Below are 57,671 nucleotides of genomic sequence, written 5' to 3' on the forward strand. Positions count from 1 at the left end.
CTTTATGTGGTAGCGCTATCATGCGCGACAACGAACAAGCTTGTCAATGGCATCGCCGCGCTAATTAAATTTCGGCCACCGGGCCACGATCTGGGACACAGGGGAGGATGATGAAGAAGCGGCTTCTGACGATCGGCGTATGCGTGACGGCCCTTGGCTTCGCGAGCGCGCCTGCCCTTGCAAACGATGGCTACGACCTCTGGCTCGCGCCTGCAAGCGCCCCCGCCACCACCGAAATCCGCGTGATCGGCCAGTCCGAAACGCTGGACCGCGCCGCCGGCGAACTGCGCCGCGACCTTGCCGCGTCGCCGCTTCCCGTGGTGCTCGGCAAGGCCGACGATCCAGCCCTTGCCGCGCTGCGCCTGCCCGCGGCATCGCTGGGCGAGGAAGGCTATCTGGTGCGCGCCGCCACGCTCGATGGCCGCAAGGTGCTGCTCGTCACCGGCAAGACCGACCGCGCCGTGCTCTACGGTGCCTTCGCGCTGATCCGCGCGCAGAAGACCGGCGCCGACCTTGCCGGAATCGATCTCCGCTCCGCCCCGAAGATCGGCCTGCGCGTGCTCAACCACTGGGACAACCTCGATGGTTCGGTGGAGCGCGGCTACGCCGGGCAATCGCTGTGGGACTGGTGGACCCTGCCGGACTTCAAGGACCCCCGCTACACCGACTATGCCCGCGCCAATGCCGCGCTGGGCATCAACGGCATCGTGCTCAACAACGTCAACGCCAAGCCCGAGAGCCTGACCGCGCCCTATATCGCCAAGGCCCGGGCGCTGGCCGAAGTGTTCCGCCCCTGGGGCATCAAGGTCTACCTTTCGGCGCGGTTCTCCGCACCGATCGAGATCGGCCATCTCAAGAGCGCCGATCCCCTCGATCCCGAGGTAGCGGCCTGGTGGAAGGCGAAGTCCGACGAGATCTACGCCGCGATCCCCGATTTCGGCGGCTTCCTCGTCAAGGCCAACAGCGAAGGCCAGCCCGGCCCGCGCGACTATCACCGCAGCCATGCGGAAGGCGCCAACATGCTGGCCGCCGCCGTCGCGCCGCACGGCGGCATCGTGATGTGGCGCGCCTTCGTCTATGCCGAGACCGACCCGGACGATCGCGCCAAGCAGGCCTATACCGAGTTCAAGCCGCTGGACGGCAAGTTCGCCGAAAACGTGCTGGTGCAGGTCAAGAACGGCGCCATCGACTTCCAGCCGCGCGAACCGTTCCATCCGCTGTTCGGCGCCATGCCGAAGACGCCGATGATGCTGGAACTCCAGATCACCAAGGAATACCTCGGCTTCGCCACGCACCTCGCCTACCTTGGAACGATGTTCGAGGAAGTACTGGAGGCAGACACCCGCGCCAGGGGCAAGGGATCGACCGTGGCCAGGGTGGTGGACGGTTCGCTCTACGGCCACAAGCTCAGCGGCATTGCCGGGGTTGCCAATGTCGGGCGCGACCGGGACTGGTCGGGCTCCACGTTCAACCAGGCCAACTGGTACGCCTTCGGCCGCCTCGCCTGGGACCCGACGCTTTCCGCAGACGCCATCGCCCGCGAATGGGCGCAGCAGACCTTCGGCAACGACCCGCGCGTGGTCGATACGGCGGTGAAGATGATGATGGCCTCGCGCGAGGCGGTGGTGGACTATACCGGGCCGTTCGGCCTCGCCCACCTCATGGGCACGGGCCATCACTATGGTCCGGGGCCATGGATCAGCGATCTTGCCCGGCCCGAGTGGAACCCGGTCTATTATCACAAGGCCGACCGCAACGGCATCGGCTTCGACCGCACGAAAACCGGCAGCAATGCCGTGGCCCAGTACGAACCCGCCGTGGCGAAACTTCTCGCCGATCCGCGCACCACGCCGGAAAGCGAACTGCTGTGGTTCCACCACCTGCCGTGGGACTGGAAGATGAAATCCGGCCGCACGCTCTGGCAGGAGATGGTCGGCCATTACGATCGCGGCGTGGCCACGGTCGCGCAGATGCAGGCGGAGTGGCAGGGCGTGAAGGACAAGGTGGACCCCGAACGCTGGCAGAAAACCGCCAGTTATCTGCAGATCCAGCATAACGAGGCCAAGTGGTGGCGCGATGCCAGCCTGGCCTACTGGATGTCGGTCAACGGCCTGCCCCTGCCCGCCGGCGTGGCCGCGCCGGAGCACGATCTGGCCTGGTACAAGGCGCAGGATTTCCCTCTCGCACCCGGACACCCGCACTGACCATCCGCACTGATCGCCGTTCGATGGTTGCGCTATCACCCGGATTTGTGGTGTTAGCGAACATTCACCGGTGCTCTCCATGAGCGCCGGGGCTCCGCCAGGGAACCAGATGAGCACCAATACCAGAGGTCCGCGCAAGCAGCGCTCCAGCGCCAAGATCGACGATGTCGCCCGCCTCGCGGGGGTTTCGCCGATGACGGTCAGCCGCGTCATCAACAAGGGCGCCAACGTCCGCGAGGAAACCCGCCGCAAGGTCGAGGCCGCCATCGCCGAACTGAACTACGCCCCCAGCACCGCCGCGCGCGTGCTGGCGGGCGGAGAGGATCTCAGGATCGGCCTGCTCCATTCCAACCCGAGCTTTGCCTATCTCAGCGAATTCCTCGTCGGCGCGCTGGAGGAAACCAGCACGGCCAATGCCCAGCTTCTGGTCAAGCCCTGCAACGAGGAAGGCGCCGAGGCGAAGGCCGTGGCGCAGCTGCTGCGCACCCGTATCGACGGGGTGATCCTGCCGCCGCCGCTCAGCGATTCCCCGGCCGTGCTCGAGGCGCTCCGGCATGCCGACGTGCCGGTAGTGGCGGTCGCCACGGGCCGCGCGCCGGAATGGGCGCTCTCGGTGAGCATCGACGACCGCGAAGCCGCCTTCACGATGACGCACCACCTCGCCGCGCTGGGGCATAGGCGGATCGGCTTCATCACCGGCCATCCCAACCAGACCGCAAGCGCCGAGCGGCTCGACGGCTACCGCGAGGCGCTTTCCGCGCTCAGCCTGCCGTTCGATCCCTCGCTGGTGGCGCAGGGCTACTTCACCTATCGCTCGGGGCTGGAGGCTGCGGCGCAATTGCTCGACCTGCAGGCGCCGCCGACCGCGATCTTCGCCTCGAACGACGACATGGCCGCCGCCGCGATCACCGTGGCGCACCGGCGCGGGCTGGACGTGCCGGGCGCGCTGACCGTCTGCGGCTTCGACGATACCGCGCTGGCCGTCTCGGTCTGGCCCGAACTGACCACGATCCGCCAGCCCACCGCCGAAATGGCGCGCCGCGCGGTGCGTCTGCTGATCGGCGAGATCCGTTCGCGCAATGGCGGCGCCGCTGCGGGCGACCATCCGCACGTGGTGGCGGAATTCAAGCTGATCCGCCGCGATTCCGACGCGGCGCCGCGCGCCTGAACGCACTGAAGGATGCCGGGACAGCCCGGCATCCTTCCTGAATACCGCTTACCTCCAACCTGCATCGACGAAGTAGTCGTGCCCGGTGCACATGGCGCCGTCGTCTGAGGCGAGGAAGAGGCAGAGGGCGGCGACGTCGGCGGGCTGGATGCGGGCCTTGAGGCACTGCGCGGCCATAATCTCGGCCTCGCCCTCGGGGGTGTACCACTGTTTCTGGCGCGGGGTGTCGACATTGCCCGGCACGATCGTGTTGACGCGGATGTTGTCGGCGCCAAGGTCGCGCGCCATGGCCCGGGTCATGCCTTCCACCGCCGCCTTGGCGGTCTGGTAGAGCACGAGATCGGGCAGGCCGAGGTGCCAGCTGATCGAACCGAAGTTCAGGATCACGCCCCCGCCCTGCGCCTTCATGCCCGGCACCACCGCCTGCGCCGCGAAGAACTGGTGGCGCAGGTTCGTCGCCATGCGCTCGTCCCAGTAGGCCGGCGTCACTTCGTCGATGCCGTGCCGGTCATCGCTCGCGGCATTGTTGAGCAGCACGTCGACACCGCCGGTCGCCTCGGCCAGCTCGGCCAGGACCGCGGCCGTCGCATCGAGATCGCGCAGATCGCAGGCCCGGAAATGCGTGCCCGGCAGCGCCGCCGACAGCGCCTCTCCGGCAGGGGCATTGATGTCGAGGAAGCCGACATGGGCGCCCTGCCCGGCAAACGCCTCGACAAGGCCCGCGCCGATGCCGGTGCCGCCGCCGGTGATGAGCACCCGCTTGCCCTTGAGGCTGGGATAGATGGCCGAATGGTTCGTCATGGATGTGATCTTCATGCCTTGAGCAGTCCGCGCGACAGCAGGTTGGCGTAAAACGCCCCGATTCCGGTGCTCCACGGCGCCGCATCGCGCGAGGTGACGACGCGGTTGGTGAGCTGGCCCAGCCGGTCGCTCTCGATCGTCACCACGTCGCCGACCTTGTGCGTGAAGCCGCGGCCTTCCTCGTCGCGGTCCTGCACCGGCGCGAACAGTGTGCCCAGGAACAGCACGAAGCCGTCGGGATACTGGTGCTCGCTCAGCGTCTGGCGCACGAGGTCGAGCGGATCGCGGCTGATCTCGGCCATGTTGCTCTTGCCGCTCAGCACGAAGCCGTCCTCGCCGGTGATCGAGAGCCGCACTTCGGCATCGCGCACATGGTCGATGGTGAAGCTCTCGTCGAACAGGCGCACCAGCGGGCCGAGCGCGCAGGAGGCGTTGTTGTCCTTGGCCTTGCCCAGCAGCAGCGCCGAGCGCCCCTCGAAATCGCGCAGGTTCACGTCATTGCCGAGCGTCGCGCCGACGGCCTTGCCGTCGCTGCCGACCAGCAGGGCGATCTCGGGCTCGGGGTTGTTCCAGCTCGAATCCGAGCGCACGCCGATCTCGGCGCCCACGCCCATGGTGGAAAGCACCGGCGACTTGGTGAACACTTCCGCGTCCGGCCCGATGGCGACTTCGAGATACTGCGACCACAGCCCGTCCTCGATCAGCGCGGCCTTGAGCTGGGCGGCGCTGTCGGAACCGGGCACCACCGAGCGGATCTGCCCGCCGATACGCGCTTCCAGCCGCTCGCGAATGGCGGCCGCCGCGCTCCAGTCACCCCGCGCGCGTTCCTCGATCACCCGCTCGATCGCGGAAGTGGCGAAAGTCACGCCGCAGGCCTTGACGCACTGGAGATCGACCGGGCTGAGCAGGTTCACCGCCGCCGCATCGAACGCGCCCAGCCGCACCCCGCCCGCGCCCGAGAAATCGCCCGCCTCGACCAGCGCCGAAACCGTGGGCACCACGCCCGACATGTCGATCAGTTCGCCGCGCAGCACCAGGATCGGGCTAGGCCCCTCCCCAAAGTCCGCGCGGCCCACGAACGTTCCCTGCGCCCAGTCAGACGGCATCAGCGGCATATAGAAATGACTCCCCCAACCACGGTTATCAAATTGGTAGCGCTACCAACGACAATTTCACACAATTGTCAAGATCGGGCGAGCAGCCCTTCGTCATCTCCCTGCAGATGCCCGCAAACGCAGTGCGGCCCCGGAGCGATTTCTCGCCGGGGCCGCGCCGCTGGCCTGTTGCAACAGGGCTTGCGGGTCTACTTCACGGGAACGAGCCGCATCGCCGCGCCGCCGCCCGGTGCGAGCCAAAGATCGTAAGTGTCGCCCTTCTTCACGGTGCGCGTGTCATAGGCGATCCTGTGGCGGGCATCGGTGAGGTAGGTGGCGCCCTCCTCGTCCTTCCAGATCGTCGCCTTGTAGGTCTTGCCGTGTTCGAGGAAGTCGAACGAGAGCGTGACGTTTCGCGCCGTCGCGTCGTTCACGCCGCCGACGAACCATTCCGGCCTCTTCCGGTCCTTGCGCGCGAACACGGCGTAATCGCCCACTTCGCCGGCGATCAGGTGGCTTTCGGCCCAGTCGGTGGGGACGTGGCTGATGAACTCCATCTCGCGCGGATGCTTGTCGAGGTTTTCCACGAAGTCCGCCGCCATCTGGATCGGCGAATAGATCGCAAGGTAGAGCCCAAGCTGCTTGGCCAGCGTGGAGGCCAGCGGATCGTGATGCGCGCCTTCAAGGCTCAGCACGCCCGGCGTGAAGTCCATCGGGCCGGAGAGCATGCGGGTATAGACCAGCGTCGGCTCATGGTCCGGCCCGTTGGCGAAGGCACCCCAGGCGTTGTATTCCATGCCCCGCGCGCCTTCGCGGCTGACCCAGTTCGGATAAGTGCGGCGCAGGCCGGTGTCCTTGACCGGTTCGTGCGCGTCGATGGCAATGTGGTGCTGTGCGGCCAGCTTCACCACATCCAGATGATGGTTCACCTGACGCTGGCCGTCATGCCATTCCATGTGCGTTTCGCCCGGTTTTTCGCCGTAGCGCCAGGTATCGGCAATGATGCCGCCGCCATCGGCCACGTAGCCGGTCTTCACCGCAGGCACGCCCAGCTTCTCATAGAGCGCGAAGCCTGCATCCATCTGCTTTTCGTAGATGGCGATATTGCCGCCGGTCTCGTGATGGCCGATCAGCACCACGCCCTTCTTGCGGGCGTAATCGGTCACGGCCTTGATATCGAAGTCCGGTGTAGCTTCGGTGAAGCTGAAGTCGCCGTGGCCGAACCAGTCGCCGTCCCAGCCCTTGTTCCAGCCTTCGATCAGCACGCCGCCGAAATTGTGGCGGGCGGCATAGTCGATGTACTGCTTGGCGCGCGCGGTGGTGGCGCCGTGCTGGGGGCCCGTGGCCCATGTCCAGTCGCCGCGGATCATGCCCCACCAGATGCCGATATAGCGCATCGGCTTCACCCAGCTTACATCGCCCAGCTTGTTGGGTTCGTTGAGGTTCAGTTCCAGATCGTTCTCCACAAGGCCCGCCGCATTGTCCGCGATGCGGATCGTGCGCCAGGGCGTGTTGAACGGCAGATCGCGCACCACCCTCGCCCCGCGTGACGAAGGCGAGAGCGTGGTGCGGAAAGTCTGTCCATCCGCCCGCTTGAACCAGTAGCCCGCATAGTCGACCAGCGCCGCTTCGTGGAAAGACAGGTGGGTGCCGTCCTCCAGCTTCATGGTGATCGGCGTATGCGCGGTGGAAACCGCGTCGATCGCGGTCTTCTGGTAGACCTGCTCGTAGCGGTTCCATTCGCCGCCGGGGATCCACCATGCCTCGCCCTTGGGCACGATGGCGAACTCGGTGGTTTCGTCGGCGATCTTCATCGTCTTCATCGCCGGCTGCTCGGGCAGTTCGTAGCGGAAGCCCACGCCGTTATCGAACAGGCGGAAATGCAGGTCCATCAACCGGCTGCCCTGCGCGGCGGACTGGCGGAAGTGGACCGTCACCTCGTTGTAGTGATCGCGCACATTGGTGCGCTCACCCCAGGGCTGCTGCCAGGTATCGTCATGCGTGCCCTTTTCGCTGCCGGAAATCGCGAAGCCGCGCACCATGTTGACGCCGTCGGTCAGCACGAGGCCCAGCTTGCTCGGCGCGATCAGCAGCTTGCCCTTGCGCGACAGCGACCATGTGGGGCGGCTGTCGTTGTCGGTGCCGACGGTGAGCACGATCGAGCCATCGGGCGAGGCGGCGGTGACGCTGGGCTTGGCCTCCTGCGCATGAACGGCAAGCGGGGCGAGAGTAGCGGCAAGGATGCCGGCTCCAAGAAAACTGGTAGCGCCCAGCAGGCGGAAAGGCTTCATGCCCGATCTCCTTTTGAAACTTGCACTGGTGCGGCGGCCATTGATGGGATGCATCGTCCCCGACCTGGCCCTCCACGTTCCTCGTCATCCCCGCGAAGGCGGGGATCCAGCAGTGTGGTGCAGGACGCTGGACCCCCGCCTTCGCGGGGGTGACGAAATTTTTTGGTCATTGCTCAATCCAGATCGCGGCCCATGCCGGGAGCGAGCCGGGCGCGGCGTCATTGACGGCGGCGAGGACTTTGCCCGTTGTCGGCACCTCCTGCGGCCAGGCCGCATCGCGCTCACCAATGTTGCATACTGCCAGCACGGAGCGCCCCTCCGCCTCGCGGCGCAGCACGAGCCGCGTCTCCTCCGCCAGCAGCACCTCGCAAGTGCCCCGGCGCAGCGCCGCATCGTCGCGCCGCACGTGGATGAGGCGGCGCGTCAGGTGCAGCAGCGAGGCGGGATCGGCCTCCTGCCGGTCCACGGCGCGGGCAAGGTTCGCTTCGGAAAGCGGCAGCCACGGATGGCCACCGGTGAAACCGCCGTGCTCGTCCTGCGCCTTCCACGGCAGCGGCGTGCGCACGCCGTCGCGCGAGAGGGTGAGCGGCCAGTTGGCGATGGCCTCCGGGTCCTGAAGCAGTTCGAACGGCACCTCGTCCTGCTCCAGCCCGAGTTCCTCGCCCTGAAACACGATCGGATTGCCCCGCAGCGAAAGGAGCAGCATCGCCTTCATCCGCGCGAAGGCGTCCCGGTGCTCAGGAGCGCACCAGCGCGAGACGGCGCGCGGCGCGTCGTGGTTCTCGAAAGCCCAGCTCGGCCAGCCCATTCCGGGCTCGTCCGGCCAGAATTCCTGCGCCGCCGCGACGCGCGCGGGGGTCAGGCTCTCGGCATAGAGGAAGTCGAAGCCATAGGCGCTGTTCAGCCGCGCGGACCCTTGCGTGAAGGCCTTCATCTCCACCCCGGCATTGAGCCCGCCGACCTCGGCCAGCGAATAGGTATCGGGATAGGAGGCGATCAGGGCCTGCAACCGCTCGATGAAGGCCAGAATATCCGGGTGCGACTGGTTGTATCGCTGGATCTGGAAGTCGTAGGGCCGCGTGCGGACTTTGCCATCATTCGGCGCGGGCGGATTGTCGCGCAGCAGCGGGTCATGCATCGAATGGTTGAGCGCGTCGATGCGGAAGCCCGAGACGCCCCGATCCAGCCAGAACTTCGCCACGCCCAGCAGCGCGTCCTGCACTTGCGGGTTGTGGCAATTGAGCTGCGGCTGCTCGGCCAGGAAGTTGTGCATGTAATACTGCCCGCGCCGCGCGTCCCAGCGCCATGCGGGGCCGCCGAAGATCGACTGCCAGTTGTTGGGCGGGGTGCCGTCCTCCTTGGGATCGGCCCAGACGTACCAGTCCGCGTGGCGGTTATCGCGGCTCTGGCGGCTTTCCACGAACCACGCGTGCCGGTCCGAAGTATGGGCGTAGACCTGATCGACGATGATCTTGAGCCCCAGATCGCGGGCCCGCGCGATCACCGCGTCGAAATCTTCCAGAGTGCCGAAGATCGGATCGACGGCGCAGTAATCCGCAATGTCATAGCCGAAATCGGCCATGGGCGAGGCGTAGAAGGGCGAAATCCACACCGCCTCCACGCCGAGGCTCGCCACGTGATCGAGCCGCGCGGCGATGCCGGGCAAGTCGCCGATGCCGTCGCCATTGGCGTCCGCGAAGCTGCGGGGATAGATCTGGTAGATGGCGGCGCCGCGCCACCATTCGGCAGGTAAGGTCATGGTCTTTTCCGCAGGGGAGGATCAGGGTTTCGCCGCGCAGACCGCAAAGCCGAGCGGCGGCAGGTCTACGCGCACCGAACCGGGCGCGCTGGCCCTGGCGGCGCAGGCCGTGCCCGCCAGCGTTGCAAACGAGAGCGAGGCCGGATCGACGGCAACAGCTGCAGAGACCGGCGCGGTCGAGGTGTTGAAAGCCAGCAGCACCTCGCGGCCCGTGGCCGGATCGAAGCGGGAGACGGCGACGAGGCCGGGCTTCTCCGATGCCGCGCGGGTGACCGAACGGCCATCAGTCAGCGCCGGCGTCTTCACGCGCAAGACGGAAAGCTGCGCGATCAGGCGGTAGAGCGGATGGGCGGGATCGAAGCTTTCGGTAGCCGTGGTCTTGGCCGAACCGACCAGTGCCTCGCCGTTGTAGATCGCCACTTTGCTGGCGAACATGTCCTGCCGCGAAAGCTGGTCGCCGCCGGCCCCTGTAAAGCCCTGTTCGTCGCCGTAATAGATCGTCGGCACGCCGCGCAGGGTGAGCAGCATGGCATGGGCCAGTTCGTCGCGCCTGAGCAGTTCGTCCGCGCTCATCGCCGGGTTAGCGGCCTTGAGGAACATCGCCGCGCGCCCGGCATCGTGGTTGCCGAGGAACGTCGGCAATTGCAGCGCCGCCTTGGCGCCGCCCTCGTAAAGACCGTCATCATCGGGCAGGCGCGCCAGTTCCTCGCTGCTGCCACCGCCCGCCGCCTTCAGCACCGCGTGCATGAAGGCAAAGTCCAGCACGCCGGGCAGCCCGGCATTGCGCGTCCAGCTGGCCAGCAGCGCCGGGTCGTAATCACCCGTCATCACTTCGCCGAAGATGTGGAAGTTCGGGATGCCCTTCGCCGCCGCGCGCGCCTTCATGGCGGGAACGAACGCGCGCCAGAATTCGGGGTTCACATGCTTGGCCGTATCGATGCGGAAACCGTCGATGCCGTACTTGTCGATCCAGTCGCCGTAGATCGCGATCATGCCTTCCAGCACGCGCGGGTTCTCGGTCGCCAGGTCATCCAGCCCGACGAAATCGCCAAGCTGCGCGCTTTCGCCCTTCCAGTCGGTATTGCCGCGATTGTGGTAGTAAGCCGGATCGTTGAGCCATGCGGGCGCTTTCACGCGCTCCTCGCCCCTGGGAACGAAGGGGGTATAAGCAGAGGCCGGATAGTCCGCCTTCGAACGGTACGGATAGCCCTCGGCAGCCCCCTCCCGGTACTGGATCACGTCTGCCGTGTGGTTGACGATGATGTCCATGTAGACCTTCATGCCCCGCGCATGGGCGGCATCGACCAGCGCCTTGAAGTCCGCGTCCGTTCCGAAATGCGGGTCGACATGGGTGAAGTCGGTGATCCAGTAGCCGTGATAGCCTGCGCTCTCGCCCCCCTTCGGCCCCTGCACCGGCTTGTTCCTGAAGATCGGCCCCACCCAGATTGCCGTCGCGCCGAGGTTCTGGATATAGCCCAGCCGCGCGGCCAGCCCCTTGAGGTCACCGCCGTGATAGAAGGCCTTGTCGGTGGGATCGAAGCCGGTGGCCAGCTTGCCGCCCTTGAGCCCGCCCGCATCGTTCGAACGATCGCCGTTCTCGAACCGGTCGGGCAGGACGAAGTAGATCACTTCCTGCTCGGGGCTGCGCGCGCGCAGGTCTTCGAGCGGACCCGCCAGCGCGACTGGCGCGGCAAGCGATCCGGCCAGCGCAATGAGGGAAGATAGCAGGCGGTGCATCTCGGGAACTCTCCGATGTTTTGCTTCAACGTCGCCCCGAAACCCGTTCGGGGGAAGCGGAACCGGGAAGGGAGGGAGAGGAACTTCCCGGTTCCGCCCATTGCGATGCCGCCGGAGAGGAGGAGGTTCCCCGCACGGCACCGATAACCGGCCTCAGAACTTATACGTGAAGCCCGCCAGATAGCGCGCGCCGTAGCGCTGGTAGTCGATGATCTGGCGGCTATCGCCCGGATTGGTCGTCACGAAGGGCGCATTGGTGAGGTTCTGGCCCTGGATGTAGAGCGAGAGCCCTTCCAGCGCGCTCCCCGGCTGGAAGTCATAGCCGATCTGCGCATCGACGATCGTTTCCGGCTGCGCGCGGCGCCGCTGGCGGTTGGCCGCGAAGCCCGAGACTTCGCCGATGAAGGTCGAACGATAGCGGACCGAGCCGCGCAGGTTGAAGCCCCACTTCTCGAAGAAGGCGGTGCCGTTGGCCACCCACTTCGAATAGCCCGGCAGCGCGGAAGCCGCTTCTCCCGGCATCGGATGGATCTTCGACTGCGTATAGGCGACCGAGCCGGTGACGCCGAAGCCCGAAAGCGCCGAGGTGAAGGCATCGAAGGGAAGCGTTCCCGCCACTTCCACGCCGTAGAGCTTGCCGCCCTGCCCGTTGACCGGCACGTTGATGACCGCGATCGGCGAGATCGTGTAGCCATTGCCCGGATCGGGCAGGGCCAGCGTCGAACTGTCGATCACCACGTCCTGGTTGTAGATGTAGCTCTTCAGCTCCTTCCAGAAGAACTGCGCGGCGATATAGCCCTTGGCGGCGAAGTATTTCTCGAACGTGAGGTCAAGCGCATTGGCGCGCCACGGGCGCAGGTCCGGGTTGCCCGACGAACCCGTCACCACCGCCACGCCGTCAGTGAAGGTATAGCCGTATTCCAGCGAGGCGCGCATGTCGTCGAGGCGCGGGCGGATGATCTCGCGCGCTGCGGCGAAGCGGACCACGAAGTCGCTGGGGAAACGCAGCGAGAGATTGAGGCTGGGCAGCACGTCGAGATAGTCGGTGCTGGACCGGCGGGTGGCGTAGAAATAGCTCGGCGAGCCGTTGGGGTTGAGGATCTGTTCGCCCGTCACCGGATCGAGGTTGGGCGCGGCGCTGCCGCCGCTGGAGTTCTGGTCGGTCCAGATCGCCTGGACGCCCACGTTGCCGGTCAGTTCGGCGGCACCGATCTGCGACTTGATGTTGGCCTGGAGATAGCCGGTCATCAGCTTTTCGCGGATCGCATAGCCCTTGGAAACCACGTCTCCGGTGGGGTTGGGCACCAGATTGTAGATGCCGTCCCGGATCAGGTCGAGCGGGTTGTAGCTGATGACGTTGCCCAGCCCGAGGTACTTCAGATTGGTGGTGCCGAGGCGGTACTGCTCGGGCACTTCCACACTGACGGTGCCGTCGGTATTGGCGGCAAGGCCCAGGAAATATTCTTCGGGAACCAGCGTCTTGGAGTGGCTGGTATAGTTCATGCCCGCCTGGATCGAACTGAGGAAGGAGGAATCCAGCTCCTTCTTCACCTCGGTGCGGAACTGCCAGAGCTCGTCCTTGATCTTGCGGTTGTTGTAGTAGCCGTCCTGCCCGCCGTAGATCGCGGTGCCGTCAGTGCCGATCTGGGTGCCGCCCCAGCCCTGCGGGCTGGTCAGCAGGATCTGGCTCCAGTCTCCATAGTCGAGATCGTGGGTGAAAGTGGTGCCCCTGGCGGCGCTGGTGAAGCCGATCGTATCGGTGGCGCCCTCTCCGGCGCGGCCGGTGCCCGAATAGCTCTCGATGGTCAGTTCGTTGCGGTCGGTCTTCGAATAGCTGGCGTCGAACATCGCCGTCCAGCCGTCGTCACCCTTCCATTCGTTGTTCCAGCCGAAGGAATAGAGCTTGGCATGGCGCTGGAACACGTCGTTGCGCAGCACGCCCTTCACGTTCGAGAAGCTGCCCGAATTGATCAGGCCGTCTTCCACGGTGTAGCCCGGGTCCAGCGTGGCCGAGGACCAGTAGAGCGGCAGTTCGATGCCGCGCTTGATCTGGTCGTCCTTGAAGTTCGAATAGAAGGCATCGATCGTCGAGGTGAAGTTCGCGCTCGGCCGCCATTGCAGCGTGCCGTTGAGCCCCAGCCGCTTCAGCTTGCTGGACGTGTTGTACGACTTCGAACCGCCGATAACCTTGTTGCCGTCTGCCGCATCGGCATAGCCCCAGGAGTTGAACTCCTGCACCTGATAGGGTTCGTCGTTGTAGCTGGCGCCGAGCGCAATGCCGAGCGTGTCGTTCGCGAACTGGTCCACGTACATGCCGTTGACGCGGAAGCCCTTGTCGTCCGAGCCCTTGTTCAGTTTGCCGAGATCCGCATAGACACCGCGCGCGCCCACGGTGACGATGCGCTTGCCGGTATCGAGCGGCCGGATCGTGCGCATGTCCACGGTGCCCGACAGCCCCTGCCCGACAAGGCTGGCCATCGGCGTCTTGTAGACGTTGACCGCGTTGATGACTTCGGAAGGGTACTGGTCGTACTCGACGGCGCGGTTGTCGCCAGTGGAGGTCTGCTCGCGGCCGTTCAGCAGCGTGGTCGAGAAATCGGGCGCGAAACCGCGGATCGAGATCGCGTTGGAGCGGCCGTTGACGCGCTGCGAGGTCAGGCCCGGCAGGCGGGCGATGGACTCGGCGATGGAAGCGTCGGGCAGCTTGCCGATATCCTCGGCGGAAACCGATTCCACGATCTGCTCGGCGCGCTTCTTCTTGTTGACCGCCGATTCAAGGCTGGCGCGAAATCCGGTGACGATGATCGCCTGATCCTGCTTGGGATCGTCCACCGGGGCGGCGTCCTGCGCGAAGGCGAAAGACGGCACGGCGGCCAGGGCGGCCGCAAGCGCCAGCGAAGACGAATTCCGGCGCGAAAACTGCTTATGAAGCGACATCCTGTCCTCCTCCTCAAGTGACCGTCCGCCCCTTCGATGTCTCGGGGGCGGCCGTGGAAGGCCCGGCGATTTTTTGCACCGCGACTCTTTCCGTTCCCTCTCGCTTAGGGCGGGACAGGCGAATGCATAATATGGCATACGTATACGCAAGTGCCGCGAGGCCACGTTGCGTTGCGCGAATGCAACGCGGCGGACATGGGCGAGACGGCGGAAAAACAGGACTTTAGCGGGCGAGACAGGGAAGCGGGACGATGGGACGCAAACCGAGCAACAGGCCGACCAGTTTCGACATCGCCTATCGGGCCGGGGTGTCCCAACCCACCGTCAGCCGCGCGCTGCGCGGCAGCAAGGCGGTGAGCGCGGCCACGCGGGCCCGGATCGAGGCCATCGCGCGGGAACTGAACTACTCGGTCGACAAGAACGCCTCCTCGCTGCGCTCCCAGCGGTCGAACACGATCGCGCTGCTGTTCTTCGAGGAACAGACGCCCGACGATTCCAAGATCAACCCCTTCTTCCTCGCCATGCTGGGCGCGATCACCCGGCAATGCGCCAATCGCGGGATGGACCTGCTCATCTCGTTCCAGAAGATGGAGGACGACTGGCACGTCCGCTATCAGGACAGCCACCGCGCCGACGGGCTGATCCTGCTCGGCTACGGTGACTACACCCTCTACGAAAGCCGGCTTGAGCAGCTTGTCGGGCAGGGCACCCAGTTCGTGCGCTGGGGCTCGGTGAGCGAGGACAATATCGGCGCAACGGTAGGCTCGGACAATTTCGGCGCGGGCAGGCTGGCGGGAGAGCACCTGATCGCCCTCGGCCGCAAGCGGATCGCCTTCCTCGGCCAGGCGGACGAGCACTACCCCGAATTCGCCGAACGCTACCGCGGCCTCTGCACCGCGATGGCGGAGGCCGGGATCGCCTGCGACCCCGCGCTCCAGCACGATGCGATCAGCCACGAGGACCTCGGCGAAAGCGCGATGCGGGCACTGATCGATGACGGCGTGGAATTCGACGCCGTGTTCGCCGCCAGCGACCTCATCGCCATCGGCGCGATGCGCGCGCTCGCCGCCGCCGGGCGGACGATCCCCGGCGACGTGGCGGTCATGGGCTTCGACGACCTGCCCGCCGCCAGCATGACCAATCCGCCGCTCACCACGGTCATGCAGGACCTGAAAGGCGCGGGCGAAAGCCTGGTCGAAACGCTGGTCGCCCTGATCGAGGACCGGCCCGTGCCGGAAGCGACGCTGGGCGCCAGACTGATCGCGCGGCGCAGCACGCTGGGCCCGCTCTAGGCGGGGTTCTGTGCCCCTTAGGTGTCGTTCTGTAGCGCCCGGAATTCGAAGGTATTCGTATGCATGTTGCCGTCGCCGAGCCGCCATGCAAGGTCTCCGGGCCATGACCGGTGCGACCATGGATGCGCGCGGCAAAGGGAAGGAATGCCGATGACGGGGGCCGGGAAAGGCGCGGAAATGCTCGAAAAACCGCGGCAGGGATGGGCCGGGCTATGGAACATCAGCTTCGGCTTCTTCGGCATCCAGATCGGCTTCGCGCTTCAGAACGCCAATATGAGCCGGGTCTTCCAGTCGCTCGGTTCCTCGATCGACGACCTGCCCGCCCTGTGGATCGCCGCGCCCCTCACCGGGCTGCTGGTACAGCCGATCGTCGGGCATATGTCGGACCGCACCTGGCTTGGCCGCTTCGGCCGCAGGCGCCCCTATTTCCTCGGCGGCGCCGTGCTGGCCGCGGTCGCGCTGCTGGCGATGCCGGAAAGCGGCGGCCTGCTGATGGCAGCCATGCTGCTGTGGATGCTCGACGCCAGCCTCAACATCTCGATGGAGCCGTTCCGCGCCTTCGTCGGCGACATGCTGCGCAAGGACCAGCACACCGCAGGCTACGCGGTGCAGACCGCCTTCATCGGCGCCGGCGCGGTGGTGGGGTCGCTGTTTCCCTACGTTCTCGACCACTTCGGCATCAGCAACAGCGCGGTGCCGGGCGGGATACCCGATACCGTGCGCTACAGCTTCCTGGCGGGCGGCCTCGCCCTGCTGGCAGCTGTGCTGTGGACGGTCCTGACCACGCGCGAATATTCACCGCAGGAGCAGGCCGCCTTCGAGGAAGCGGAGCAATCGCCTTCCGCACCGGCGGCCGACAGCCTGGCAGACCGCAACCTGCTGGGCGGGGCGCCGTGGATCGCGGCAGGCGTGCTCATCGCGCTGGCCGTGCGGTTCTGGGGTCTGGAAAAGGAAGTCTATCTGCTCGCCGGCCTGCTCGCGGCATACGGGATGGCGGTGATCGCCGCGATCGCCTTGGCCCGATCGGGGCGCAGCGCCTCGATGCTGGCTGGGATCGTCGGCGATTTCTCCGGGATGCCGCCCATCATGAAGCGGCTCGCCTTCGTGCAGTTCTTCAGCTGGTCGGCGCTTTTCATCATGTGGATCAATACCACGCCGGTCGTCGCGCAGTATCATTTCGGATCGGCAGATCCCTCCAGCCCCGCCTATCAGGAGGCCGGAAACTGGGTCGGCGTGCTGTTCTCCGTCTACAACGGCGTGGCGGCCGTGGCGGCGCTGGCCTTGCTTCCGTGGCTATCAGGGCGGCTGGGCAAGGCCCGCACGCACGCGCTGTGCCTCATGTTCGGAGCCCTCGGTTTCGCGGGCTTCATGGCCATTCGCGACCCGGATGCGCTGGTGCTGTGCGAAATCGCAATCGGAATCGCCTGGGCCTCGATCCTGGCGATGCCCTACGCCATTCTCGCCAGCAGCCTGCCGCAGGCGAAGCTGGGCGTGTTCATGGGCCTTTTCAACGTCTTCGTGGTGCTGCCGCAATTGCTGGTGGCCACCGTCATGGGCTCGATCATGAAAGCCTTCTTCCCCGGTCAGCCGATATGGACCATGGCCTTTGCCGCCGCCACCCTGCTGATCGCCGCGCTCGCCGCTCTGCGAATTGGTGAAGCGCATTAGGTCGTAACCCTCGGCTCCGGCCCAAGGCGAACTGCTCTTTGGCGAATGCGCAAAAAATAGGCCCCGCGGAAACCATTCCCGCGCGGGGCCTAGGTTGGGTCGCTCCGAATATAGCGCCGGCCTGGTCCAGATCCCCCGATCCTGCGACCTGCTCCAGCAGATCAATGCCCCCGACGCCCACAAGAATTATTCTACGCCCACGCAGGTGATTCTACGGTGATGCAAATTGCTGCAAATTGCAGAAATTCGCCAAAAATCATTTTCTTATCAGCGCCGCGGCGATGGGAGAGGGGCTATTCGCTCATACCCGATCAGGGTAGCGCTACCCTCGGCGGCGGGAACACCAACTGCCCGAGCAGGCCGGTCACCTCCGGGTCGTTCTTCCACGCCGATTCGATTCGCCGAGTGACGGGCCGGGAGTTCCAGCGCTCCCCCAACACCACCGCCTCTTTCATGAGCGAGACCAATTCGTTCCGCCGCCCGGTGGCCGAGGCGTAGAATGCCGGTGTCTGGCGGATGCGCCGCCCACCCTCGGCAAGTTCGCCGCGAGCATCCGCAATCAGGATGTCGGGCGCGCGGGCAGGATCGCTGTTCAGCGCCCCCGTCATCTTTTCCGCCAGCGCGGCGGCGCCCGGATCCGAGCGCAACCGGGCGAAATCGCCGAGTTCACGAGTGAAGCCGCGAATATCGCCCATGCCGAGATAGACCCAGGAGAGACAACTGCTGATAGTCGCGTCCTGCGGATAGGTTCGCTTGAGGTCGAGCAGGAGCGCCAGCGCTTCCCGGTCATTCCCGGCCTGCCACCGCGACCAGGCATGTTCCACCGCGATCGGCTGGGAACCGGGCATCAGCAGCATGGCCTTGGTATAATACCGTTCGGCCATCGCGTCTTCGCCAAGATCCGAAAGGATGTTGGCCAGCCAGAAATATGTCTGCCCGTCTTCTCCATCGAGCCGCAGCGCCTCGCGGAAGGATTTGAGCGCGGCTTCGGGATCGTTGTCCCACCAGTATTCGATGAAGCCCTGCGCACGGTGAGCGCTGGCCAGATCGGGATCGAGATCGAGCGCTTTCTGAGCCGCGCTCCGCGCCTTGCCGAAGGCCTCCGCGTCGTTCACCTCGCCATATTCCCGGTAGATCAGCCAGCTTTCCGCCAGTCCCGCGCGGGCCGGCGCGTAGTTCGGGTCACGCTCGATCACGGACGTGTAGAGCCGGATCGAAGCGCCGAGATCCTTGGGTGTCCGGTGCCCCCATGCATCGCGCGCGGCCACGAAATCGCGTGCCACGACGGGGTCTTCGGGCAGGGCCTCGCTCTGCGAACGGTCATGCCACAAGCCCCATGCGAACAGTCCTGCAAGCGCCAGCGCGGCAAGGCCTGCATAGAGGGCGGGGCTACGATATTTCCCCGTAACCGCTCCGTCCGGCTCCGCATCGAATGAACCCTGCGGCGATTGCGGCAGTGGTATGTCGAACAGTTCGGCAGTGGAATTCCGCTGCGCCCATTCGACCAGTTCCCGCTCGAAGGCGAATACCGTCTTCTGCTTGCCGCCGGGGAGCTGATGGATCGGCAGCCCCCTTTCGCGCGCCCAGCGGGCAACGGTTGTGCGGTCGCGGCCGAAGTGAGCCGCTATCGCTTTCCACCCATCAAGTCGACGGTCTTCTGATGTCATAAAAACCCGCCCGCCCCTAGGTCCCGAAGGTTACTCGCTCCTTAAGTAATTCTCAAGATTGGGAATGCCGATGTTCAGCAACGATACAGATTTTTTTGCAGTGTTCACAAATGAACATTATGAACATGCTGCAGATCACAAGTCGGGTAAGCTCTGTTCGGCGAAACCCCACCCCCGCAGTTGGGCGGCCCGTTCGATCAGGCGGTGGCCATCGCCGATCGCGAAGGGATGCGCATCGCTCATCTCGTCCAGCTCGTCCCAGGCGATCGGCACCGCTACCGGCGCTCCCACACGGGCACGGGCGGAATAAGGCAGGACCGCTGTGCTACCGCGCTGGTTGCGCAGCCAGTCGATGAATATCCTGCCCTTGCGTCTGGCCTTGCTCATCGTGGCGACGTAGCGATCGGGTTCCGCCTGGCTCAGTGCTTCGGCGAACCGGCGCGAGAAATCCTTGTGCGCTTCCCAGTCGTGACCGGGCGTAAGCGGCACGATGACATGCACCCCCTTGCCTCCCGAAAGCATGGCAAAGCTGACGAGGCCGATATCCGCAAGGTGGCGGCGCAAGTCCTGCGCGGCGCGGCGGCATTCCGGGAATGGCAGCCCTTCGTCGGGGTCGAGGTCGAAGACCATGCGATCAGGCTTCTCCACCGCATCGGCGCGGGCGCCCCAGCCGTGGAATTCGATCGTGCCCATCTGCACGCAGGCAACCAGACCGTCCGCGTCGCCAAGGTACAGATAGTCCTCGCTGCCGCCATCCTTCTCGCGGATCGGGACATGATGCACATGTTCGCCGAATGAGCCACTGTCATGCTTCTGGAAGAAACATTTCTTCGCGCGGCCCTGAGGACACCGCACGAGGCTGATCGGCCGGTTGGCGGCAAAGGGCAGCATGAGCGGCGCGATCTCGGCGTAGTAATCGGCAAGCTCGCCCTTGGTCTGGCCGCTTTCGGGAAATATCACCCGGTCGCGGCTGGTCACTTTCACGTCGATCACGGCGCGTGGGGCAGGTTTTGGCATTTCCGGCGCAACTTCCCTTGCTTCCTTGTCCCCGCGCAGCCCCAGGAAGCTGGCATGGCGAACCCGGCCTTCGGCCGTGAATTCCGCGAAGGCCACTTCGGCGACCAGTTTCGGTGTGACCCAGCTCGCCCCCCGCGCCTCCGCGCCTGCCACTTCGGCGGGCGCGGTCTTGCGTGCCAGAGGGGCCAGTCTGGCGGCGATGTCGTTCAGCCCATCGGCGTCGAAACCGGTGCCGACCTTGCCGCGATAGACCAGCCTGCCGTCTTCGTGCTGGCCCAGCAGAAGCGAGGAAAACGGCCGTCCGCGCGCAGTGGAGCGGCTCCAGCCGATCACCACGAACTCCTGCCGCCGGGTGCACTTGATCTTGACCCAGCTTCGCGTGCGCCGCCCCGCGTAAGCTGCATCGATGCGCTTGGCGATCACGCCTTCCTGCCCGGCCCGGCACATGGCATCGTATAGCTTTTCGCCCGCGCCGATCACATGGTCGGCCACGAAAACGGGCGGCAGCGCTTCCGAAAGTAGCGCCTCCAGCCGCTCTTTCCGCTCGATATTGGGAAGCGGGGCCAGATCGCGACCGTCAAGTTCCAGCAGGTCGAATGCGTGGAACTCCAGAGCATCGCTGTCCTTCTGGCTGCCATGACCGCGCTTGAGCACGGCCTGCAGGCTGGAGAAGCTCGGATTCCCATCCGCGCCCCGCGCGATGATCTCTCCGTCGACCAGGCAGGGCGGCAGGTCCAGCCCGGCGATGATCCCGGCCAGCGGCGCGAACTTGTCGGTCCAGTCGTGGCCGTTGCGGGTAAAGACGCGGACCGCGCTCCCCGCCGCCGCAACCAGCGCACGATAACCGTCGAACTTGATCTCGTGCATCCACAGGTTGCCGTCCGGCACCGCGTCCACCAAAGTCGCGAGCTGCAAGGCGCGGAATTTCGGCGGCGTGCCGGTTCGCGCCTTGCGCGCCCTCGGTTTCGCAGCCTTTGCATTATGCTCGGCCGCAGCGCCCATGGCCTGCGCGAAAGCCTTGCCTTTCTTGCCCCTGAGCGACTGAGTGCCCTGCCGATCGGCCTCGATCTCGGCCATGGTCCGGCCGGTGAGAACGCTGGTAAGCCCCTCGTCCACTAACCTGTCGCCCGAAAGCGCCTCATCGTCTGCGACCTTGCGCAGCAGCCAGTTCTCGCGCTTCTCGCCGGGGCGGCCCTTCATGCGCACCAGCAGCCATTCGCCCTTCATCCGTTCCCCGTGGAGGGCGAAATGCAGATGGCCCTGCTCGATATCCTTCGCGCTCTTGCCCGCGACCGGCGCCCATGTCCCCTCGTCCCACAGCATCACCGTGCCGCCGCCGTATTCGCCGTGCGGAATGCTTCCCTCGAATTCGGCGTAGGAGAGCGGATGGTCCTCGGTGCGCACCGCAAGGCGCTTGTCCTCGGGATCGGCGCTCGGCCCCCTGGTCACCGCCCAGGACTTGAGCACGCCGTCCACTTCGAGCCGGAAATCCCAGTGCAACCGCCGCGCGGCATGTTTCTGGACGATGAAGAGATCGCCGCCGGCGCTCACCCCCTGTTTGCCTGACGGTTCCGCCGTCCTCGCGAAGTCGCGCTTGCGGTTGTATTCGGCAAGGGGATCGGGTTTCCTCACGCCTCGCGCCATGGCTCAGGCCCGCTTGCTGCCGCGCGGCGCCGCGGCCTTGCCGGAAGGCGCCGCGCGTTTGGCAGGCGCCTTTTTCGCGGGCGCGGCTTTCTTCGCTGCTCCCCCTTCGCCTACCGATTTCCTGAGCGCCGCCATCAGGTCGATCACGTTGCCCTTGCGGTTCCCGGCGGGTTCCTCGACGTCCTCCAGCACCCGCTTGTTGCTCTTGGACTTGACCTTCTTGTCGATCAGGCGGTGAAGCGCGTCGATGTAGCGGTCATGAAACTCGGCCGGGCGGAAAGGTGCGGTCTTCTTGTCGATCAGCGTGGTCGCCAGGTCGAGCAGGTCGGCATCAGGGCTGTCGTCGCCGATCTCGCGGAAATAGCCCTGCGCCTTGTTCACCTCGTCTGCATAGCGGAGAACTTCCATGACGAGGCCCCGTCCGCAGGGCTTGATCGACACGAGTTGCTCGCGCCCCCGCACCGCCAACTGGCCTAGCCCGACCTTGCGGCTTTTCCGCAGCGCCTCGCGGAGCACGATATAGGCTTCCTCGGCCAGATCGTCGGCCGGCACCACGAAGTAGGGCTTCTCGTAATAGAGCACATCGATCTCGTCGGCATCCACGAACTGGACAAGCTCCAGGGTCTTGCGGCTTTCGATCTTCACCGCCTCGATCTCCTCCTCATCGAGGAGGACGTAGTTGCCCTTGGATACCTCGTAGCCCTTGATGATCTCATCACGGTCCACCGGGCCCACGCCGGCGGCCACCTTTTCGTAGCGGATGCGCTTTCCGGTGGGTTCGTGGATCTGGTGAAAGGCGATCGCGGCGCCGGACTTCGTGGCCGGATAGACCTCGATCGGGATCGAGACGAGCGCCAGCCTGATCTGTCCCTGCCAGTATGCGCGTGCGGCCATGGCCTGTTCCTTCCTCGCAGGAAGAAGGAAGCCGCGAGGGCCTGTCGTGGTTCCCGTGGCCATTCGGGCGAGCGCCGAAAGAGATGAAGATCACGCTGCCCCCAAACGCCCGCCTCGCACGTTCCAGTCTGGTTCGGCAAAGGCGAAGGACGGCAATGGCGATGAACGAGCAATCGATGGTTCTCACGGAATCCCGCGACTTGCGCACCGGCAGCGTGCCCTGGCGGGAAAGCGAATGGCACTGCCCCAAGACCTCGGAATTCCCTTCCGCCGAAGTGGACATCGCGATCCTGGGCGGCGGCATAATGGGTGCGATCCTGGCCGAACGCCTGAGCGCAAGCGGCCGGGAAGTCGCCGTCTGCGATCGCCGGCCGCCCGGCTGCGGCAGCACCGCCGCCTCCACCGCGCAGATCATGTGGGCCATGGACGTGCCCCTGCTGACCCTGGCCCGGACGCTGGGCGAGCCGGAAGCGGCCCGGCGCTGGAAGCGCGTGTTCGCCGCGGTCCAGCGGTTCGGCGAACGGCTGGACCGGCTCGGGATCGACGGCAAGCGCACATGTCCCACGCTCTATCTCGCGGGCGACCTGCTGGATGCCGATGGGCTGCGGGAGGAAGCCGAAGCCCATCGCCGCCATGACCTGCCGTCCGACTACCTCGACGCGGCGGCCGTGGCCGAACGTTTCGGAGTGGCGCCCCGCGCCGGTATCGTCTCCTCCGGCTCCTTCTCCATCGACCCCGTGCACACCTGCCACGAACTGCTGGGCCGCGCCCGGCAGTCCGGCGCGGAAGTGGTCTATCCGATCGACATCGCCGCGCTGCACCCCGATTCCGCCGGGATCGTGCTGGAGGCGTCCGACGGGCGCTCGTTCCGCGCAAGGGACGTGATCCTGGCCACCGGCTACGAGCGCGCGCGCCTGTTCCTGCCCTCCAGCTTCTCCTTGCTTTCGACTTTTGCCATTGCGACGCGGCCCGGAATCGCTCCGCTCTGGCGGGAGGACGCCATGATCTGGGAGGCGAGCGATCCCTACCTCTACGTTCGCACCACACCCGATGGGCGGGTGATCGCGGGCGGCGAGGATGTCGAACTGGCCGATTCCGACAACCGCGATGCGCTGCTCCCCGGCAAGGCGGGAACGATCGCCGCGAAGCTAGCCGCCACGCTGGGGTCCGGGCCGATCGCATGGGATCGCGCCTGGAGCGCGACCTTCGGAAGTTCCCCCGACGGATTGCCCGCGATCGGCCGCAGCGCTTCGATGGAGCATGTCTGGCTGGCGGCCGGGTTCGGCGGCAACGGCATAGCCTTCGCCGCTCTCGCCGCGGAACTGCTGGAGCGCGAGCTTGCGGGTGAGCCCGACCCGGATGGCGACGGGTTCGACCCCTACCGGTTTTCGTCCTGAACGCCGCCCCCTGCGCCGCCCTCTGCGACAGACGCCCCGCAATTCGCGCCGGACAGTGGATCGCAATCCCCGGCGGCCCGTTTGAACTTCAGACGCCGAGAGAGCCGGCCAGTCCCGGACATCTCCTCCGTCCGAAAGTTTTGAAAAACGCCAAGGAGAGCAGCCATGAATCGACGCGATCCCAACATCACGCCCTCGGCCGGAAAGCAGCCTTCCGGCGGCTATCGCAGTGACGAATCGTCCTGGGATTCGCCGCGCCAGACCCATCAGTGGCAAGCCGACGCAAACCGTCAGGCCGGCGGTGACTGGGTGCAGGATGACGATCAGGGCACCAGCCACTTCGGTGAAGGCCGCGCCCGCGACAGGGCTCGCCCGGATAGCGCCAGCCGATACGATACCGGCTCGCGCGATTATCGCGGCGACGACAGGCGACCCCTGCAAGGCGAACGCCGCTATCGCTTCTCCGGGGAGAGCCGCTCAGCAAGCACCTCCGAATACCCCACGCACACTTTCGATGCGAGTGGCGGCAACGACTTCGCCGAATTCACCGGCGACGACTATGGCGGCCGGGATTTCTACAATCGCGGCGGCGGCCTGACCGGCGGCATGAGGCCGAGCGGTTCCTATCGGCCCAGCCATGGCCCCGGAAGCTGGGCATCCAGCGATGACTATGGCGGCTGGCGCGAATATGGCGAACGCCGCGGCTTCCTCGAACGCGCGGGCGACGAGATCGCAAGCTGGTTCGGCAGCGAGGATGCCACGCGCCGGCGCGAGGAAGACCACCGCGAGGATCATCGCGGCCGCGGGCCGTCCGATTACACCCGCTCCGACGAACGTATTCGCGAGGACGTGAACGATACGCTGACGAATGACTGGCGGATCGACGCCAGCCATGTCCGGGTTGTGGTAAAGGACGGTGAAGTCACGCTTGAGGGCACGGTGAGCAGCCGCCAGTCGAAGCGCCGCGCCGAAGACCTTGCGGACGATATCACCGGCGTGCGCCATGTGCAGAACAACTTGCGCGTCGGCGATTCGGTGGGAAGCACGACCACGCCATCGGCCACCACGCCGCTGTCTCGCTGATCGCTCAGCGACACGCGGGCAGGTTCGAGGGGAAGCCCGAAAGGGCTTCCCCTTTTCGCATCCATTTCTCTCGGCATCCGCTGTGGCTCGGTTTGTTCGCCTTGGCCCGTGGTTCATGCGTGTCGGGGCTGGAGGCCGGGTTTGACGGGGCCCGATCACCGCGCCAGACAGGGCCTGTCTTTTCCATCCCGAAAGTGCCCGATCCATGCAGCGCGTGACCATCTCCATCGACGATCAACTCGTGGAGACGCTGGACCAGCTGATTGCCGAGCGCGGCTATCAGAGCCGTTCGGAAGCCATGCGCGACCTTGTGCGCGGCGCCATCGAAAGCTGGCGGCAGGAGAACAGCCGCAGCGAGCATTGCGTGGCCAACCTGTCCTACGTCTTCGACCGCCGCACCCGCTCGCTGCCACAGCGCCTTGCCGATCTCCAGCACGAACACCACGATCTGGTGGCGGCCAGCACGCTGGTCAGGCTGGACCATGACCACGGACTGGAAAGCGTGATGCTCAAGGGGCCGACCCGCCAGGTCAAGGCTTTCGCCGACCGTGTCCGGGCCGAGCGGGGCGTGCGCTTCGGCACGATCAACATGCTCGACGTGGAAGCCGGAGACGGTCACGACCACGCCGGCGCGCATGACCACCACGGCCATGCGCATATGTCACCGCGCAGCAAGTGAAGGCCCGGCGCGCCCTCCTTTGGCACGCAGGGCGTGCAGCAGCGCAGCGAAGGCGAAAGTCCCGGCGCTGAGCGCGACGACCGCAGCGCTGGCGGCAAGCCCGTGCGCCTCGCGCCATTGATCCAGCCTCGGCAGCAGCAGGGCCGCCATTCCCAGCAGGCCAAGCCCGAGATTGGCAAGTCCGATCCCGCCGGTGACGGCGCGCGAGACCATCGCCGCGCGCGCGTCAGCCGAGCGCAGGAGATGGACGGTCAAGGCCCCGTTCGCGGTTCCCACCAGCACCATTCCCGCCGCGAAACCTGCACAGCCCATCAGCGCCCAGGGCCAGCCGCCCAGCAGCTTTCCCGCAACCCCCAGCCCGAGCGCGATCGCCACCGTATCGAACGAGATCGCAAAAAGGGCGCCGGTCAGCACGATCATCAGGCTCCTGTCGGCAGGAGGAACCAGCCGGCTGCGCCAGCCCCGGACCTGGACCGGCCCGGTTCCGGCATGGCGACGTACCGCGCGCAGGTTCATCATGCCCAGCAGGATCAGTGTCGTGGCCGATATGGCCACTCCCGTCAGCGCCAGCCAGTCGGGCGGGGCCACTTGGCGGGAAAGGAACAGGCATCCGGCAAAAGCGATCCCGGTCACGACCAGAACGTGACCGGCCGCGAAGGAGACCCCCGCCATGCGGGCGTGCCACGGCCGGGAAACCGCAGATCGCCGCGCGGCAGCGTCTACCACGGCAAGATGATCGGCATCCAGCGCATGGCGCGCGCCAAGCGCGAAACCGGTCAGCAGAAGCGCCTGAAACGAGAGCGTGGCCGGATCGATCACAGGCGATACCTCAGGGAAAGGCGAACCTGGCGCGGCTCTACCGGGTGAATGTGGCGGTCCTCCACGCCTTCCGCCGGCTCTCCGGCAAGACGCGAGGCGTAGTAATAGGAGATGTCGGCATCCCTGGCATCGAAGAGATTGAGCACGTCGAGACCGATCTTCACGGCACCGCGCGTGTAATAGGCGCCCAGGTTGACGAGGCTGGTGGGATGCGAACGCACGCTGTTGTCCTCGATCAGCGGTGCCGCGCCGAAGTGGCGCAGCCGCAGGGCGCCGCTGAAGCCATGGCCCAGTTCGACCGCCGCTCCGGCCGAAAGGACTTCGCTGACGGCGTTGGGAATGCGGTCCTCCCCCGCATCGACGCCGCGAAACCGCGCATGGGTGAGCGCACCGGCGGCATCCAGCGCCAGCCAGTCCACCGGGCGCCAGAACAGCGTCGCCTCCACGCCGCGGCGGTGCGTGGCATCGTTGGGCTCGGTGGAGCCACCGTCACCCACGAAGACCAGTTCCGAACCGAGGCTGAGGTGGAAGGCCACGAGCGAGGCGGTAAAGCGCGGCAGTTCCAGCCGCACGCCCAGTTCCTCACCCCGCGCCTTCACCAGCACCGGCACGCGGCCCACCGCTTCCCCCGTGACGGGATCGTTGCGGATCGCCGCCCCGCGCACATCGTTGGAATGGAAGCTCTCTCCGTAATTGGCGTAGAACTCCAGCCGGTCGGTCGCTCGCCAGGCCAGCGCGGCTTTCGGGCTCAGCATCGCGTCGGAACCCTTGCCGGAATTGGCGGCCATCGTCAGGGCATTCACGTCATAACCATAGACATCGCCGCGCAGGCCCAGCGTCAGGCGCAGCCGGCCAGAAAGCGCGGCCTCCGCCTCGCCATAGGCACCGCCGCTGTACTCGTCGACCTTGTCCTCCCGGATCGCCGCGCGCGTTACGCCGGCGACCGAGGAATAGAGCCCGATCTTGCCGATATGATCCCACCGCCCGTCCCCACCCAGCGTGAAGGTGACCGGCAGACCGGCGAACTGCGATTCGATACGGTGACGGACCGAGCCACCGAAAACGCCGCGCCGGTCGCGCTGCTGGAACTCGTCGCCGTTGACCGGGTCATTCAGGAAGTATGTGAAGTTGGACGTCAGCAGGAACCGGTAATAGGTCGCATAGGCGGAGATTTCCGTATTCCCGAGCGCGGCGTTCCCGAACAGGCCAAGCCGGGTCGTGCGTCCGCCAAGTGCGGTATCGATGTTTCCCCAACGATCGATCAGCCCTTCGTCGATGGCGCGCCGGGGAACCTGGTCCGTCGCATTCCAGGTCGCGCGGTAGCCGGTGAAACCGATGCTCCATCCATGTTTCTGTGTGCCTTGGGTATACTTCAGCAGGCCGTTGACCTTCTTCAGGTCCTCATCGAGATCCCAGGGGCCGTTGGAATGCGTGCCGTCCACCGCCATGAGCAGGTCTCCGCCCATCGCCTTCACACTACCGGCCGCCAGCGCCCGGTAGTAGCCGTAACTGCCTGCCGTCGCCTCCATCAGCGGGCGGGACAGGCTGTCGGCGGTCCTGAACTGCACGGTTCCGGCGGCTGAGAAATCCCCGACATCCGCAAAGTACGGGCCCTTGCGATAGTCGATCCGCTCAACCAGTTCAGGGATCAGGAAGTTGAGATCGAGATAGCCCTGCCCATGCCCATGCGTGCGCATGTTGATGGGCACGCCGTCGACGAATCCCGCAAAATCGGTGCCGTGATCGAGATTGAAGCCGCGCAGGAAATACTGGTTCGCCTTGCCCGTGCCCGAATGCTGCGTGGCAATCACACCCGGCACATTCTCGACCAGTTCGCCCACGCGGCTGAGCGGCTTGTCCGCGAAATCCTCATAGCCCACGACGCCTTGCGAGCCGGATTGCGCAATCCCGATCTGCGCAAGACCGCGCCCGTAGACAACGATCTCCCTGTCCGCCGCCACAGGCACTTCCTCCTCGGCCAGGGCCGGGTGGGCAGACAGCAGGGCGGCCGCAACAGCCGCGCTGCGACAAGCACTGCGCCCAAACGAGCGAGTCGCACCCGGCACCGATTGAGTATGAATAATCATCGCGATATTCATACGAATCTTCGCCGCACCCAGGATGGGGCATTTGACGTATGCGCCGGGTGGATCCGCTTAGAAGCGGGCGAATACCGGGATCGCCCCGAACATCAGCGAGAGCAGCCCGACGAGGCTGATCGCTATCAGGACGCTGCCGACGCCTCTCAGCAGGCTCGTCGAGGAAAGGCGCCGCGTCACGAGCGCGCCAACCGGCGCCGCCACGATCCCGCCGATCAGCAACCCCGAGGCGGCGATCGTGAAGGATTGCAAGCCCAGCTTGCCGATGAATGCCGACAGGACGGTAACGGTGACGAAGAACTCTGCGGCATTCACCGTGCCGATCGCCATGCGCGGCGTCATGCCCTGCGCCAGCAGGTTGCCCGTCACCACCGGCCCCCAGCCACCGCCGCCTACCGCGTCGAGGAAGCCACCGGCCAGCCCCAGCGGACCGACCAGCTTCATCCGGCGATAGGCCTGCGGGCGCCTTGCTCCGCGCCAGATAAGATAGACCCCGATGGCCGCGAGGTAGACGAACACCGCAGGCCGAACGATGGTCAGGCTCACCACGGAGAGGAGCCAGACACCGCAGAGCCCGCCCGCGATACCGGGGATCACCAGCCGCGCGAACAGCGACCAGTCGACGTTGCGCTGGAGAACATGCGCAACGCCGGAAGCGCCGCTGGTGAAACCTTCGACGGTATGTGTCACCGAGGAAGCCAGCGCGGGCGGCATGCCCAGCAGCATCAGCAAGGAATTGCCGATCACACCGAAGGCCATGCCCAGCGCACTGTCCACGGTCTGTGCGGCGAAGCCTATCAGGATGAACGGGATCAGGTCGGACCAGGGTATCGTAGCCGGGTCGATCATCGGCGCATCTTCCGTCGCAATTGGGAGGCGGGCTTGCCGAAGCGTCCGGCCGGCGCGGTGAACAGGAACAGCATGGGGAAGCTCAGCGCGATCACCGAAAGGAGCCCGCTCAGGGCAGCTTCCGCCCCGGCAAGCCAGGGAAGCACCGCCGCCCAGATCGCCACGCCCAGCACGACCAGCAAGGTCCGCTCCTGTTCGAGATCGTCCAGCGCCGACAGATCGGTGCGGACCCGGCCCTCGAACAAGGTGCGAAGACCAAGGCTGGTGCGGCTCTTCCGGTCAACCAGAGGTGCCGGGATCGCGGCATGGGCAAGACAGTTGACCCCGGCGGCGATCATCCTGAGACCGATTGCGCGGGCGAAGCGCCTGGGATCGGCGTTGCGATCGCTGATCGACCGAAGGCCCGTGCGGCCGCCGAACATCAGTTCGGCCAGGGCATTGCTTTCGGCCGGCACCGGCGTTTCGGCAGGGGCGTCCTGCGTCGACCTGATCCATTCGAGAATGGTGGAAGGCACGTCCATTCCGCTGGCGCGTTCGAGGCCCTGGAACCCCGGCGCCGAATTCGCCTCGCAGATACGATAGCCGTCCTCGTCGAACAGGATGTCGATCCCGGTCACGTCGAGGCCCAGCACGTCGGCCGCCTGCACCGCAAGCTCGGCCATCTCGGGTGGCGGGTTGTACGCCACCCCGACGCCTCCCAGCGAAACGTTGGACTTGAAACCGCCCGTCATCGACCGCCGTTCCATGGCCGCCACCACGCGGCCTCCCACCACCAGCACGCGCACGTCGCGGCCATGGCTGGCACGGACATAGTGCTGGAGAATGAAATCGGCCTTGGCCTCGGCACTTTCCAGCAAGCCCGCCAGATCCTCGAACTGCTCGCGGTCCTCGCATTTCAGGACGCCGGCGCCGCGCGTTCCCTTGAGCGTCTTCACGATCAGCGGGAAGCCCAGTTCACGCTCCACAAGTCCGACGTCGATCGGAAAAGTACCCAGGATCGTGCGCGGAATAGGAAGGCCCGCCCGGCTCAGGCTCTGGAGCGTATGCAGCTTGTCCGCCACCCGTTCGATAGTTGCAGGGCCGTTCACCAGCCTCACTCCGCGGCGTTCGAAATGGCGCAGCAGTGCCAGTGTGAAGTAGTCCGTCTCGGCGCCGGTACGGCACAGGATGAAGTCGGGCCGCTCCATCGGATGGCCCTGGTACTTCGTCCCCCAATCGTCCCCCGCGCCCACGATGAGATCGAAGCGATGCGGATTGAGAATGTGCAGCTCGATGCCCATGGCGCTTGCGGCTTCCTGAAACCTCAGGATTTCCGGAACCTCCGGGATGGCCGGATCAAGCTCTCGATGAAACAGGACCCAGCCCCGCAATCGCTTCTCCTTTGTCGGCCGAAATTCGGCATTTCCTGCGGCCACGCCCCGCCTGTCGGCTGAAGCCGACTGGACGAGGGCATAACACCTCTAGCGCCGCATCGGTTGCAGAACGGCGTCAATCGCGGGCCTGGCCTGACTAGCGCCCAAACTCCCGGCTTGCGTAATGCAGCCTTTTAATTGCGTTTCGCGCATCTTTTTATGAGTTGTGCTGAAGCATGCACCTGTTCAGCGCCAAGCGAGGATTTGAGCCGATCGGCGGGTTTGCCGCAGCGGGCAGGCCATTGGCATGGCGCAATATATTCGTCCTGCTCATCTATCATTGCGGACGCCTCCGGCCTTCCGGTGCCCGTAGAAAATCTTTTTTGTCAACCAAATCGGTAGAGATTAGCCCGACGTCGCTTTTTAGTCCGACAAAAAGGGGCACATTGTCGTGTATCGTTTCACCGGAGCCATTGCGCTTCTCCTCACCAGCACCTCGGTCTTCGCACAGGATGCGCAGCAGCAGAACACGCGAGAAACCGCCGCTGACGACACTTCGCGCGCCGACATCATCGTCACCGGCATCCGCAAGAGCCTGGCTGACTCGCTGGCCGTGAAGCGCGATTCCGCACAAGTCGTCGACGCCATCTCGGCCGAGGACGTGGGCAAGTTCCCGGACAAGAACATCGGCGAGGCGCTCCAGCGCATTACCGGCGTCCAGATCACCCGCAGCGGCGGCGAAGGGCAGGCGATCACCATTCGCGGCGCCGATGCCTCGCTCAACCGCGTCGAGATCAACGGCCAGTCGGCGCTTTCCACCTCGATCGCGGCAGCGGCCGGCAACGGCAGCAACCGCGCGGTCGATTTCCGCGATCTTCCTGCCGAATTCGTGTCGCGCCTCGAAGTGCTCAAGTCCGCCACCCCGGACATGACCGAGGGCGGCCTCGGCGGCACCGTGCGCATCATCACCCGCCGCCCGTTCGACAGCAAGGAAGGCTACCTCGCCGGCTCGGCCCAGGGCATCTACAACGAACTGGCCGACAAGGTGGACCCCAAGTTCGCGGTGATCGGCTCGAAGCTCTTTGCCCACGACACCATCGGCGTGCTGCTCTCAGGCACTTACGAAGAACGCACGATCCGCTACGACCAGGCGCGCACGACCGGGTGGCGACAGGTCGAAACCACCCAGCCCGCCACCCCCGCCGCGCAGAACTGCCTCTCCGGCCGCAACCAGGCGCGCTGTGTCGATCTCGACGGCAGCGGCTTCGGTGATTTCTACCCCGACATCCCGCGTTACATCACCGCAACCGAGCCGACCAAGCGCTATGCCCTCAACGGCATCCTCGAATGGCGGCCCAGCGACGATTTCCGCGCCTATGTCGAAGGCACCTATACCCGCAGCGACACGACCTCGGACGACCAGTACCTCCAGCTCAGCACCACGCAATCCGTGGCGAACGGCGGCATCGATCCCACCGGTGTCGTCATTCGCGACGAGACCGCGCAGACGGTGACCTTCGTCAACAGCTCGAACCCCGGCTCCGGGCCGAGCGTGAATTACCGCAGCGTGATCGGCAGCCTCAACCGCCGCACTTTCAACGGCATTCTCGGTGCCGAGTGGACCACCGGCAAGTTCAAGCTCTCGGCACGCGGCACTTATGCCGCCTCGCGCGTGCTTAACGACGAAGTGGACGTGACCGCCTCGGTTTCCGGCAAGGACGCTCTGCCGTGGATCACGATCGACTACAACAACCCGCAGAACGCGCCGAACATCATCCTGCCGATCGACACCACCACGACCGAAGGCATCAATACCCTCTCGGTCGAGGCACGCCCGCGCCTCAACAAGCAGCGCGAGACCGGCGCCAAGTTCGATGCCGAGTACAAGCCCGATGAAAGCGGTTTCCTGACCTCGCTCAAGAGCGGCGTCGAGCTTAACCAGCTGGTGTCCAGCAGCCGCTTCCAGAACGCGGTCTATACGCTGAACGGCATCACCGGGCAGACCACGCTGACCCGCTCGGGCGTAACCGGCACGCAGGTTCTCGCCACCACCACCCCGGCCGCGCAGCTCGCCAGAATCCAGGACCTGCTGAACACTTACGGCGGCATGGGTGACGGCAGCTTCTTCAAGACCGGCGACCTCGGCTTCTCCGGCATCGATCGCTGGTGGAACCTTGGCGACAATCTCGCCAATGCCGTGGGCATTCCCGATCCCTACACCAGCATTTCACCGCTCGACACCTACAAGGTCCGCGAGAGCACGATCGCCGGATACTTCCAGGGGTCGTTCAACCTTGATCTGGGCTTTGACCTTTCGGGCGTGGTCGGTGCGCGCCTCGTCCATACGCGCACGGTTTCCAGCGGTAGCCAGAGCACGGACGGTGTCATCACGCCCGCCCGCTACACCGGCGAATATACCGTCCTGCTGCCCTCGCTGAACCTGCGCGCCGAAGTGATCCCGCGCAAGCTGGTGGTTCGCGCCACCGCTTCGGATGTGCTCGCCCGCCCTGCCCCTTCGCAGATGGCGCCCAACGTCAGGCTGGATTCCGTGGCGCTCACGGGCTCGCGCGGTAACCCGGGCCTCAAGCCCTACCGCGCCTGGCAGTACGACCTCGGCTTCGAATACTACCTGTCGCGCACCAACTACGTCTCGGTCACGGCTTTCCGCAAGGACATCAAGTCGTTCATCGACACGCAGAGCCAGGAAGAGGAGATCGACGGGCAGGTCTACACCATAAGGCTTCCGGTCAACGGCACCCAGCATGTCACCATTCAGGGTTTCGAGGCAGGCGCGCAGCTTGGACTGGACTTCCTGCCCGGCCTGCTGAGCAACCTGGGCGTGACCGCGAACTACACCTTCAACAGCGACAGCGGCTATGAAGGAAAGGACTACTTCACCGGCGGCTCCCTGCCGTTCCCGGGCGTTTCGCGCAACAGCTACAACGCCTCGGTGTTCTACGACGACGGCCGCTTCGCCATCCGCGGGTCCTACAACTGGCGCAGCCGCTACCTGATCAACGCCGTCGATCGCGGCAACAACCCCTCGTTCGGCGAATCCTTCGGCCAGTTCGACGCCTCGGCAAGCTATGTCATCAACCCGCATGTCTCGGTGTTCCTGGAGGGCGTGAACCTCACCGATTCCACCCGGATCGAGAACGCCAACAGCATCTATCGCCGCAACGTGATCGAGACTTACGGCCGCCGCGTCTACTTCGGCGTACGGGCCAAGCTGTGAGCGCACGGGCACTTTCCCGGCGCGCGATGATGACGGGGCTGGCGGGAGCATGTCTCCTGCCGGTCCCGGCCTTCACGCGGGGCGGGCAGCGGACGATGTTCTCGGACCGCTTCCGCCACGGCCTCGGCCAATGGCGGATCGAAGCGGAGGCTCCGGCGCGCGTGTCCGCTACCGGCGGTGTGCTCGATATCGAGGCACCGGCAGGACTGACGCTCTGGTTCCTGCCGCGCCTCGCAGGCCGTATCGCCATCGACTACGAAGCGCAGGCGGTCTCCGAAGGCGGCGCCCATGACCGGGTGAGCGACCTCAACTGCTTCTGGATGGCGCAGGACCGGGCAGCGCCGAAAGGCAACGCACTGGCCCGCCCGCGCACGGGCAGGTTCGAGGACTACGACGACCTCGAAACCTATTATGTCGGCGTCGGCGGAAACGGCAATTCAACCACGCGCTTTCGCCGCTATGTCGGAACGCCCGGCATTCGCCCGCTGCTGCCGCAGAACGACCGGCGCGGCGCGGAGGACATGCTTGTCGGCAACCGCTGGCAGCGCATCCGTCTCACGGCCGACGGCGCGCGGATCGGTTTCTTCCGGGGCGACCGGCAGCTTTTCGCTTTCGACGATCCGGCACCGCTGGCCAGCGGCCACTTCGCGCTGCGCACCACCGCAAGCCATCTCAGAATTCGCGACTTCACCGTTTCCCGCCTCGCTTGAATCCAGGATCCGTCATGCCCTGCTCACGTCGCGCGCTGCTGCGCGCCGGTCTCCTCGGAGGCGCCGCCCTGTCCCTTCCGGGCCGCCTTCTCGCCGCCTCGCCCTTGGCTCCAGATGCGGACTTGCACTGGCTCGATGGCGAGGCACCGGGTTGGGACAGCGGCCAGAGCTTCGGCGTTCCCTGGCCGCGCGGGGTCTTGCGCCAGGTCGGAAACCTCGCCGCGCAAGCGAATGAAGGCGCCGCGCTGCCGGTGCAAAGCTGGCCGCTCGCCTATTGGCCGGACGGTTCGATCAAGTGGAGCGGCCATGCGCTTGGCGGCGGTGCAGCGCCTCGGACCGTGAAGATCGCCCCCGGACGCCCCGCTGCACCGGTCGAGAAAGTCACCGTCAGGGAACAGGGCGAAACCATCGCCGTGCAGGTCGGCCCGACATGCTGGCGCGTGCCGCGTCAGGGCAGCGCGGTCATCGCCTCGGCCGAGCGCGACGGCCGCGTGCTCCTGCGCGATGTCGCGTTGGTCGCCCGCGCGCAGGATGCGGCCTCGGGCGAGGAGGCAGACACCCTTACCCAGCGCCATTTCACCAGCCGCATAGGCAGCGTGACCATCGAGCAATCCGGCCCGGTCCGCGCCGTGCTCAAGGTCGAGGGCAGCCATGCCGGCGAGGAAGGCGCCTGGCTGCCGTTCAGCCTGAGGCTCTACTTCACCAGCGGCAGCGACGCCGTGCGGATCGTGCACAGCTTCATCTGGGACGGCGACGCCGATCGCGACTTCCTCTCGGGGCTTGGCGTGCAGGCCCGCGTTCCGATGCGCGGCGCGCTGCATGACCGGCACGTCCGCCTCGCCACCGAAAAGAACCTGTTCGCCGAAGCCGTGCGCCCGCTGACCGGACTGCGCCGCGATCCGGGCGAGGGTTTCCGACAAGCGCAGATCGACGGCCGCGCCGCAACGGGTATCTCGGCGCTGCCGGAAAAGTTCGCGCCGCTCCTCGACAGCATTCCCGCCTGGGGCGATTTCCGGCTGTTTCAGGGTACGTCCGAGGGGTTCGTCGTGACCAAGCGCACCCGCAAGGGGCGCGCGCCGATCCAGTCTCTCGAAGGGCACCGTGCGCGCGGTCTTGCCTATGTCGGTTCGCCGCAAGGCGGCGCGGCGATCGGCATGGCGGACTTCTGGAAGCGTCATCCGGTCCAGCTCGACATTGCCGGGGCTGCCGGAGACGAAGCCGAACTCACCGCATGGCTCTGGGCGCCCGATGCTCCGGCGCTGGACATGCGCTCCTATCGCGACGTGCTGGGCATGACCGATTACCCCGCGCAGAACCGCGGCCTCGACGTGACCTACGAGGACTACGAGCCGGGCTGGGATTGCGCCAAGGGCATCGCGCGGACCAACGAACTCTGGCTCTGGGCGCTGCCCGCCACACCCGATACCGCAACGCTGGAAAGCTACGCCGCCCACGTCGCCCGCCCGCCGCGCCTCCTGGCGAGCCCCGCGCAGATCCGGGCTGCCGGGGTCTTCGGAGACTGGGCTCTACCCGCGATCACCGGCCCGGCAGCGGCGGCCGTGGAACGTCAGAACGACCTGCTGCTCGGCCATTACCAGGGCGAGATCGAGCGGCGCCATTGGTACGGTTTCTGGAACCACGGCGACGTCATGCATACTTACGATGCCGACCGGCATCAGTGGCGCTACGACATCGGCGGCTATGCCTGGGACAACAGCGAACTCTCGACCGACCTGTGGCTCTGGTACAGCTACTTGCGCACCGGCCGCGCCGGCCTTTTCCGCATGGCCGAGGCGATGACCCGCCACACCGGAGAGGTCGACGTCTACCACATGGGCCCATGGGCCGGGCTCGGCACCCGCCACGGCGTCCAGCACTGGAGCGACAGTTCGAAGCAGCCGCGCGTTTCCAATGCCGCCTATCGCCGGATCTATTATTACCTCACGGGCGACGAACGCGTGGGTGACCTCATGCGCGCGCTGGTCCATTCCGACCGGGCGCTTCAGAAAGTCGATATCGGCCGCAAGGTCGCCGACCGTGCGCCGGAATCTCTGCCGCCCGGCGGCATCGCCGCGGTCACGAAGCCGAAGGACCTGCCCGACGGCGTGATCCAGCTACAGTTCGGCACGAGCTGGGGCAGTCTTGTCGCGGCATGGTTCACCGAATGGGAGCGCACCGGCGAGCGCCGCTGGCGCGACCGCATCGTCGCCGGGATGGACAGCATCGCCGCCCTGCCACGTCAATGGTGGGCGGGCGGCGCCAACTTCGACCTCGCCAGCGGCCGCTTCGTGTCGGGCGGCGACCAGATCAGCGTCAGCCACCTCAATGCCGTGTTCGGCGTGGTGGAGATCATGGCCGAAGTGCTCCCGCTGGTAGATACCCCCCGCTACCGCGCCGCCTGGATCGACTACTGCGCCTGGTACAATGCCCCCGCCGCTGACTGGGAGCGCCGCTTCGGCGAACCTCCGCGCGGGCACAACTTGCACCAGGCACACTCGCGCCTCACCGCCTATGCGGCCCATGCATTGGGCGACAGGGCACTGGCAAGACGCGCCTGGGCAGAGTTCCACGACCGGGATCTGCCCGCCGATCTGGCAGCGCACAATGTCGCGGAAGGGCAAGTGGAAATCCCCGGCCTCTCGACCAACAGCGCGGCCCAGTGGGGCCTTGCCGCAATCCAGAATCTCGCACTCCTGCCCGGCAACGTGCTGGTGGAATGAGAACCTGCCGCCTATCCCGAAGCTCTTGCAACGCAGCGGATTAGCGGACACGGTCGGCCCCAAGTCAGGAGACGCCGTATCACCTTGCCGAATTCGACCGCGCCGCAGACGTTTGACCTGCTGATCGTCGGTGGCGGCGTGAACGGCGCGGGCATCGCTCGCGATGCGGCGGGCCGCGGGCTCTCGGTGATGCTGGTCGAGCAGGACGATCTGGCCGGTCACACGTCCTCCGCATCGACCAAGCTGATACATGGCGGCCTGCGCTACCTGGAATATGGCGAATTCCGTCTGGTTCGCGAAGCTTTGATAGAGCGCGAGCGGCTGCTGGGAATGGCGCCGCATATCATTCGCCCGCTGCGCTTCGTATTGCCGCAGTCGCAGTCGCCTCGCCCGGCGTGGTTGGTGCGCCTTGGCCTGTTCCTCTACGATCATCTCGGTGCCCGGGGAAAGCTTCCCGGCACCGAAAGCGTTGACCTCTCCCGCTCTCCGTTAGGCAGCGGCCTGAAGCCCGATCCCGGCAGGGCATTCGTCTATTCGGACTGCTGGGTGGACGACAGCCGCCTCGTCGTCCTGAATGCCATGGACGCCGCCGCGCGCGGTGCCCGAATTCTTACCCGCACCCGTCTCGCCTCGGCAAGGGCCGAGGGCAACCACTGGCTGGCGACGCTCGAACAGGACGGGCAAGAGCGGCAAATTCGCGCCAGAACGCTGATCAACGCGGCCGGGCCATGGGTGAAGGACGTTCTGCACCGGCTCGGTAAAGACAACAGCGATCGCGGCCTGCGCCTCGTGAAGGGTAGCCATGTAGTCCTGCCGCGCCTCTACCCGGGCGAACACGCCTTCATGCTCCAGAACCCGGATCGCCGGATCGTTTTCGCCATTCCCTACGAGGACGAATTCACCCTTGTCGGCACGACCGACGAAGCATGGGAAGGGCCGCCGGCCAGGGCCGAGATCAGCGCCGGGGAGATCCGGTACTTGTGCGACACGGTCAACCGCTACTTCGATCGCCGCGTCACGAGCGCCGACATCGCGTGGAGTTACGCCGGCATCCGGCCGCTCTACGAAGACCATGCCCGCAACGCCTCTGCGGTTACCCGCGACTATGTCCTCGATCTGGAGGCGAACGGTAACCACCCGCCCGTGCTCAGCATCTTCGGCGGGAAGATCACGACCTATCGCAAGCTCGCCGAGCATGCGATGGCGCAGCTATCCGGCCTTTTCCCCGAAATGGGAGGTGCATGGACCGCCGGGGCGGTGCTGCCCGGCGGTGATTTCCCCGATGCCGATTTCGAGCGGTTCCTGTCCGATCTGACGGCCCGCTATCCCCTGATGCCGGCGCTCCTGCTTCATCGCGTCGCCCGCGCCTACGGCACGAGGGCTACCGCATGGCTCGGGCCAGCCCGCGCCCCCGGCGACCTTGGCCGGGATTTCGGCGGCGGGCTCCATGAATGCGAAGCCGAGTATCTCGTGCGCGAGGAATGGGCGCGGACGGCCGAAGACATTCTCTTGCGCCGCAGCAAGCTCGGCCTTCACGTGCCACGGGAAACCTCCGACCTGCTGGATGCCTGGCTGGCCGAGCAGGGCAGCCAATGTCCATAGAAACCTTTATCGCCCATTTCGGACTGCTGGCGGTAGGGCTGGGCGCTGCCGCGGAAGGTGAAACCGCATTGATGACGGGCGGGCTGCTCGCGCATCAAGGGCTTCTGCCGATCGGCGGAGTGATGGCGGCCGGAGCAATCGGCTCCTTCCTTGCCGATGAGATTTTCTTCTTCCTCGGCCGGCATTTCCGCGCCCGGCCAGCCGTACGCGCGCTGTCGGAGAAGCCGGCCTTTGCGCGTGCGCTCGCGCTGCTCGAGCGGCACCCGGTGGGCTTCATCCTGGCCTTTCGCTTCCTCTACGGGCTGAGAACCGTCAGCCCCATCGCTATCGGCACCTCTTCCATTCCCGCACGCCGCTTCATCGTCCTGAATGCGCTGGCCGCAACGGTATGGGGCATCGTCATTGCAGCTATCGGCTATACCTTCGGGCAGGCGATAGAAATGGCATTCGGAAAGCTGGGTCGCATCGAACATGTCGCCATGGCCGCAGCGGGGCTGGCGGTCCTTGCTGCCGGCACGATCGTTCTCGTGCGGCGCCGCCTTGCCCGAGTTGCGAAGGCGGCGGACTGAACCGCCATGCCTGAATGCGGATCGCCCGCCATGCCTGATCGGCAGGACGGGCGATCCGCAACAGATACCGAAAATTCCGGCTCAGGTCAGAGCTTGGCCTGCACACCGATGAACATGCGGCGACCGGGATAGTAAAGATCCACCGGCATATCCTTGTTGATGTAGACCTTCGAGTATTCCTTGTTGATGTTCTGCATCTCGAAGAAAACGTTGAAGTGATACTTCGGGAACCGTAGCGTTACCTTGCCATCGAGATAGCCTTCCGCCTTGCGGTACAAGGGGTTATTGCCATTCGCCGCATCCAGCACGGTGCTCAGCCACTTGGAGCGATAGTTGTAGCTGAGGCGTGCGTTCAGGAAGCCCTTGTCGTAGAAAACGCTGGCATTGTACGTGTACTTGGAAAGCCCCGGATATTCCTTCAGTTCCTGACCCGTCGCGCTGTTCGTCAGGTTCGTGCGGATTGCGCGGGCATAGGTCATGTTGCCGGTCAGGCCGAGCCCGTCGAAGGGCTGTGGCAGGAAGGTAAACACGGTCTGGCCGCTTACCTCGATCCCGTCGAGCAGCGCGCCGTAGCCGTTTACCGCCTGACGCACCGTATAGGTGATGCCGTCGTGGAACAGGTCCACTCCGCTGCGCACCACGTTCGGAATGACGAAGCTGGATTCGTACTTCTTGTAGTAGCCGAGGCTGATCATGGTATCGGCGTTGGGATACCACGCCAGGTTCACTTCCCATTGATCGGCGCGATAGGGCTTGAGGTCTGGATTGCCTGCGGTGCAGACATCCTCGGCGCCGGTCAGTGTCTGGTCGTCGAGGCAGTTGATGTTCGGCACCAGATCCGTCGGCCGCGGACGCGCCAGGTTCTTGGCGTAGTTGGCGCGGAGCGACAGGTCCGGCGTAATCGCCAGGTTGGCGTTGAAGGCGGGCAGGAAGTCCGTGTAAGTATTGGAAATACGCGCTTCCTGGGCTGCGATAACCACGGTTTCGGTGCCGCCGGTCGCCGTCGTGCGCGTCACGCGCGAAATGTTGGTGCCCAGCCCCTGATCCTTGGTCTGCGTCCACCGCAAGCCGGCATTGCCCGTCAGGCGCATGCCGAAGATTTCGGTGTCGATATCCGCCATGATGTAACCGGCGTAGACCGTCTCCTTGATGAGATAGGCCGGAATCTGCGAGAGGCCGTCCGCATTGCGCACCAGATCCTGGTCGAAGCCGGAGAGGTCGTAATACTGCGACAGCACATCGGCATCGAAATTCGGGAACGCGATGTTGGAGGGAATGCCGGAAGGCGCATTCTTGAGGCCGCTGAACAGCGGGGCCCCGCCCAGCGTGCCGCCGACCGCGGAAATCAGCGACTGGTACTGCGCCGGGGTCAGATACCAGGTATTGCCGTTGCGGATCTGGGCGGGATTGTCCTGGATCTGGGTCGTATAGGACACGTTGGCGCTCTGCTGGTAGGTCAGGGTCGCCGGGTCGATAAGACGGGTGCCGCCGCCGTTATAGCTGACGTACTTCTGCTTGCGGAACTGTCCGCCGAACTCGAACTTGCTGACGATCGGGTGATCGATTTCCCAGTCCGCATCGAACTTGAGCTGGTCCTCGGTATTGCTTGCCTGCGAAGGGCGATACTGCAGCGCCGGGCCGTAGACCGGCAGGACCTGCCCGTTGGCGCCCGTCCGCGTGAAGTCCGAATAGACGGCCGGATCGGCGGGATCGAACTCCGACGGGAAAGTGAAGACCGGGATTCCCTGCTCGTTGTTGCGATCGACGGTGATGCCGGCAACGCTGGTGCCGAGCGAGATCAGGTTGCTCTCCGACACGGTGGTCGCCTTGGCGTGAGAGCCCATGAAATCGATATGCAGGCGGTTCAGGTCCCAGCGGAAACCACCAGTGAAGTACTTTGAATCCTGATCGTAGCTGAAATCGCGGCGCTGCACGCCGACGATATTCGCAGCGCCGTTCCAGTTGGGCACGGCCACCGTGCCGATGTTCACGGCATTGAGCGCGGTCTGCACGCTGGTAACGACATGGTTCTCATTGACCGTCGAAGTACCGAGCTGGACCTGGCGGCGCGAAGTTCCGCCGTTTGCGCCCGCCGGCAATGCCGGATCGAGGTTGAATCGCTCGACACGGGTCAGGTCGACGGAATAATTGGTATCCTGCAGGTTCTGGTTGCGCTTGTTGATCTGCACCTGGCCATAGGCCCGGAAGTTCGGAGCGATCTGGTATTGCAGCGCGAGATCGCCGGAAATGCGCTTGTCATTGCGAACCCAGCTACGATAGCGCGGAACCGTTGGTGCCCAGTCGAAGAACTGGGTTTCGCAAGCCAGCCGGTTGGCGGTCGCCGCCGAAGTGGTCACCCCGCCTACGCCGGCGCAGCTCTCGTAAGTGTTGTAGTTGGCGTAAAGCGGGTTCGCGACGGTCTTTTCGGTCGAATGATCGAAGTCGGCAAGGCGCGACCAGTTGGTATTGCTGATATAATCCTGCCGGGTATCCACGTCACTGTAAGTGACGTTCACCAGCACGCCGAGGCCGTCGATCAGGAATTTCGGTGTGCCGGCCACGAAGGTCATGCGCGGCTTCCAGGTCTCCGCCGTATCGAGGTTCTGGTATGAAACCACCCCCGTCATCAGCGGGGCCTTCAGGTCGAGCGGCTTGCGCGTCTCCACGCGCACGGTGCCGCCGATGCCGCCCTCGGTAAGGTCGGCCGCATAGCCCTTGTAGACGTCGATCGACTTGACCAGTTCGGTCGCCAGTTCGCGGAAGTCACCCGCGCGGCTGCCGGTGGCGCTGACCTGGCTGACGCCGTTGATTTCCACGCGGTTGAGGTCCGGCTCGACACCTCGGATCGAGACTGCCGTTCCCTCGCCGAAATCGCGGGTAAGCTGGACGCCGGTGATGCGGGCCAGCGAATCTCCGATGTTCTTGTCAGGGAAACTGGCGATATCGTCCGCCACGATGGAATCGACGATGGTACTCGCTTCGCGCTTGCGGTTGGTTGCCGATTGCAGCGAGGCCCGCGTACCGACGACGACGATGTCGTTGGCGGTAGTGATGATCTTTTCCGCCGTCTTGTCGTCTATCGGCTTCTTGGCCGGTTCTTCGGCAACAGCGCCCTGATCTTCCGAACTAGTCTGAGCATATGCGGGGAGGGAAACGCCGAGGGCTCCTGCCAGAGCCAGTCCGGAAACGCCTCTCAAGGCATGGCCGGTGAACTTCGATGTGCGAGAAATCCTCGTATTTCCAACGGCATGCTTACGCATATCCAATCCCCTCTTTTACCCCTGTCGATCTTGTCTGTTCCGGTTTTCCGGTCGCTGATCGAATCAGTTTCTAGACGGACACTTATTGAACCGATATGTGGGATGCAATGCTATAATTTGGACCACGATGGTTCCAAACCCGGAGGATGTTGCAAATGGCGGCCAAAATCCGCGCACTGAACCTGATGATCGGGCTTGTTTGCCTCGCAGCGGAAACCGGCCCCGCGCTCGGCGCGAATCCGCCCGGCCGCCTTGCCGCCGAACGGTTGGACCGGGGGGCAGTCGCTCTCCCCGCAAAGGACGGTGGAATCCTTGTAAACTGGCGATTTCTTGCCGACGATCCGCAGGATTCCCGCTTCCGCGTGCTGCGTGACGGCAAGCAGATTCACCTTACCAAAGCCGGCGCGGCAACAACATTCGTGGATGCCCACGGCACGCCGCAAAGCAGCTATTCGGTGGAGCGCATCGGTGATCGCGCGGGCCCGCAGCGTGCCATGATGTGGGACAAGGGCTATCTGTCGATCCCGCTCGTTCCCCCTGCCGACGGTGTAACTCCGGCCGGAGAAGCCTTTTCCTATACCGCCAACGATGCGAGCGTGGGCGATCTCGACGGAGACGGCCAGTATGAGGTCGTGCTCAAGTGGGACCCCACTAACAGCCACGACAATGCCCACACCGGCTATACCGGCAGCGTTTTCCTTGACGCCTATCGCCTCGACGGCACCCGGCTCTGGCGCATCGACCTCGGCCGGAACATTCGCGCCGGAGCGCACTATACCCAGTTCCTCGTCTTCGATTTCGATGGGGACGGCCGCGCCGAAGTGGCGATGAAAACCGCCGACGGCACCGTGGACGGCACGGGCAAGGTCATGGGCGACGCCAGGGCGGACTGGCGCAGCAGCGGCGGCGAAGTGCCGCAGCAGGACCGCACCGGGGCCAAAGTGCTGGCCGATGGCACCAAGGTCGCGCCGATGCAGGGGCGGATCGTCAAAGGTCCGGAATTCCTGACCGTTTTCGAAGGCGCAACCGGCAAGGCGCTGGCTACCGCACCTTACGATCCCCCGCGCTATCCGGGCGGCAATCCGACGCCGGAACAGCTCGCTGCCGCATGGGGAGATGGCTACGCCAACCGTTCCGACCGCTTTCTTGCCGGCGTCGCCTATCTCGACGGGCACTTGCCGAGCATGGTGTTCGGACGCGGCTACTACGCCCGCACCGCGATTGCCGCCTGGGACTGGCGCGGCGGCAAACTGACCCAGCGCTGGCTGTTCGACAGTTCCGCTCCGGGCAACGGTGACTACGCCGGGCGCGGCAATCATCAGCTTTCCATCGCCGACGTCGACGAAGATGGGCGCGAAGAGGTGATCTACGGCTCGATGGCGATCGATGATGACGGCAAGGGCCTCTGGACCCGGCCGCTGTACCACGGCGACACGATGCATGTCGGCGACCTCGACCCGGCGCGTCCCGGGCTCGAGAAGTTCGGCGTCTTCGAGGATATCCGCAGCAATGGCGGGCTTGGCTCCGCCCTGCTCGACGCGCGGACCGGCGAAGTGCTCTGGACCACGCCGGCCGAACAGGACACCGGGCGCGGTGTCGCCGCCGACATCGATCCCCGGCATTACGGCGCGGAGTTCTGGGGCTCAAACTCGGACCGTCTTTTCGACACCAAGGGCCAGCCGATCGGCCCACGCCCGCGCCAGATGAATTTCGCGATCTGGTGGGATGGCGACCTGCTGCGCGAACTGCTGGACGGCACCACCATTTCCAAATGGGACTGGGAGCGCGGCGTGGCGACACCGATTCTCGCCCCTGAAGGGCTTGCATCGAACAACGGCACCAAGGCGAACCCGGCACTCCAGGCCGATCTCATCGGCGACTGGCGCGAGGAAGTGATCTGGCGCCGCAACGACAACCGCGAACTGCGCATCTACACGACGCCTTATCCGACCGAGCACCGCTTCGTCGCACTGATGCAGGACCCCGTCTATCGTGCGGGCGTGGCATGGCAGAACACGGCCTATAACCAGCCGCCACACACCGGTTTCTACCTCGGTGCGCCGCCGCCGGGCAAATGACCCGAGATTCCAGCGGCGAGGCTAGCCTCGCCGCTGTTCGTACCGATCGATCGCCAGCCCTGCCGGGATCAGGCCAAGGGTCAGTACGGCCAGCAGCCCGAACGCCAGCCACCAGCCCTCGGGCCATCCCTGAAGCCACCCGATGAGGACCGGCCCCAGCGCCGCAAAGCAATAGCCCGCGCTTTGAACTTTCGTGGAAATCCTGCGGTTCTCGTCCAGGGTGCGGGAGAACTTCATGATCATCATGAAGATGAGCACAAACGTGCCTCCATGCGCGATACTGCCGATCGGCGACCACAACATCCACTGTTTCGGCGCTGCCACGATCCACAGCGGCGTCACCGTCCAGACCGCCCCCAGCAGCACAAGCAGCCGCCCCAATGAAATGCGCCGCGCCAGCACGGGAATGCCCAGCGAGCCGGTAAGCGAGAGAATCTGGAACGAGGATGCCACCACTCCCGCCTGCGTGCCGCTCATTCCCCCGGCCGTTTTCAGGAAGGTCGGCAGCCAGGCGGTGAGGCCGTAATAAGCGAAGATATGGATCGCGAATGCCGCGATCATGAGCCAGACGACCATGGCGGGCATCGCGCTTTCAGGAGCGGCTTGCGATTTCGATGCGTCACTTGCATCGGGCTCGACATGCTCCGCCAGGCGCCCCTGCCGGTCGATCAGCCAACGCGATGCCAAAGCCAGCAGCGTCAGCCAGACCCACCCGGCAAGCGCGATCTGCCAGCCTCCCCATGCAGCAATCGGTGCGGTAAAGCCCAGTGTCAGCATCGCGCCCAGATTGAGCGATACGGTGTAGAACCCGGTCACCCCGTTCACATTGCGACGGAAATCGCGCGCGATCAGCATCAGCGAAACGATGTTGCCCATTGCGATGCAGACACCGATCACCAGCGTTCCGCCAAACATGCCGATGATCCCGGTATAGGGCCGGATCACGGCCGCCGCAGCCACGCCGATCAGTACGAGTCGAATCGACCGGTCGATGCCCATACGCCCGATCAAGGGCGACATCAGCGGTGGCAGCAAGCCGAAGCACAGCACCGGAATGCTGGTCAGCAGTCCCGCGCCTACGCTGCCCAGTCCGAGACTGGCGCGAAGCTCGCCGAGAACCGGCTGGATCGCTGTCAACGGGCTGCGCAAGTTGCAACCCAGAACGATCAGGGCAAGCAGAGGAAACCAGGCCGGCAAAGAGCTCTTCGGCACCGCTGTGCCGGGCTCGTGCATTCGCGAAAGAGGCATGAAGCGGGCATGGCGGCGCGCGCCGTGGTTGGCAATCCTCGAAAACAGATCGGCTGCGACCAAGTCGTCGGCACACTTTTTCTTATCCGGCCGGTTGACGGTTAAACCCACATGATGAAATACCATCCCACATAAGATACCCGATCGGGAAGGGAGAGAACATGAGCAAGCTGGTCTGGAGCCGCCGCGAGATGTTGGCGCAAAGCCTGGCATCATCCGCCGTTGTCGGTTCGATGGCGCTCACGGCCGGGCGCGTCGACGCTGCAACGCTCGCCACGAAAGAGCCGTTGGGCTCCCGCATTTCCTCGGGTGAAGACGTGGTCTGGCTCGACGGCGGCGCACCCTCCGCGCACGAGGGCCAGTCCTGGGGCCAACCCTGGCCGCGCGGCACCCGGCTCGACAAGCGCGGCTATGTTCTCGAAGCCGCAGGCGGCAAGCGCGAGGCGGTGCAGACCTGGCCAATGGCCTGGTGGCCGGACGGCTCTATCAAGTGGACCGGACATGCGACCGCCGCCAATGGGGCCCGCACCGGCTCGCTGCGCGTCGTTCCCGGCACTGCCAAACCGGAGCAGACGCTCTCCGTGCATGAGGCGGGCGATGCGATCACTGTCACCGTGGGCCAGACCGTCTGGAACGTAGGCAAATCCGGCGAGGCCCTGATCCGCTCGGCGCGGGTGGGGGCGAGCGAAGTGCTGCAATCGGTACGCCTGCTCGCCAGCGCGCAGGACCGCCCCGATGACGAGGACGGCGCTCCCACACTCGCCCGCTGGACCAGCGCCATCGAAAGCGCCACGGTAGAACAGAGCGGCCCGATCCGCGCGGTCATCAAGCTCGACGGGCGCCATCGCGGCCAAATGGGCAACGAGCCCGGAGACTGGATGCCCTTCTCCGTCCGCCTCTATTTCCACACCGGCTCGGACAGTGTGCGGCTGGTCCATTCGATGATATTCGATGGCGATCCCGCCAGGCGCTTCATTCGCGGGCTGGGCCTCGAAGGCGCGGTGCCGATGCGCGACAAGCTGCACGATCGCCACGTTCGTTTTGCGGGCGAGAATGGCGGCCTCTGGGGCGAGGCCGTGCGCCCGCTGACCGGCCTGCGCCGCGATCCTGGCAAGGCCTTCCGCGATGCGCAAGTGGCGGGCGCGGCCACGCCCCCGCTCGACCAGATGGGCGCGGCGGTGCGCCAGAACATCGAATACATTCCCGCATGGGGCGATTTCCGCCTGCGTCAGCCCAATTCGGACGGCTTTTCCATCGTCAAGCGCACCAAGCCGGGCTGCGGCTGGATCGACGTCGATACTGCAGGCCGCGCGCCGGGATTCGGCTATATCGGCGGTCCATCGGGCGGCGTCGGCTTCGGAATGCACGATTTCTGGCAGCGCTGCCCTGTCGGCCTCGACGTCTCGGATGCGGCGGGCGACACTGCCCGCTTCACCGTCTGGTACCACGCCCCCGATGCCCCGGCGATGGACCTGCGCTTCTATCACGACGTCATGGGCATGGAGAGCTTCGAAGCGCAGAACCGCGGGCTCGACGTGACTTACGAGGATTACGAACCGGGCTGGGGAGATGCCTCGGGCATCGCCCGCACCACCGAATTCCGCATCTGGGCCCTGCCCGCCACGCCGCCGCGCGAACGTCTGGCCGAGATGGGCAAGGGCCTTGCCACACCGCCGCGTCTGGTCGCCAATGTCGCGCGAGTCCATTCCGCCGGGCTGTTCGGCCCGTGGAGTCCGATTGCTGCCGGCGGCCCGCTGCGCGGAAAGATCGAGGCGCGGGCGAACCAGGAACTCGATTTCTACATCGGGCAAGTGGATCAGCGCCGCTGGTACGGCTTCTGGAACTACGGCGACGTCATGCACAGCTATGACAACGACCGGCACGTCTGGCGCTACGACATCGGCGGTTTCGCGTGGGACAACAGCGAACTCTCGACCGACATGTGGCTGTGGTACGGCTTCCTGCGCACGGGTCGCGCCGACGTGTTCCGCCTCGCCGAAGCGATGACGCGCCACACCGGCGAGGTGGACGTCTATCACTCCGGCCGCTTCAAGGGCCTGGGCACGCGCCACGGGGTGCAGCACTGGGCGGACAGTTCGAAGCAGCCGCGCATCTCCAACGCCGCCTATCGCCGTTTCTACTATTATCTCACCACCGATGAGCGTTGCGGCGACCTGATGCGCGGTCTGGTGGACAGCGATCATGCGCTGAAAACGGTCGATATCGGCCGCAAGGTCCTCCACCGGGCAGGACCGCTCGCCGGAACCGGCGCGGTAGTGGCCGACCAGCCGCTGCCCGATGGCCAGATCTTCATGCAGTTCGGCACGGTGTGGGGCTCGCTGCTGGGCGCTTGGCTCACCGAATGGGAACGCACGCGAGACACCAGATGGCGCGACCGCATCGTCGCCGGAATGCGCTCCATCGCCGCCCTGCCCAAGGGCTGGCTGGCTGGCGGCGGCGCCTTCGACCTTGCCTCGGGCCGCTTCGTTGGCGGCGGCAGCGAAGTGAACATGAGCCACCTCAACGGCGTGTTCGGCGTGTTCGAGATCACTGCCGAACTGCTGGAACTGCTGGACGAACCGGCGTTCCGCAAGACCTGGCTCGAATACTGCGAACTCTACAACGCGCCGGAGGCGGAATTCCGCGCGCGCACCGGTGCATCGGGCAAGGGCCGCGCGCTGACGCAGGCGCATTCGCGCTACACCGCCTATGCCGGGGTCCAGCTCGGCAAGCCGGACCTCGTCAAGCGCGCCTGGAGCGAGTTCTTCGGCGCAGGCGACCGCGAAGGGCGCGACCAGTCGCGCGGCGCGAACAAGGTGGCGGGCGCTGCCGTGCTCAAGCCGGTGGACGAAATCGCCGAAGTCTCCACCAACGATGCCGCGCAGTGGGGCATCGCCGCGACCGTGAACCTGACGCTGATCGGGGATGCGCTGGAGTGAAGCGCCTCGCTGCCGCCCTGATACTTGTGTCGCTGTCGGCGGCGACGAACCCTCTAACGGACGACTTCCGCCACGGCCTCTCGCACTGGCGCGTCGAGGCGGAAGCGCCCCCGCGCATCACCGTGCAGGGCGGCGTGATGGACATCGATACGCCGGAAGGGCTCTCGGTCTGGTGGGACGAGGAACTGCGCGGCGCCGTCGCCATCGAATACGAGGTCATGGCCGTTTCGGCCGGCGGGCCGAACGATGCGGTGAGCGACGTCAACGCCTTCTGGATGGCCACCGACCCCGCCGCGCGGGACGGATCGCCCCTGGCCCGCCCCCGCAGCGGGGCCTTTGCCGACTACGACACACTCAAGACTTACTACGTGGGCATCGGCGGCAATCGCAACACGACCACGCGGATGCGCCGCTATGTGGGCGAACCGGGCAATCGTCCGCTGCGGCCCGAGCATGACCGGACCGATCCGGCTGCGCGGCTCGTTGCCAATCGCTGGGTGCCGATGCGCCTTGCCGCCGATGGCGTGACTGTGACGGTGGACTTCGGCGGCAAGCGGCTTTTCACGATGGCCGATACCGCGCCCTACCGCCGGGGCTGGTTCGCGTTGCGCACGACCAGGAGCCACTTGCGCATCCGCAATTTCCGGATCGTTCCGCTCGGGACGGGACGCTGATGGGCCGCAAGATGCCGCTCCTCAAAGTCCCATCGCTTCAATTCAATCGTCGCTCCCGCATATCACGCCCCGTCGGAGGGAATCCGCAGCCCATGCCGGGCCGCGAAACGGGCAAACCGCGTCAACCACAGTCCGGCACGGCCATCCGGCTCGAACAGCGGGGCGCCGTGCCCGCCCTTCTCTATAATGTGCAGTTCCGAAGGAACTTTCGCCGCCCTGCAGCCCTCGAACATGGCGAGGCTATTACCGCAATCGACCACCGCATCGTCGGCGGCATGACCCAGCAGGATCGGCGGCGTGACAGCCGGAACATCGAGGTTCACCGAATAGCGGCGCGACAGGTCGTCGCCCGGGCTCGCTCCCAGCAGTTCCCGGCGCGACTGCCCGTGGGCGAGCGGCGGCACCATGCTGACGACTGGAAAGAACATGCCCGCCACGATCGGCCGCGCATCCTGCCCATCGGCGGCGTCGACCGGATCGTAGACCTTGGCCGCAAAGCGCGTCGCGAGGCTGCCGCACAAGTGTCCGCCCGCCGAAAAACCGATGGCGGCGACGTTGGCAGGATCCACCCCCCATTTCGCCGCATGGACGCGGATCACGCGCATCGCGCGCTGGGCATCCTGCAGGGGCGTGTCCGGCCCGCCGGCCCAGCCGTCGTGCGGCAGGCGGTAGAGCAGTTCGAACGCGGTCACTCCTTGCCCGGCGAACCAGCGCGCAATCGCGGAGGGCCTGGTTCCCATGGCGACGCGGGCATAACCACCGCCCGGAATGACAAGCACCGCCGCGCCGGTGGGTTTCGCCGCAGGACAGACCGTGAGCATCGGTGTCTCGACATGCGGCCAGGCAAGGTCGTCCGGGTTTGCGGGACCGGAGCGCAGGACGCTTTCCTGTTTCACGCCCGCTTTGGGCAGTCCGGGCGGGAAGCCCGGCCAGATCGGAAAGCGCTCGCCCATGGCGATGCCGCCTTGAGCCGCCGCCATCGCGCGGCCGGACAGCAGCGGCGCAGCGGCCAACGCAGCCAGATATTGGCCAAGAAACCGGCGGCGATCACTCGACATATTGCACTCTCCTCGGAAGGTCTTTCTATGCATTGGAATATGTTGAAATTCATTCGACTTTTGGACCGCGCGGCATGATCGGCGCTTCGCTGCTCCTGCTCGCCGCCGCGACCGCTCCGGCCGCCGACGTCGCGCCGAAGCCACTGTTCCGCGATCCGGTGCATGACGGCGCTGCAGATCCCAGCACGGTCTACGATCCCGCCACACGCGAATGGGTGATGTTCTACACGAACCGCCGCGCCGACCTGCCGATGGAGGACGAAAAGGACGTGCGCTGGGTCCACGGCACCGCGATCGGCACCGCGCGGTCGAAAGACGGCGTGCACTGGCGCTACGGCGGCACCGCCTCGATCCCCACTAGTTGCACCGGCGAAACGCTGTGGGCGCCGGATATCGAGCGTTTCAACGGTGAGTGGCACATGTGGCTGACGGTCGTACCCGGCGTGTTCCGCGACTGGAACGCCCCGCGCTTCATCGTCCATCTCACCAGCCCCGACCTGAAATCGTGGACATGCGGCGACCGTCTCGATCTCGGTTCGGACAGGGTGATCGACGCCAGTGTCGTCGCGCTGCCGGAGGGCGGCTACCGCCTGTTCTTCAATGACGAGCGCATGGGCAAGGCGATCCGCACGGCGGACAGCAAGGATCTCGTCCACTGGAGCGTGAAGGACCGCCTCACCGCGACCCCCGGCGAAGGCCCCAAGGCGTTCCGGTGGAAAGGCCGCTGGTGGCTGGTTTCCGACGCCTGGAAGGGGCTGCTCGTCATGCGCAGCGATGACGGCAAGCAATGGACCACCCAGCCCGGCCACATCCTTGCCACGCCCGGACAGGCACCGACCGACCGCGCCAAGGGCCAGCATCCCGATGTGATCGTCTCGGAGGGCCGTGCCTATATCGTCTACTTCGTGCATCAGGGCGGCGAGGACGAGGCAAAGGCAAACCCCGACTGGAACCGCCGCAGCGTGCTCCAGATCGCGGAACTGAAGGAGAAGGACGGAGTGATCGCCGTGGACCGTGACAGCGCTACCCACGTAAAACTCGTGCCGCCGAAGGAAGCGCGCCGATGAACCCGCTGCTTGACCGCCGCGCGCTCTGCCTGGGCGCGGCCGCACTGGCCGGCTGCGCGACCACGCGCACCGGCACGGTGGAACCGGCAGGTCCGCTGCTCTTCGCCTATTTCAGCACCGGCAAGGGCGAGGCGGACGGGCTGAAACTGGCGGTGAGCGAGGACGGCTTCACCTTCCGCACGCTCGGCGGGGGCAAGCCCTTCCTCGTGCCGCAGGTCGGCGAGAAGAAGCTCCTGCGCGATCCCTTCCTCTGGCGCGGCGAGGGACCGGATGCGCCCTGGCATTGCATCTGGACCACGGCGTGGGAGGGCGTGACGATAGGCCATGCAACCACGCGCGATTTCGTGAACTGGACACCCCAGCGCGCGATCCCGGTCATGGCCGCCGTTCCCGGCACCCGCAACTGCTGGGCGCCCGAGGCGATCTACGATCCCGCCACGCGCCGCACGGTGATCTTCTGGTCCAGCACCGTGGAAGGCCGCTTTCGCGAAACCGCCGGCACATCCGAAGGCGGCTACAACCACCGGCTCTGGTACACCACCACCGCCGACTTCGAGAGCTTTGCCCCGGCGCAAGTGCTCTATGACCCCGGCTTCAGCGTGATCGACGGTACGTTCTCTCATGCGCCGAACGGCGGACTCTGGCTGGTGGTCAAGGACGAGACCCTGAACCCGCCCCGCAAATGGCTGCGCGCCGCATCCGCGCGCGGGCCTCTCGGACCGTTCGCACCGCTCGGCGAGCCGTTCACGCCGCCTTGGGTGGAAGGCCCGATGACGGCGCAGGCCGGCGCGGAACTGGTCTGCTACTACGATGTCTATCGCGATGGCCGCTGGGGCGCGAAGACCACGCGCGACATGGTGACCTGGCATGACGTCAGCGACCGGCTCGTCATGCCGCAAGGCGCACGTCACGGTTCCCTTGTGCGGATCGACCGCAGGCTGCTCTCCGCGCTCGAAACCTGAACAGACGAATCCTGAACAGAGAGGGCCTGAAAAAGCGGCTCCCGGGTGGAGGACCCGGGAGCCTTCAGTTCCGGCGTGGGAGGGCCCCGCCGAGGTCGTCAAATTCAGAATTTCACATTCACGCCTGCCGAAATCGTCCGGCCGACGCGGGTCTGGAACAGCGTGTCCTGCCGCTGGCTGTCGGTGTAGAGGCTGTTCTGCTCGTCCGTGAGGTTGGTGCCCTCGACGATCAGCTTGATGCTGTCCGAGATGTTGTAGGAAGCCGAGGCATCGACGAACACGGTCGAGCGGTTGCCCACCAGATCGCTGCCCGGCGAGGCAGGAATGCCGCGAATGAACGGCCCGCGATAGTTCACGGTGCCGCGGATCGAGAACTTGCTGTCTTCCCAATAGAGCGTTCCCGACGCCGTATCCTTGGACAGGCCGACCAGATCGTCCTTGGTCGTCTCGGTGCAGACGCCCTCGGAACTGACGAGGCAGTAATTGATCTTCGACATCACGTGCGTGTAATTCGCCAGAACGCCGAAGTGGCTGATGAAGCCGGACACGAAGTTGAACGGGAGCTGCGCGTTCAGTTCGATGCCCTTCAACTTGCCGCCCGGCGTGTTGGTGGGCGTGGCGATGTTGAATTCTTCGTCCGGCGTGGTGTTGCTGCCCGTGAGCAGTTCGACCGGAAGGCCCAGTTCGTTGAATGGAATCAGCGAGTTCACGTTCTGGACGTAGGTCTTGATGTCCTTGTAGAAGAAGGCCGCCGAGATCAGCGATCCGGGGCGGAAGTACCATTCCACGGCCGCATCGAAGGTGTTGGCGCGGATGGGCTTGAGGTAGGGATTGCCCAGCGAGCCCGACCGGGTCACGGCATTGATCGTCACCGTAGGCGCCAGCACGGTCAACGCCGGGCGGGACATGACCTTCGCGGCAGAGAAACGCAGCAGCAGGTTCTGGACCGGCTCCACCACGATATTCGCGGATGGCAGCCAATCGTCATAGCTGCGCGTCGCGGAACGATACTGACCGGACAGGCCCGTGGGCGAAGTTGCGTCCGAAAGGTTGAGATAGCCCGAGGAGCGCTGCGAGGTGTGGATGTATCGCACGCCCACGTCGCCGCGCAGGCCGATGCCCACGGCGTCCGTCAGGTCGAACGTTCCCATCGCGAAGGCGCTGGTCTCCTCCTCCCTGACGGCGGGATTGATCTCGCCGCAGCCGGTGCAGGTGCGCGCGTCGAAAAGATTGTAGGTATCGGCCAGCTTCTGCCAGTCCAGCGTCGCCCAGCTCGCCGGCGCGCCGTGACCCCAAAGACTGTCCACCCCGGTGATCTGGGTCGTCAGGTCGGCTAGCGAAACCCCGGCCGGCAGCGCCTGAACCAGCGTATCGGCCGTGTAGTAAGTCGTCAGGCGCTGCTTGAAGTCACTGGACCTGTACTGGCCACCGAAATGAAGCTTGAAGGCGTCGGAAAATTCGTAATGAGCGTTCCATTCGGCCATCAGACCGTTGGTGGTATTGGTGCCAGGCTTGCCCTGAAGACTGAACCCGCCGGTGACGACGCCTGCGCCCGGTGTGGGACCATAGAGGAAGTTGTTCGGGTCGGACACGTCGAAGCCGAAGCCCAGCACCGGCGTGCGCCCGCCTCCGGTATAGTCGATCGAGAAATTGTCGGTGTCCAGCGCATCCATGAAGTACTGCATGCGGACCTTGTCCTTCCAGACCGAGCGGTTGAGGCCAAATCTGGCATCGACCGTCAGCCTGTCGGTGAAGCGGTGCATGAAGTTGAGATTCATCTGCTTGAAGGTCGTCGAATATTTCGAATGAAGACCTTCCGAGCGAACGTCCACGCCATCGAGCAGGGCATATTCGACCGAGCCCAGGTCCGAGAGTTGCACGTCCTTGAGCGACATCATCGGATAGCCCTGGTTCGACGCGGAACGGCCGAACGAGATCGCCTCGATGTAATTGTCGTCCCGCGTGACGTTGAAGCGCGAATAGAGCATGTCGAGCGAGATGTCGGTGTCGTCGTCGGGCTTGTACTGCAGGGTCAGCGTGCCGCCGATGCGCTCCTGCGTCTGCTGCGAGTTCAGGTAACGCGGAATACGCGGGAAGAACGCGCCGCTGCCGGGGGTGTTCGGCATATCGTCGCGCCGGGCATCATAGACGGTCTGATAGGCAGCGGGATCGCTTGTGCGCGGATTGCCTGTGGAGCAGTTGGCGGCATCGGCCCCGGTCGTCGCGCTGTTTGCCGGGCTTTGCGGCGTGAAGCCGATGGGTGAGCAGAACATGCCGTTCTGGTTGGCCGAAAGGATGTCCACCGCCGAATAGCCCACTTCGCGGGTGTGGCGCTTCTGGTAGGCGAGCGAGCCGAGAATGCCGAAGCCGCTGTCCCCGAATTGCTTGGAAACGAGCGCCGATGCGCGTGGATCGACCTTCTTCGACAGTTCGTTCCACACGCCGCGAGCCGTGGCGGAAAACACGAAATCCCTGGCCTGGTCCATCGGCCTCGGAGCGCTGAGATCCACCGTGGCGCCGAGCGACCCCTCCTCGATATCGGCCGAAGGGGTTTTGCGCACGGTCAGCGCCGAGAAGATTTCTGTCGGGAACACGTTGAAGTCGAAGCTGCGCCCGTTGTTGCCTGCGCCGTAGATATCCGAACCGCCGGTCTGCGCGGCAGCTTCCATGCCATTGATCCGCACGCGGGTGAAATCGGCGCCGAGGCCGCGCACGGAGATGTTCTTGCCTTCGCCGCCGTCACCGCGCTGAAGTGCCACGCCGGGAATTCGCTGCATCGATTCCGCAAGGTTGGAATCGGGGAACTTGCCGAGGTCTTCGGCCTTGATGGTGTCGATCGCGGCCGTTTCCACGCGCTTGTCGGCCAATGCCGCATTCAGCGAGGCGCGAAAACCGGTGACGATGATTTCCGAAGTGCTGGGGGAATCGCTGGCCCGGGAGGTGTCCTGCCCGGCAGCGGCCGCACCGTCCTGCGCAAAGGCCGAAAGCGGCAGCGTGACAAGAAATGCCGCAACCAGCGCCGGCGCGGAGACGCGGCTGCGCATGACGGATTTCGAGAAAGCCCTTCCCATTTCCTCACTCCCAATTTTTGTTCTTGTTTCGAACATTACCCACTATGTGGGATTGAGTTTTACATTATACGACATTTTCGCTCAGTTCCAGTCAAAATCGCTACCGATCCGATGGGCGGCCGGCGATTCCACGCAGCAGCGGTGCATTTCATCGCAAGACGCGGCCAAATAGCAGCGCTCGCCGCGATTGACTCTCCTTCATCCCGATATATGCCGTAATAAATCGCCATGTGGGATATTCGGCTGATAATCGATGCAGCCGGAAACCCAGGAGAGGATCATCCCAATGCCCTTGAGTCCGGCTCTCGCCCTAGTCCTGACCGCGAGCGTGGCGGCCAGTCCCACGATAGACATCGACCTCGGCGGCAGGTCGCCCGAGCAGATGCCGGTATACCGCGCCGGCGGATCCGGGGTGGAGCGGCGCGATGAATCGGGTGAATTTCTCTACTCGGTGGCGCTGCCCGAGGGCTTGTACCGGGTCACCCTGACCCTGGGCGACAGGCGCAGCGCCGGACGCACCACCGTGAAGACCGAAAGCCGCCGCCTGGTCCTGCGCGACGTCGCAACCCGGCGCGGGCAGACGGTAACGCGTAGCTTTCTTGTCGATGTGCGCAACGCACGTCTCCCGGCCCAGCCTGCCGGCGCCCCCCGGTTCGGCCAGACCGTGCTGCTGGACGAGCGCGACCTCGCCAGTTTCAGCTGGGATGACAAGCTGACATTCGAGTTCCTCGGCCAGCCCCGCGTCTCTGCGATCCACATCGAGCCCGCCAAGGCCCCCCGCCTGTTCCTCGCCGGCGATTCGACCGTGGCCGACCAGTACACCGAGCCCTTCACGAGTTGGGGCCAGATGCTGCCCGCGATGCTGGACGATCGCGTTGCCGTTGCCAATCACGCCAAGTCGGGCGCGACTCTGAAGTCGTTCATCGCCCAACTCCGTTTCTCCAAGCTCCTGACCCAGATGCAGGAAGGCGACTGGCTGTTCATCCAGTTCGGCCACAACGACCAGAAGGCCGAGTGGCCGATGACCTATCTCGATCCCGAACTGACTTACCCTTCCTATTTGCGCAGCTATATCGCCGAAGCCCGCCGCAGAGGCGTTCATCCGGTGCTGGTGACTTCGCCCGAGCGGCGCAATTTCGACGATGCCGGCAGGATCAAGGACACGCTCGGCGCCTATGCCGCGGCAGTGCGCAAGGTTGCGGCGGAAGAGAACGTGCCGCTGATCGATCTCAACCGGGACAGCATCGCGATCATGCAGGCGCTCGGCCCGGACATCTCGCCCCGCGCTTTCGCCGATAATGGCAAGGACAGGACGCACAACAACAACTACGGCGCCTGGCTCTTCGCCGCCGCCATCGCCCGGCAGGTGCGCGAGAAGATCCCCGAACTGGCGCCCAATGTCGTGCCGGGGAACTTCGATCCCGCGCATCCGCCTCTGCCCGAAGCCTTGCCGATCGCGCCGAGCATCTCGCTCGAGGAAAGCAAGCCGGAAGGGAGTTGAGCCGATGGACCTTCCCCGTCGCATGTTCTCCGGCCTCTGCATGGCAGGAGCACTGACGCCGCTGATGCCCCGGGCCGCACTCGGGGCTGAAGGCCGCTTCGACGTGCGCCATTTCGGCGCAAAGGGCGACGGGACGGCCATCGACAGTCCGGCCTTCAATGCCGCAATCGCCGAGGCCGCACGCCGAGGCGGCACGGTGCTGGTTCCGGCGGGCCGCTATCTCTGTTTCTCGATCCGCCTGCAAAGCCGCATCAGGATCGTGTTCGAACAGGGCGCCACGATCGTGGCCGCCGACCCCGCGCTTCATGGCGGCAGCTACGATCTGCCCGAACCTGCCCCCGGCCTCTACCAGGACTTTGGCCATAGCCACTGGCGCAACAGCCTGATCTGGGGCGAAGACATTGAGGACATGGCCATTGAAGGCCCCGGCCTGATCCATGGGCTTGGTCTCACCCGCGATGGGCCCGGCGCACGCTGGAAAGCGCAGACCGGCGAGCGGCCGCTTTCGATGCAGGGCATGAGCGAA

The 57,671-nt window shown here is 65.4% G+C and carries 36 protein-coding genes (1 of these 36 running past the window's edge); 19 read left to right on the top strand and 17 right to left on the bottom strand.

The window, feature by feature from the left end:
- The first annotated feature begins 107 nt into the window (after positions 1–107).
- The gene (locus ACXJ16_RS24095; protein ID WP_463922380.1) at positions 108–2,204 is read left to right on the top strand and encodes an alpha-glucuronidase family glycosyl hydrolase; all 2,097 of its coding nucleotides are present in this window, start codon (positions 108–110) and stop codon (positions 2,202–2,204) included.
- Positions 2,205–2,313: 109 nt separating this feature from the next.
- A complete protein-coding gene (locus tag ACXJ16_RS24100) occupies positions 2,314–3,372 on the top strand; it encodes a LacI family DNA-binding transcriptional regulator (protein WP_054436779.1) in 1,059 nt (352 codons plus the stop codon).
- 48 nt (positions 3,373–3,420) lie between these two features.
- Here ACXJ16_RS24100 and xylB read toward each other — a convergent pair whose 3' ends face one another.
- From xylB to ACXJ16_RS24130, 6 genes are all read right to left on the bottom strand, one after another.
- A complete protein-coding gene (gene xylB, locus ACXJ16_RS24105; RefSeq protein WP_463922381.1) occupies positions 3,421–4,173 on the bottom strand; it encodes a D-xylose 1-dehydrogenase in 753 nt (250 codons plus the stop codon).
- Between the two features lie 11 nt (positions 4,174–4,184).
- On the bottom strand, positions 4,185–5,288 hold the full coding sequence (locus ACXJ16_RS24110) for a fumarylacetoacetate hydrolase family protein (RefSeq protein ID WP_185999823.1): 1,104 nt from the start codon (positions 5,286–5,288) through the stop codon (positions 4,185–4,187).
- 188 nt (positions 5,289–5,476) lie between these two features.
- The gene (locus ACXJ16_RS24115; RefSeq protein ID WP_463922382.1) at positions 5,477–7,558 is read right to left on the bottom strand and encodes a glycoside hydrolase family 97 protein; all 2,082 of its coding nucleotides are present in this window, start codon (positions 7,556–7,558) and stop codon (positions 5,477–5,479) included.
- 166 nt (positions 7,559–7,724) lie between these two features.
- Complete coding sequence (locus ACXJ16_RS24120) at positions 7,725–9,317, bottom strand: alpha-amylase family glycosyl hydrolase (protein WP_463922383.1); 1,593 nt, start codon at positions 9,315–9,317, stop codon at positions 7,725–7,727.
- A 21-nt stretch (positions 9,318–9,338) separates the two neighbouring features.
- On the bottom strand, positions 9,339–11,054 hold the full coding sequence (locus ACXJ16_RS24125) for an alpha-amylase family glycosyl hydrolase (protein ID WP_463922384.1): 1,716 nt from the start codon (positions 11,052–11,054) through the stop codon (positions 9,339–9,341).
- A gap of 153 nt (positions 11,055–11,207) precedes the next feature.
- Positions 11,208–13,991: a TonB-dependent receptor gene (locus ACXJ16_RS24130; protein WP_185999182.1), complete on the bottom strand. Its 2,784-nt coding sequence runs from the start codon at positions 13,989–13,991 to the stop codon at positions 11,208–11,210.
- Between the two features lie 251 nt (positions 13,992–14,242).
- On the opposite strand from ACXJ16_RS24130, the gene ACXJ16_RS24135 reads away from it, so the two are divergent.
- Together ACXJ16_RS24135 and ACXJ16_RS24140 are read left to right on the top strand one after the other, a co-directional pair.
- Positions 14,243–15,283 (top strand): LacI family DNA-binding transcriptional regulator, encoded by a 1,041-nt coding sequence (locus ACXJ16_RS24135; RefSeq protein WP_454797900.1) that lies wholly within the window; start codon positions 14,243–14,245, stop codon positions 15,281–15,283.
- Positions 15,284–15,460: 177 nt separating this feature from the next.
- The gene (locus ACXJ16_RS24140) at positions 15,461–16,951 is read left to right on the top strand and encodes an MFS transporter (protein ID WP_132469587.1); all 1,491 of its coding nucleotides are present in this window, start codon (positions 15,461–15,463) and stop codon (positions 16,949–16,951) included.
- Between the two features lie 311 nt (positions 16,952–17,262).
- Here ACXJ16_RS24140 and ACXJ16_RS24145 read toward each other — a convergent pair whose 3' ends face one another.
- The 3 genes from ACXJ16_RS24145 to ku form a co-directional block, all read right to left on the bottom strand.
- Entirely contained in the window at positions 17,263–18,618 is a 1,356-nt protein-coding gene (locus tag ACXJ16_RS24145; RefSeq protein ID WP_132469588.1) for a tetratricopeptide repeat protein, read from the bottom strand.
- Positions 18,619–18,753: 135 nt separating this feature from the next.
- The gene (ligD, locus tag ACXJ16_RS24150; protein ID WP_463922386.1) at positions 18,754–21,267 is read right to left on the bottom strand and encodes a DNA ligase D; all 2,514 of its coding nucleotides are present in this window, start codon (positions 21,265–21,267) and stop codon (positions 18,754–18,756) included.
- A gap of 15 nt (positions 21,268–21,282) precedes the next feature.
- Positions 21,283–22,173, bottom strand: coding sequence for a non-homologous end joining protein Ku (ku, locus tag ACXJ16_RS24155; protein WP_463922387.1), 891 nt, complete (start codon positions 22,171–22,173; stop codon positions 21,283–21,285).
- A gap of 176 nt (positions 22,174–22,349) precedes the next feature.
- On the opposite strand from ku, the gene ACXJ16_RS24160 reads away from it, so the two are divergent.
- The 3 genes from ACXJ16_RS24160 to nikR all read left to right on the top strand — a co-directional run bounded on the left by ACXJ16_RS24160 (position 22,350) and on the right by nikR (position 25,332).
- Positions 22,350–23,570 (top strand): NAD(P)/FAD-dependent oxidoreductase, encoded by a 1,221-nt coding sequence (locus ACXJ16_RS24160; RefSeq protein ID WP_463922388.1) that lies wholly within the window; start codon positions 22,350–22,352, stop codon positions 23,568–23,570.
- A 165-nt stretch (positions 23,571–23,735) separates the two neighbouring features.
- The gene (locus ACXJ16_RS24165; RefSeq protein WP_185999189.1) at positions 23,736–24,653 is read left to right on the top strand and encodes a BON domain-containing protein; all 918 of its coding nucleotides are present in this window, start codon (positions 23,736–23,738) and stop codon (positions 24,651–24,653) included.
- 205 nt (positions 24,654–24,858) lie between these two features.
- A complete protein-coding gene (gene nikR, locus ACXJ16_RS24170) occupies positions 24,859–25,332 on the top strand; it encodes a nickel-responsive transcriptional regulator NikR (RefSeq protein ID WP_054436153.1) in 474 nt (157 codons plus the stop codon).
- Here nikR and ACXJ16_RS24175 read toward each other — a convergent pair.
- From ACXJ16_RS24175 to ACXJ16_RS24190, 4 genes are all read right to left on the bottom strand, one after another.
- On the bottom strand, positions 25,315–26,151 hold the full coding sequence (locus tag ACXJ16_RS24175; protein WP_463922389.1) for a HoxN/HupN/NixA family nickel/cobalt transporter: 837 nt from the start codon (positions 26,149–26,151) through the stop codon (positions 25,315–25,317). The genes nikR and ACXJ16_RS24175 overlap by 18 nt on opposite strands.
- Positions 26,148–28,112, bottom strand: coding sequence for a TonB-dependent receptor (locus tag ACXJ16_RS24180; RefSeq protein ID WP_463922390.1), 1,965 nt, complete (start codon positions 28,110–28,112; stop codon positions 26,148–26,150). The genes ACXJ16_RS24175 and ACXJ16_RS24180 overlap by 4 nt, the downstream gene beginning before the upstream one ends.
- Before the next feature lie 195 nt (positions 28,113–28,307).
- Positions 28,308–29,099, bottom strand: coding sequence for a sulfite exporter TauE/SafE family protein (locus tag ACXJ16_RS24185; protein ID WP_054436148.1), 792 nt, complete (start codon positions 29,097–29,099; stop codon positions 28,308–28,310).
- The gene (locus ACXJ16_RS24190) at positions 29,096–30,469 is read right to left on the bottom strand and encodes an ATP-grasp domain-containing protein (protein WP_463922391.1); all 1,374 of its coding nucleotides are present in this window, start codon (positions 30,467–30,469) and stop codon (positions 29,096–29,098) included. The genes ACXJ16_RS24185 and ACXJ16_RS24190 overlap by 4 nt, the downstream gene beginning before the upstream one ends.
- Positions 30,470–30,902: 433 nt before the next feature.
- Here ACXJ16_RS24190 and ACXJ16_RS24195 point away from each other — a divergent pair, with 433 nt between their 5' ends.
- The 5 genes from ACXJ16_RS24195 (at position 30,903) to ACXJ16_RS24215 (ending at position 39,287) form a co-directional block, all read left to right on the top strand.
- Entirely contained in the window at positions 30,903–33,686 is a 2,784-nt protein-coding gene (locus ACXJ16_RS24195; RefSeq protein ID WP_324699144.1) for a TonB-dependent receptor, read from the top strand.
- Positions 33,683–34,396, top strand: a complete 714-nt coding sequence (locus tag ACXJ16_RS24200) for a DUF6250 domain-containing protein (RefSeq protein WP_443478557.1) — start codon at positions 33,683–33,685, stop codon at positions 34,394–34,396. Before ACXJ16_RS24195 ends, ACXJ16_RS24200 begins: the two co-directional genes overlap by 4 nt.
- Positions 34,397–34,410: 14 nt before the next feature.
- A complete protein-coding gene (locus ACXJ16_RS24205) occupies positions 34,411–37,116 on the top strand; it encodes an exo-rhamnogalacturonan lyase family protein (protein WP_463922393.1) in 2,706 nt (901 codons plus the stop codon).
- Positions 37,117–37,200: 84 nt separating this feature from the next.
- Complete coding sequence (locus ACXJ16_RS24210) at positions 37,201–38,718, top strand: glycerol-3-phosphate dehydrogenase (protein ID WP_443478555.1); 1,518 nt, start codon at positions 37,201–37,203, stop codon at positions 38,716–38,718.
- Positions 38,709–39,287, top strand: a complete 579-nt coding sequence (locus tag ACXJ16_RS24215) for a DedA family protein (RefSeq protein ID WP_324699149.1) — start codon at positions 38,709–38,711, stop codon at positions 39,285–39,287. Before ACXJ16_RS24210 ends, ACXJ16_RS24215 begins: the two co-directional genes overlap by 10 nt.
- An 86-nt stretch (positions 39,288–39,373) precedes the next feature.
- Here the strand turns inward: ACXJ16_RS24215 and ACXJ16_RS24220 are convergent, their stop codons facing one another.
- Positions 39,374–42,547 carry a TonB-dependent receptor gene (locus ACXJ16_RS24220; protein ID WP_185999196.1) on the bottom strand — a complete coding sequence of 1,058 codons (3,174 nt, stop codon included), beginning with the start codon at positions 42,545–42,547 and terminating at the stop codon, positions 39,374–39,376.
- 155 nt (positions 42,548–42,702) lie between these two features.
- Here ACXJ16_RS24220 and ACXJ16_RS24225 point away from each other — a divergent pair, with 155 nt between their 5' ends.
- A complete protein-coding gene (locus tag ACXJ16_RS24225; protein ID WP_463922394.1) occupies positions 42,703–44,625 on the top strand; it encodes a rhamnogalacturonan lyase in 1,923 nt (640 codons plus the stop codon).
- Positions 44,626–44,646: 21 nt separating this feature from the next.
- Here the strand turns inward: ACXJ16_RS24225 and ACXJ16_RS24230 are convergent, their stop codons facing one another.
- Positions 44,647–45,873 carry an MFS transporter gene (locus ACXJ16_RS24230; RefSeq protein WP_463922395.1) on the bottom strand — a complete coding sequence of 409 codons (1,227 nt, stop codon included), beginning with the start codon at positions 45,871–45,873 and terminating at the stop codon, positions 44,647–44,649.
- A gap of 161 nt (positions 45,874–46,034) precedes the next feature.
- On the opposite strand from ACXJ16_RS24230, the gene ACXJ16_RS24235 reads away from it, so the two are divergent.
- The gene (locus ACXJ16_RS24235) at positions 46,035–48,812 is read left to right on the top strand and encodes an exo-rhamnogalacturonan lyase family protein (RefSeq protein ID WP_463922396.1); all 2,778 of its coding nucleotides are present in this window, start codon (positions 46,035–46,037) and stop codon (positions 48,810–48,812) included.
- Positions 48,809–49,486: a DUF6250 domain-containing protein gene (locus tag ACXJ16_RS24240; RefSeq protein ID WP_324699152.1), complete on the top strand. Its 678-nt coding sequence runs from the start codon at positions 48,809–48,811 to the stop codon at positions 49,484–49,486. The genes ACXJ16_RS24235 and ACXJ16_RS24240 overlap by 4 nt, the downstream gene beginning before the upstream one ends.
- Positions 49,487–49,548: 62 nt before the next feature.
- On the opposite strand, the gene ACXJ16_RS24245 is transcribed toward ACXJ16_RS24240, so the two are convergent.
- The gene (locus ACXJ16_RS24245) at positions 49,549–50,544 is read right to left on the bottom strand and encodes an alpha/beta hydrolase (protein WP_463922397.1); all 996 of its coding nucleotides are present in this window, start codon (positions 50,542–50,544) and stop codon (positions 49,549–49,551) included.
- Between the two features lie 74 nt (positions 50,545–50,618).
- Between ACXJ16_RS24245 and ACXJ16_RS24250 the strand changes: the two genes are divergently transcribed.
- Both ACXJ16_RS24250 and ACXJ16_RS24255 read left to right on the top strand, forming a co-directional pair.
- Positions 50,619–51,611: a family 43 glycosylhydrolase gene (locus ACXJ16_RS24250; RefSeq protein ID WP_324699154.1), complete on the top strand. Its 993-nt coding sequence runs from the start codon at positions 50,619–50,621 to the stop codon at positions 51,609–51,611.
- Positions 51,608–52,573, top strand: coding sequence for a glycoside hydrolase family 43 protein (locus tag ACXJ16_RS24255; RefSeq protein WP_324699156.1), 966 nt, complete (start codon positions 51,608–51,610; stop codon positions 52,571–52,573). The genes ACXJ16_RS24250 and ACXJ16_RS24255 overlap by 4 nt, the downstream gene beginning before the upstream one ends.
- A gap of 104 nt (positions 52,574–52,677) precedes the next feature.
- Here the strand turns inward: ACXJ16_RS24255 and ACXJ16_RS24260 are convergent, their stop codons facing one another.
- A complete protein-coding gene (locus ACXJ16_RS24260; protein ID WP_463922398.1) occupies positions 52,678–55,644 on the bottom strand; it encodes a TonB-dependent receptor in 2,967 nt (988 codons plus the stop codon).
- 286 nt (positions 55,645–55,930) lie between these two features.
- Between ACXJ16_RS24260 and ACXJ16_RS24265 the strand changes: the two genes are divergently transcribed.
- Both ACXJ16_RS24265 and ACXJ16_RS24270 read left to right on the top strand, forming a co-directional pair.
- Entirely contained in the window at positions 55,931–57,145 is a 1,215-nt protein-coding gene (locus ACXJ16_RS24265; RefSeq protein WP_454797885.1) for a rhamnogalacturonan acetylesterase, read from the top strand.
- 4 nt (positions 57,146–57,149) lie between these two features.
- A protein-coding gene (locus ACXJ16_RS24270; RefSeq protein WP_420719896.1) for a rhamnogalacturonidase crosses the window boundary here: on the top strand, positions 57,150–57,671 show its 5' end (the start). The gene runs 1,026 nt beyond the window's last position; only the first 522 of its 1,548 coding nucleotides appear in the window; the start codon lies at positions 57,150–57,152; its stop codon lies off the right edge, out of view.

It is taken from the genome of Novosphingobium sp. TK71, from assembly GCF_055361505.1.

Excerpts from the sequence above, each read along its gene's own strand:
- ACXJ16_RS24095 (WP_463922380.1), top strand. The coding sequence starts at position 108 with ATGATGAAGAAGCGGCTTCTGACGATCGGCGTATGCGTGACGGCCCTT.
- ACXJ16_RS24100 (WP_054436779.1), top strand. The coding sequence starts at position 2,314 with ATGAGCACCAATACCAGAGGTCCGCGCAAGCAGCGCTCCAGCGCCAAG.
- xylB (WP_463922381.1), bottom strand. The coding sequence starts at position 4,173 with ATGACGAACCATTCGGCCATCTATCCCAGCCTCAAGGGCAAGCGGGTG.
- ACXJ16_RS24110 (WP_185999823.1), bottom strand. The coding sequence starts at position 5,288 with ATGCCGCTGATGCCGTCTGACTGGGCGCAGGGAACGTTCGTGGGCCGC.
- ACXJ16_RS24115 (WP_463922382.1), bottom strand. The coding sequence starts at position 7,558 with ATGAAGCCTTTCCGCCTGCTGGGCGCTACCAGTTTTCTTGGAGCCGGC.
- ACXJ16_RS24120 (WP_463922383.1), bottom strand. The coding sequence starts at position 9,317 with ATGACCTTACCTGCCGAATGGTGGCGCGGCGCCGCCATCTACCAGATC.
- ACXJ16_RS24125 (WP_463922384.1), bottom strand. The coding sequence starts at position 11,054 with ATGCACCGCCTGCTATCTTCCCTCATTGCGCTGGCCGGATCGCTTGCC.
- ACXJ16_RS24130 (WP_185999182.1), bottom strand. The coding sequence starts at position 13,991 with ATGTCGCTTCATAAGCAGTTTTCGCGCCGGAATTCGTCTTCGCTGGCG.
- ACXJ16_RS24135 (WP_454797900.1), top strand. The coding sequence starts at position 14,243 with ATGGGACGCAAACCGAGCAACAGGCCGACCAGTTTCGACATCGCCTAT.
- ACXJ16_RS24140 (WP_132469587.1), top strand. The coding sequence starts at position 15,461 with ATGCTCGAAAAACCGCGGCAGGGATGGGCCGGGCTATGGAACATCAGC.
- ACXJ16_RS24145 (WP_132469588.1), bottom strand. The coding sequence starts at position 18,618 with ATGACATCAGAAGACCGTCGACTTGATGGGTGGAAAGCGATAGCGGCT.
- ku (WP_463922387.1), bottom strand. The coding sequence starts at position 22,173 with ATGGCCGCACGCGCATACTGGCAGGGACAGATCAGGCTGGCGCTCGTC.
- ACXJ16_RS24160 (WP_463922388.1), top strand. The coding sequence starts at position 22,350 with ATGGTTCTCACGGAATCCCGCGACTTGCGCACCGGCAGCGTGCCCTGG.
- ACXJ16_RS24165 (WP_185999189.1), top strand. The coding sequence starts at position 23,736 with ATGAATCGACGCGATCCCAACATCACGCCCTCGGCCGGAAAGCAGCCT.
- nikR (WP_054436153.1), top strand. The coding sequence starts at position 24,859 with ATGCAGCGCGTGACCATCTCCATCGACGATCAACTCGTGGAGACGCTG.
- ACXJ16_RS24185 (WP_054436148.1), bottom strand. The coding sequence starts at position 29,099 with ATGATCGACCCGGCTACGATACCCTGGTCCGACCTGATCCCGTTCATC.
- ACXJ16_RS24205 (WP_463922393.1), top strand. The coding sequence starts at position 34,411 with ATGCCCTGCTCACGTCGCGCGCTGCTGCGCGCCGGTCTCCTCGGAGGC.
- ACXJ16_RS24215 (WP_324699149.1), top strand. The coding sequence starts at position 38,709 with ATGTCCATAGAAACCTTTATCGCCCATTTCGGACTGCTGGCGGTAGGG.
- ACXJ16_RS24220 (WP_185999196.1), bottom strand. The coding sequence starts at position 42,547 with ATGCGTAAGCATGCCGTTGGAAATACGAGGATTTCTCGCACATCGAAG.
- ACXJ16_RS24225 (WP_463922394.1), top strand. The coding sequence starts at position 42,703 with ATGGCGGCCAAAATCCGCGCACTGAACCTGATGATCGGGCTTGTTTGC.
- ACXJ16_RS24230 (WP_463922395.1), bottom strand. The coding sequence starts at position 45,873 with ATGCCTCTTTCGCGAATGCACGAGCCCGGCACAGCGGTGCCGAAGAGC.
- ACXJ16_RS24235 (WP_463922396.1), top strand. The coding sequence starts at position 46,035 with ATGAGCAAGCTGGTCTGGAGCCGCCGCGAGATGTTGGCGCAAAGCCTG.
- ACXJ16_RS24245 (WP_463922397.1), bottom strand. The coding sequence starts at position 50,544 with ATGTCGAGTGATCGCCGCCGGTTTCTTGGCCAATATCTGGCTGCGTTG.
- ACXJ16_RS24250 (WP_324699154.1), top strand. The coding sequence starts at position 50,619 with ATGATCGGCGCTTCGCTGCTCCTGCTCGCCGCCGCGACCGCTCCGGCC.
- ACXJ16_RS24255 (WP_324699156.1), top strand. The coding sequence starts at position 51,608 with ATGAACCCGCTGCTTGACCGCCGCGCGCTCTGCCTGGGCGCGGCCGCA.
- ACXJ16_RS24260 (WP_463922398.1), bottom strand. The coding sequence starts at position 55,644 with ATGGGAAGGGCTTTCTCGAAATCCGTCATGCGCAGCCGCGTCTCCGCG.
- ACXJ16_RS24265 (WP_454797885.1), top strand. The coding sequence starts at position 55,931 with ATGCCCTTGAGTCCGGCTCTCGCCCTAGTCCTGACCGCGAGCGTGGCG.